At 40.1% G+C, this 57671-nt stretch carries 50 protein-coding genes and 1 tRNA gene (2 of these 51 only partly in view); 27 read left to right on the forward strand and 24 right to left on the reverse strand.

Annotated elements, in window-relative coordinates; genetic code table 11:
• The 5 genes from K2F45_RS12925 to K2F45_RS12945 all read left to right on the forward strand — a co-directional run.
• Positions 1-1110: the 3' portion of an enolase C-terminal domain-like protein gene (locus K2F45_RS12925; protein WP_088161500.1), read on the forward strand. Its footprint begins 111 nt before the window's first position; the window shows 1110 of its 1221 coding nt (coding positions 112-1221); its start codon lies beyond the left edge, outside the window; the stop codon is at positions 1108-1110.
• A gap of 9 nt (positions 1111-1119) precedes the next feature.
• Complete coding sequence (locus K2F45_RS12930; protein WP_248933767.1) at positions 1120-2763, forward strand: sodium:solute symporter; 1644 nt, start codon at positions 1120-1122, stop codon at positions 2761-2763.
• 57 nt (positions 2764-2820) lie between these two features.
• Positions 2821-3591 (forward strand): SDR family NAD(P)-dependent oxidoreductase, encoded by a 771-nt coding sequence (locus K2F45_RS12935; RefSeq protein WP_248933768.1) that lies wholly within the window; start codon positions 2821-2823, stop codon positions 3589-3591.
• Positions 3592-3690: 99 nt separating this feature from the next.
• Positions 3691-4857, forward strand: coding sequence for an alpha-hydroxy acid oxidase (locus K2F45_RS12940; protein WP_075992560.1), 1167 nt, complete (start codon positions 3691-3693; stop codon positions 4855-4857).
• Positions 4858-5240: 383 nt separating this feature from the next.
• Complete coding sequence (locus tag K2F45_RS12945; protein WP_075992561.1) at positions 5241-5900, forward strand: DUF6266 family protein; 660 nt, start codon at positions 5241-5243, stop codon at positions 5898-5900.
• 102 nt (positions 5901-6002) lie between these two features.
• On the opposite strand, the gene K2F45_RS12950 is transcribed toward K2F45_RS12945, so the two are convergent.
• Positions 6003-6173 (reverse strand): hypothetical protein, encoded by a 171-nt coding sequence (locus K2F45_RS12950; RefSeq protein WP_167512273.1) that lies wholly within the window; start codon positions 6171-6173, stop codon positions 6003-6005.
• Between the two features lie 80 nt (positions 6174-6253).
• On the reverse strand, positions 6254-7861 hold the full coding sequence (locus K2F45_RS12955; protein WP_248933769.1) for a fimbrillin family protein: 1608 nt from the start codon (positions 7859-7861) through the stop codon (positions 6254-6256).
• Between the two features lie 511 nt (positions 7862-8372).
• Between K2F45_RS12955 and K2F45_RS12960 the strand changes: the two genes are divergently transcribed.
• The 5 genes from K2F45_RS12960 (at position 8373) to K2F45_RS12980 (ending at position 17544) form a co-directional block, all read left to right on the forward strand.
• Complete coding sequence (locus K2F45_RS12960; RefSeq protein ID WP_338055433.1) at positions 8373-8702, forward strand: DUF6660 family protein; 330 nt, start codon at positions 8373-8375, stop codon at positions 8700-8702.
• 152 nt (positions 8703-8854) lie between these two features.
• Positions 8855-13177 carry a CusA/CzcA family heavy metal efflux RND transporter gene (locus K2F45_RS12965; protein WP_248933771.1) on the forward strand — a complete coding sequence of 1441 codons (4323 nt, stop codon included), beginning with the start codon at positions 8855-8857 and terminating at the stop codon, positions 13175-13177.
• A 7-nt stretch (positions 13178-13184) separates the two neighbouring features.
• A complete protein-coding gene (locus K2F45_RS12970) occupies positions 13185-14495 on the forward strand; it encodes an efflux RND transporter periplasmic adaptor subunit (protein ID WP_248933772.1) in 1311 nt (436 codons plus the stop codon).
• Positions 14496-14529: 34 nt separating this feature from the next.
• Positions 14530-16563 (forward strand): heavy metal translocating P-type ATPase, encoded by a 2034-nt coding sequence (locus K2F45_RS12975; RefSeq protein ID WP_248933773.1) that lies wholly within the window; start codon positions 14530-14532, stop codon positions 16561-16563.
• 183 nt (positions 16564-16746) lie between these two features.
• Complete coding sequence (locus K2F45_RS12980; RefSeq protein ID WP_248933774.1) at positions 16747-17544, forward strand: GIY-YIG nuclease family protein; 798 nt, start codon at positions 16747-16749, stop codon at positions 17542-17544.
• 42 nt (positions 17545-17586) lie between these two features.
• On the opposite strand, the gene K2F45_RS12985 is transcribed toward K2F45_RS12980, so the two are convergent.
• On the reverse strand, positions 17587-19185 hold the full coding sequence (locus K2F45_RS12985) for a sulfatase family protein (RefSeq protein WP_088161508.1): 1599 nt from the start codon (positions 19183-19185) through the stop codon (positions 17587-17589).
• A gap of 175 nt (positions 19186-19360) precedes the next feature.
• On the opposite strand from K2F45_RS12985, the gene K2F45_RS12990 reads away from it, so the two are divergent.
• Positions 19361-20563, forward strand: coding sequence for an MFS transporter (locus K2F45_RS12990; protein WP_248933775.1), 1203 nt, complete (start codon positions 19361-19363; stop codon positions 20561-20563).
• 62 nt (positions 20564-20625) lie between these two features.
• Here K2F45_RS12990 and K2F45_RS12995 read toward each other — a convergent pair whose 3' ends face one another.
• Complete coding sequence (locus K2F45_RS12995) at positions 20626-20793, reverse strand: hypothetical protein (RefSeq protein ID WP_248933776.1); 168 nt, start codon at positions 20791-20793, stop codon at positions 20626-20628.
• A gap of 99 nt (positions 20794-20892) precedes the next feature.
• A complete protein-coding gene (locus K2F45_RS13000) occupies positions 20893-21882 on the reverse strand; it encodes a GlxA family transcriptional regulator (RefSeq protein ID WP_248933777.1) in 990 nt (329 codons plus the stop codon).
• A 176-nt stretch (positions 21883-22058) separates the two neighbouring features.
• Between K2F45_RS13000 and K2F45_RS13005 the strand changes: the two genes are divergently transcribed.
• Both K2F45_RS13005 and K2F45_RS13010 read left to right on the forward strand, forming a co-directional pair.
• Entirely contained in the window at positions 22059-22364 is a 306-nt protein-coding gene (locus K2F45_RS13005) for an EthD family reductase (RefSeq protein WP_248933778.1), read from the forward strand.
• A gap of 40 nt (positions 22365-22404) precedes the next feature.
• A complete protein-coding gene (locus K2F45_RS13010; protein WP_248933779.1) occupies positions 22405-23331 on the forward strand; it encodes an SRPBCC family protein in 927 nt (308 codons plus the stop codon).
• 42 nt (positions 23332-23373) lie between these two features.
• Here K2F45_RS13010 and K2F45_RS13015 read toward each other — a convergent pair whose 3' ends face one another.
• Complete coding sequence (locus tag K2F45_RS13015) at positions 23374-24114, reverse strand: alpha/beta hydrolase (RefSeq protein WP_248933780.1); 741 nt, start codon at positions 24112-24114, stop codon at positions 23374-23376.
• A gap of 375 nt (positions 24115-24489) precedes the next feature.
• On the opposite strand from K2F45_RS13015, the gene K2F45_RS13020 reads away from it, so the two are divergent.
• Positions 24490-25359 carry a pirin family protein gene (locus tag K2F45_RS13020; RefSeq protein ID WP_248933781.1) on the forward strand — a complete coding sequence of 290 codons (870 nt, stop codon included), beginning with the start codon at positions 24490-24492 and terminating at the stop codon, positions 25357-25359.
• A gap of 115 nt (positions 25360-25474) precedes the next feature.
• On the opposite strand, the gene K2F45_RS13025 is transcribed toward K2F45_RS13020, so the two are convergent.
• Complete coding sequence (locus tag K2F45_RS13025; protein ID WP_248933782.1) at positions 25475-26710, reverse strand: MFS transporter; 1236 nt, start codon at positions 26708-26710, stop codon at positions 25475-25477.
• Between the two features lie 195 nt (positions 26711-26905).
• Here K2F45_RS13025 and K2F45_RS13030 point away from each other — a divergent pair, with 195 nt between their 5' ends.
• On the forward strand, positions 26906-27055 hold the full coding sequence (locus tag K2F45_RS13030; RefSeq protein ID WP_216640357.1) for a hypothetical protein: 150 nt from the start codon (positions 26906-26908) through the stop codon (positions 27053-27055).
• A 91-nt stretch (positions 27056-27146) separates the two neighbouring features.
• Here K2F45_RS13030 and K2F45_RS13035 read toward each other — a convergent pair whose 3' ends face one another.
• From K2F45_RS13035 to K2F45_RS13045, 3 genes are all read right to left on the reverse strand, one after another.
• Positions 27147-28382, reverse strand: a complete 1236-nt coding sequence (locus K2F45_RS13035) for a TCR/Tet family MFS transporter (protein ID WP_333888926.1) — start codon at positions 28380-28382, stop codon at positions 27147-27149.
• Between the two features lie 135 nt (positions 28383-28517).
• Positions 28518-28988 carry an OsmC family protein gene (locus tag K2F45_RS13040; RefSeq protein ID WP_248933783.1) on the reverse strand — a complete coding sequence of 157 codons (471 nt, stop codon included), beginning with the start codon at positions 28986-28988 and terminating at the stop codon, positions 28518-28520.
• Between the two features lie 284 nt (positions 28989-29272).
• Positions 29273-29725 carry a DinB family protein gene (locus K2F45_RS13045; protein WP_088161520.1) on the reverse strand — a complete coding sequence of 151 codons (453 nt, stop codon included), beginning with the start codon at positions 29723-29725 and terminating at the stop codon, positions 29273-29275.
• Positions 29726-30216: 491 nt separating this feature from the next.
• Between K2F45_RS13045 and K2F45_RS13050 the strand changes: the two genes are divergently transcribed.
• Together K2F45_RS13050 and K2F45_RS13055 are read left to right on the forward strand one after the other, a co-directional pair.
• On the forward strand, positions 30217-31326 hold the full coding sequence (locus K2F45_RS13050; RefSeq protein WP_248933784.1) for a sensor histidine kinase: 1110 nt from the start codon (positions 30217-30219) through the stop codon (positions 31324-31326).
• Between the two features lie 28 nt (positions 31327-31354).
• Positions 31355-32059 (forward strand): LytR/AlgR family response regulator transcription factor, encoded by a 705-nt coding sequence (locus K2F45_RS13055; protein WP_075992577.1) that lies wholly within the window; start codon positions 31355-31357, stop codon positions 32057-32059.
• Here K2F45_RS13055 and K2F45_RS13060 read toward each other — a convergent pair.
• The 4 genes from K2F45_RS13060 to K2F45_RS13075 form a co-directional block, all read right to left on the reverse strand.
• Positions 32029-35139 carry a lantibiotic dehydratase gene (locus tag K2F45_RS13060; RefSeq protein WP_248933785.1) on the reverse strand — a complete coding sequence of 1037 codons (3111 nt, stop codon included), beginning with the start codon at positions 35137-35139 and terminating at the stop codon, positions 32029-32031. The two genes, K2F45_RS13055 and K2F45_RS13060, sit on opposite strands and share 31 nt — an antisense overlap.
• A 12-nt stretch (positions 35140-35151) precedes the next feature.
• Positions 35152-35520 carry a response regulator gene (locus K2F45_RS13065; RefSeq protein ID WP_075992579.1) on the reverse strand — a complete coding sequence of 123 codons (369 nt, stop codon included), beginning with the start codon at positions 35518-35520 and terminating at the stop codon, positions 35152-35154.
• An 87-nt stretch (positions 35521-35607) separates the two neighbouring features.
• A complete protein-coding gene (locus K2F45_RS13070) occupies positions 35608-35751 on the reverse strand; it encodes a hypothetical protein (protein ID WP_248933786.1) in 144 nt (47 codons plus the stop codon).
• 145 nt (positions 35752-35896) lie between these two features.
• The gene (locus tag K2F45_RS13075) at positions 35897-36037 is read right to left on the reverse strand and encodes a hypothetical protein (protein WP_248933787.1); all 141 of its coding nucleotides are present in this window, start codon (positions 36035-36037) and stop codon (positions 35897-35899) included.
• A 553-nt stretch (positions 36038-36590) separates the two neighbouring features.
• Between K2F45_RS13075 and K2F45_RS13080 the strand changes: the two genes are divergently transcribed.
• Both K2F45_RS13080 and K2F45_RS13085 read left to right on the forward strand, forming a co-directional pair.
• A complete protein-coding gene (locus K2F45_RS13080) occupies positions 36591-39008 on the forward strand; it encodes a heavy metal translocating P-type ATPase (RefSeq protein WP_248933788.1) in 2418 nt (805 codons plus the stop codon).
• 142 nt (positions 39009-39150) lie between these two features.
• The gene (locus K2F45_RS13085) at positions 39151-39372 is read left to right on the forward strand and encodes a heavy-metal-associated domain-containing protein (RefSeq protein ID WP_075992582.1); all 222 of its coding nucleotides are present in this window, start codon (positions 39151-39153) and stop codon (positions 39370-39372) included.
• A gap of 155 nt (positions 39373-39527) precedes the next feature.
• Here K2F45_RS13085 and K2F45_RS13090 read toward each other — a convergent pair whose 3' ends face one another.
• Entirely contained in the window at positions 39528-40853 is a 1326-nt protein-coding gene (locus tag K2F45_RS13090) for a retropepsin-like aspartic protease (protein WP_248933789.1), read from the reverse strand.
• A 273-nt stretch (positions 40854-41126) separates the two neighbouring features.
• Between K2F45_RS13090 and K2F45_RS13095 the strand changes: the two genes are divergently transcribed.
• Together K2F45_RS13095 and K2F45_RS13100 are read left to right on the forward strand one after the other, a co-directional pair.
• Complete coding sequence (locus K2F45_RS13095) at positions 41127-41687, forward strand: TlpA family protein disulfide reductase (RefSeq protein ID WP_083663820.1); 561 nt, start codon at positions 41127-41129, stop codon at positions 41685-41687.
• A gap of 94 nt (positions 41688-41781) precedes the next feature.
• Positions 41782-42675, forward strand: coding sequence for a cation diffusion facilitator family transporter (locus K2F45_RS13100; protein WP_075992585.1), 894 nt, complete (start codon positions 41782-41784; stop codon positions 42673-42675).
• Positions 42676-42731: 56 nt separating this feature from the next.
• Here the strand turns inward: K2F45_RS13100 and K2F45_RS13105 are convergent, their stop codons facing one another.
• The 3 genes from K2F45_RS13105 to K2F45_RS13115 form a co-directional block, all read right to left on the reverse strand.
• Positions 42732-43760 carry a Gfo/Idh/MocA family oxidoreductase gene (locus K2F45_RS13105; protein WP_075992586.1) on the reverse strand — a complete coding sequence of 343 codons (1029 nt, stop codon included), beginning with the start codon at positions 43758-43760 and terminating at the stop codon, positions 42732-42734.
• 62 nt (positions 43761-43822) lie between these two features.
• A complete protein-coding gene (rpiA, locus tag K2F45_RS13110) occupies positions 43823-44554 on the reverse strand; it encodes a ribose 5-phosphate isomerase A (RefSeq protein WP_075992587.1) in 732 nt (243 codons plus the stop codon).
• 11 nt (positions 44555-44565) lie between these two features.
• Entirely contained in the window at positions 44566-45318 is a 753-nt protein-coding gene (locus K2F45_RS13115) for a DeoR/GlpR family DNA-binding transcription regulator (protein ID WP_083663626.1), read from the reverse strand.
• A 297-nt stretch (positions 45319-45615) separates the two neighbouring features.
• Between K2F45_RS13115 and K2F45_RS13120 the strand changes: the two genes are divergently transcribed.
• On the forward strand, positions 45616-46767 hold the full coding sequence (locus K2F45_RS13120) for a glycoside hydrolase family 130 protein (RefSeq protein WP_248933790.1): 1152 nt from the start codon (positions 45616-45618) through the stop codon (positions 46765-46767).
• Positions 46768-46914: 147 nt separating this feature from the next.
• On the opposite strand, the gene K2F45_RS13125 is transcribed toward K2F45_RS13120, so the two are convergent.
• The 3 genes from K2F45_RS13125 to K2F45_RS13135 form a co-directional block, all read right to left on the reverse strand.
• Positions 46915-46988 (reverse strand) — tRNA-His (locus K2F45_RS13125).
• A 248-nt stretch (positions 46989-47236) separates the two neighbouring features.
• Positions 47237-49126, reverse strand: a complete 1890-nt coding sequence (gene htpG, locus K2F45_RS13130) for a molecular chaperone HtpG (protein WP_248933791.1) — start codon at positions 49124-49126, stop codon at positions 47237-47239.
• Positions 49127-49298: 172 nt separating this feature from the next.
• Positions 49299-49862 (reverse strand): YqgE/AlgH family protein, encoded by a 564-nt coding sequence (locus K2F45_RS13135; protein ID WP_075992590.1) that lies wholly within the window; start codon positions 49860-49862, stop codon positions 49299-49301.
• Between the two features lie 153 nt (positions 49863-50015).
• Here K2F45_RS13135 and pdxH point away from each other — a divergent pair, with 153 nt between their 5' ends.
• From pdxH to ruvB, 5 genes are all read left to right on the forward strand, one after another.
• Positions 50016-50669: a pyridoxamine 5'-phosphate oxidase gene (gene pdxH / locus K2F45_RS13140; RefSeq protein ID WP_075992591.1), complete on the forward strand. Its 654-nt coding sequence runs from the start codon at positions 50016-50018 to the stop codon at positions 50667-50669.
• 2 nt (positions 50670-50671) lie between these two features.
• Complete coding sequence (locus K2F45_RS13145) at positions 50672-51160, forward strand: NADH-quinone oxidoreductase subunit C (RefSeq protein WP_248933792.1); 489 nt, start codon at positions 50672-50674, stop codon at positions 51158-51160.
• A gap of 35 nt (positions 51161-51195) precedes the next feature.
• Positions 51196-52362 carry an NADH-quinone oxidoreductase subunit D gene (locus K2F45_RS13150; RefSeq protein ID WP_120336172.1) on the forward strand — a complete coding sequence of 389 codons (1167 nt, stop codon included), beginning with the start codon at positions 51196-51198 and terminating at the stop codon, positions 52360-52362.
• 365 nt (positions 52363-52727) lie between these two features.
• Positions 52728-53465 (forward strand): polyprenol monophosphomannose synthase, encoded by a 738-nt coding sequence (locus K2F45_RS13155; protein WP_075994792.1) that lies wholly within the window; start codon positions 52728-52730, stop codon positions 53463-53465.
• Between the two features lie 11 nt (positions 53466-53476).
• Positions 53477-54499 carry a Holliday junction branch migration DNA helicase RuvB gene (ruvB, locus tag K2F45_RS13160; RefSeq protein ID WP_075992593.1) on the forward strand — a complete coding sequence of 341 codons (1023 nt, stop codon included), beginning with the start codon at positions 53477-53479 and terminating at the stop codon, positions 54497-54499.
• A 20-nt stretch (positions 54500-54519) separates the two neighbouring features.
• Here ruvB and K2F45_RS13165 read toward each other — a convergent pair whose 3' ends face one another.
• From K2F45_RS13165 to K2F45_RS13175, 3 genes are all read right to left on the reverse strand, one after another.
• Positions 54520-55062 carry a hypothetical protein gene (locus tag K2F45_RS13165; protein WP_248933793.1) on the reverse strand — a complete coding sequence of 181 codons (543 nt, stop codon included), beginning with the start codon at positions 55060-55062 and terminating at the stop codon, positions 54520-54522.
• A 7-nt stretch (positions 55063-55069) separates the two neighbouring features.
• Positions 55070-57556, reverse strand: coding sequence for a S9 family peptidase (locus tag K2F45_RS13170; protein WP_248933794.1), 2487 nt, complete (start codon positions 57554-57556; stop codon positions 55070-55072).
• 87 nt (positions 57557-57643) lie between these two features.
• Positions 57644-57671, reverse strand: partial view of an ATP-dependent DNA helicase gene (locus K2F45_RS13175; RefSeq protein WP_248933795.1) — the end only. 1397 nt of this gene lie beyond the right edge of the window; the window shows 28 of its 1425 coding nt (coding positions 1398-1425); its start codon lies beyond the right edge, outside the window — the gene reads right to left on this strand; it ends in the stop codon at positions 57644-57646.

Raw genomic sequence — 57671 nt, forward strand, 5'->3', positions numbered from 1 at the left:
GATGATAAGGGGCGCGTAGGCACAGGTCTGGCTTTTACACTGGGAGCAGGAAATGAGCTGGTCTGTCGTGCTGCAGCTTTCTATGCCGAACGATTGAAAGGGATTCCAATTGAAGATCTTATGGCAAATTTTGGTCAATTGTTTAATAAGTTGAGCAACGAACAGCAATTTCGTTGGTTGGGTCCCCATAAAGGTATCGTTCATCTGGCCCTAGGTTCGGTAACAAATGCCTGTTTTGACCTCTGGGCTAAAACGAGAGGAGTTCCACTTTGGAAGCTGTTAACCGACCTCAGTGCTGAAGAGATTGTCAATACGTTGGATCTTTCCTATTTGGAAGATGAGTTTACAAAGGGTGAAGCCATCAGCCTGTTGGAGTCGACTATCTCAACTGGTCATAAAAGAATGGACATTATTGAAAAGGGCTATGCGGGCTACGATACATCAGTAGGCTGGTTTAACTATTCTGATGAAAAAGTACGGGAGAATTGTAAACGTGCTTTAGATAACGGTTTCTCCGCAATGAAACTCAAAGTAGGTAGTGAAGATACATTACGGGATATTCGTCGTGCGCATATTGTACGGGAGGTTGCGGGTGATGAAGCTAAAGTAATGCTCGATGCGAATCAGCAATGGACGCTACCTCAGGCGCTATCCATCTGTCAAGAGCTTAAGGAGATGAATCCTTTTTGGGTAGAGGAGCCGACACATCCTGACGACATTGTTGGACATAAACGCTTAGCCGAGCACATTGCGCCGATAAAAGTTGCCATGGGTGAGCATGTGCCGAACCGTATCTTGTTTAAAAATTACCTTCAAATGGGTGCGGCGGGATTTGTACAGGTGGATGCTGTTCGGGTCGGCGGCGTGAGCGAGTTTATTTCAGTGAGTCTACTTTGTCGAAAATACAATATTCCTGTTGTACCGCATGTCGGTGATATGGGGCAGCTTCATCAGCATCTTGTTTTGTTTAACCATATAAGCCTTGGGCATGAGGCTTTGTTTTTGGAGCATATTCCACACCTAAAGTCTCATTTTGTACATCCTGTGTCTATAGCGAATGGCGTGTACCGTACCCCAATGGATGTGGGAAGCAGTTGTGATTTGTTATAAGTTGACGTTATGTTAGGAAATTTAGATTTAGGTATCGCCATCTTTTATATTGTGTTGATTTTGGTTGTCGGCATATTGGCTGGATCAGGGCGATTTAAGAAAGTGAAGGAAATAAGCGCTGAAGGATATTTTTTGGCTGGAAAGACACTTCGGTGGCCAGCCATTGGGTTGGCGCTTTTTGCAACTAATATTTCAACGGTACATCTGGTTAGTTTGGCACAGAGCGGATTTGATACAGGCTTGCTTAACGGCAACTTTGAATGGATGGCTGCCTTTACTTTAATCTTACTGGCGCTTTTTTTTGTGCCATTTTACCTCAAATCGGGTGTTACAACTTTGCCTGACTTTCTGGAACGGCGTTATGATCGTTCCAGCAGAGATTGGCTCACGTTTATATCCATACTATCGGCCATTGTTATTCATATCGCTTTTTCGATGTTGGCCGGAGGGATTGTGCTACGAACACTTTTTGGATTTAATATGTATTTGAGTATTACGGTAATCTGTGTGATAACTGGAATATATACGATATTGGGTGGGCTGCGCGCTGTTGTGGTGACGGAATCTATCCAGACAATTGTGTTGCTTGCAGGAGCTTTTATTATCAGTTTTGCAGCTTTTGACAAGATGGGCGGTTGGATGCCGATGAAAGCTGTTCTGGCGCAGGATAATGCCCTTGATCGTCTTTCTATGCTCCGTGGTAGCAACGATGGAAGTGGAATGCCTTGGTATGCCGTATTGTTTGGCTATCCGATTTTAGGCATCTGGTACTGGTGTGCCGATCAGACCATTGTTCAGCGCGTTTTAGGAGCCAAGGACGAAAACCATGGACGTGTGGGTGCCCTTTTTTGTGGTTTTCTGAAAATTTTGCCTGTATTTATTTTTGTGCTTCCGGGGCTATTTGCGTATACGCTGTTTAAAACAGGTCAATTGGATTTAAGCAGTCTTGGCGTAGACCATCAAGGGCAGGTCAATTCAAAAGGTATCTATACACTCATGATTACGCAACTTTTGCCTTCGGGATTGATTGGTGTGTTGGTAGCGGCGCTCTTATCGGGTTTAATGAGTCAGATATCGGGTGCACTAAATTCGATATCGACCATGGTGAGTTACGATATCTTTAAACAGCGACGTCCTGCTGCTTCCGATGGACAGCTTATTCGTATCGGGAAAATTGCCGCAGTTATTGCCATGGGATTTTCCCTGGCTCTTTTACCACTATTGGATCGCTATGAGAGTATTTTTTATGGCATAAATGATGTGATTGCTCATATTGCACCACCAATAACCTGCGTGTTTCTTTTAGGTGTTTTTTGGAAAGGAGCATCAGCAACAGCTGCAAAACTTACCCTGTGGATAGGTTCTGTTTTGGGGGTTGCCGTATTTTTGCTGAATAAGCTGCTACCTGACTCGTGGGTAGGGCAGACACCATTTATGATGATGGCTTTCTATCTGTTTTTGATCTGTATGTTACTTCAGGTTTTGTTATCGTATAAGTATCCCGTGCAGCATACTGCACAAAGTCGGGATTTGTACTGGAAGAACCCCGTGGATCCACTTCGGGGAAAAGCCTGGTCGGGTATCGGGAATTACCGTATTTTGTCTGCATTGCTGTTCGCTATTGTCGTGATTTTATATGTAATTTTCAACTAATTTTTAATTTGTTCCGATTCTTTGGAACTTGATGCTAAATACAAGAATAATAAAAACGTGAAAACCTTAGAAGATAAAATAATATTGATTACAGGAGGAACTGCTGGAATCGGTTTGGAATGTGTAAAAGCCTATGTCAGAGCAGGGGCAAAGGTTGCTTTTATTGGTCTCGATCAAGGATCGGTAGATGCTACAGCTGAACTGATCGGTGCGCCACATATCGGTATCTGTGCGGATGTTACGCAAGCCCGCGAAGTTGACCTGGCCATCCAAAAGACTGTTGCTGTTTTTGGGCGGCTGGATGCAATCCATAACAATGCTGGTCTGGCAAGCCCAGCAAAGCCTTTGCATGAAACTACGGATGATGAATGGACAAGGTTGCTGGAAACCAACATGAAAAGTGTTCTTCTGACTACACGGTATGGCTACCCTCGTTTAAAGGAATCTGCTGGTTGTATTCTAAATACGAGCAGTTTAGTGGGGGATATTGGCCAGGAGAACCACGCGGCATATGCCGCCACAAAGGGTGCTATCAACGCCTTGACAAAATCTATGGCCATAGACTATGCGTCTGTCGGTATTCGTGTCAATTCGGTTATGCCTGCAGCTGTTATGACACCCATGCTCAACAAATGGACACTGGAGCAAGCGCATCCAACACAGGTTTTTGACTTTTTGAAGGATATTCATTTGCTGGGATACTGTCCTGAGGGCGATGTCATTGCTGATGCCTGTGTGTTTCTGCTGTCAAACCAAGCACGCTTTATCACAGGGGTAAATCTACCTGTAAGTGGTGGTGCTGAATTGGGGTATCGCAGAAATGTATGACAGATTTTTTTATATTAGCTACAATTAGCTTGCATTTGAAATGCAATTTTTCTAAGTTTGGCGCGCAGTCATAGACTGTTTATAAATAATATATCAATCATGAGCCAGAAATTTATATATAATACACGTTATCCTTCTGTTGAAGATCTAAAGATTAAAGCGAAGAAAAGGATTCCCCGATTTGCATTTGATTATCTGACCGGAGGTGCAAATGAAGAATTGAACCTTGCCAGAAATGAGAATGATTTTGATAATATTCTGTTGAAGCCGCAATATCTGCTTGCGAGCGAAGAAATAGACCTATCTGTAGAATTATTCGGTCGTCGTTACAGTGCACCTTTTGGTGTTTCACCTATCGGACTTCAGGGATTGATGTGGCCGAATGCGCCGGAAATTCTTGCGAAAGCGGCAGCAAAAAATGATATTCCCTATATTTTGAGTACAGTATCAACAAGTAGTATTGAACGTATTGCCGAGGTATCTGATGGGAAAGCCTGGTTTCAGCTCTATCATCCTACGGAAAACAGGTTGCGCGATGATATTATTAAACGTCTGGAGGCTGTTGAATGTCCGGTATTGGTAGTTCTGGTGGATGTGCCTGCTTTTGGACTTCGTTATCGTGAAATAAAAAGCGGATTGTCTATGCCGCCTAAAATGAGTATCGCCAATATTTTACAAACCTTTGCCTGTCCAACTTGGGGGATAGAAACATTAAGGCATGGAATTCCTTCTTTTGCAACATTGAAGCCTTACATGGAAAAGGGACTTGATTTAGCGCAGCTGGGACAGTTTATGAACAGAACCTTTACGGGTAAAGTTGATGTTGAGAAAATTAAAGCTATTCGGGATCTTTGGAAAGGGCCACTGGTGCTTAAAGGGATTGCCACCGATGAAGATATGCAGGCTGCTATCGCATTGGGCGTTGATGGAGTCATTGTGTCAAATCATGGTGGACGACAGCTCGATGCAAGTGAATCTTCGATCAATTCATTGATCCACTTGGCGAGCAACCCAGACTATAAAAAGAAGATAAAAATCATGTTAGATGGTGGTATTCGATCAGGGGTTGACCTCGCGCGGGCACATGCAGTTGGATCGGATTTCAATTTTATGGGAAGACCATTTATGTATGGGGTTGGCGCATTGGGCAATGAAGGTGGGGAACATACAATCAATATGTTTAAGACGCATTTGTTTCAGGTTATGAAGCAATTGAGTCTTTCAAAGATTGAAGATTTTCCAAAACGTCTGCAGGCTGTCCTGTAACTGCAGCAGTAGGTCGAGTTTCCGATCCAGCCTTGGGCTGGCAATAAGACCTACGATAAAAAGAAGAAGATGTCTCTTATGTTTGTATTAAGCAAATGTAGGAGACATTTTTTTTACGTTATAGTTCGCATGAAAGGTCGTCGGCTTTTACCTTTTCTCCTTTAGTTCTTAGATGCAACAGATGGTAATCAAATTCCACTTTTAAACAGTGCTTGTTCAGTGCTCGTTCAGTGCTTGTTCAGTGCTTGCTCAGTGAAGACTGAATAAACAGTGACTAATTACTGTCTAAGTATTGATTGAAAACTGTTTTTAGCTATAATTTGGTATGCGTATTTTTCCGTATTAATGTTTATCTTTAATATCTATAACATAATCAAGTAATTATGGCAATAATCAAAAATGGTGTAAATGGAACTGTTTCCGGGAAAGCAGGTTCTGTTGTGTTTGTGTCGACTAAAACAGGAAATTATGTACGATCTCTCCCTAGCGTTAAAAAACGGGAGCCCACTCCTAAGCAACTGCTGAGTAGAAAACGCTTCAAAATTGTGAGGTCACATATTAGCCAATTAAAACCGATCATCAATATGGGGTATAAGGTGTACAGCTATCCTAAACGGGCATACGATATAGCGATGTCTTATAATCTGAATAAAGCACTTATCCAGGAAGAAGACGGTTTTGTCGTTGATTGGTCGAAATTTATGATTGCCAAAGGAAGCCCCAATCCCATTACTTCCTACACAATGGATTTCGATCAAGAAAACCAAGTGCTTCAGGTCACCTGGGAATATGATGCTTATCTGGAGGAAAAGTTTGACACGGGATCTTACGATTCGTTCTTAATCCTGTATAATGCAGCGGATCATGGGGGCGGGTATCCACTTGTGATGAACGATTTGAAAAGCAGCTTAATGTCTGGCAAACAAAATGTTGAAATTCCAAAAAATAGAAAGGAAGTGACCTATGAGGTGTATATCTTTTTTATCGAAAGTTATGGTGGAGGTAATACAGACAGTCTGCACTTGGGTACGCTAAAGGTTTGACAATAAAAAATATGGATGACACGATCGTCTATTATAAAATTGCATAAAAAGGGGCAATTCATTTTTGACTGCCCCTTCCTTTTGTTTACTGTTGAAAATAGTTTACCAGTCGATATTTCTATTATCTGTTGATCCTACTTCCCATTGTTCGTTTACTTTACCGCTGTTGGCATCTTCTGGTCTGGCATATGCCGAACCAGCTGCAATACCTTGTTCAAGTTCGATTGTCGTTGTATTAATTTTGGGGGCGATGTACGCTAATTTCTTTTCCATAATAGCTATTTTTTACGTGCTGTTTTTCTTTGTTATACGCAGCAAGATTTAGTCTTTCCGATTATTGATCTATTTATTGATTATTGGCAAGGGATTTTCTTCTTTCCGGCACCTATACCCTTGATAATAGTACGTCCATCAACAAGTTGGGTTACTTTTACGGTGTTGCTTTGTGTTGCACTCCAAGGGAATGTGTTGAAGCTGTTGCCATTCACGAGTTTAAGTTCGTATAAAGGACCGCCGGATGTTTTACTACCAAACATGGTCACCTGGCCAGTTCTGCTAATCACAACCTTAACGAGAGGATTTGTACTGGTACCTTTCATGTTGTACACTTCGTCAATTCTTTTGCCCGTTTCGATATTGTTGCCAGCGTATTTGCTTCCGTCGAAAAATTGGATATTTTGTGTAGAGGCAACCGCATTTGATTGAAATTGAATTTCCTGTTTTGCTAATTTGACACCATTTACTTCCAGATTGAATGCATTGTCTAGTTCGGTAATGTCGAAAACAAAACCATAGTCTGCCGCTGGAGCGGTAAAGCTTCTGTCGATGGCTGTTCCATTGGCATAGAATTTACCGTCTTTCATAATACCCGTTTTACCACCCGATGTTGTTGCTGGATAGCTCCAGTTCAAGCCATTGCTGGTTACATCTTGTGTACAGGTTCTGAAGTTAAGTTTCAGATCGTATTTTTGTCCAGGATTGATCTTAACATTTGGAATGGTGATGTTTGTTTTGGTTTCACCATCAAGAGTTAGACTGCCGAGCATCAATGTCCCGTTGCTGGTGGTGGGGTGAATCAATAATGATGGGTTACTGATGATAGTACGTAAGCCATTTCCTAAAGCCGGGAATTGCGTGGTCACACCAGCGTTGTTCAAGCCATTGTACGTTAATGTTTCATCTGAGAATTTTAAATTTGCACTACTGTGACTAGGTTTTAGTACTGCAGTCCCGATTTGAGTGATGGCCCCGGTCATACTTGGATCCATGGTCAATGTTGTGGTGATTTGGCTAAATCTGTGTTTTAACACAACATTTAAATTGTTTACACCATTTTTTAACGTTAATGTGCCTGTGTAATACATTAAGTCGCCACTTATATTGTTTAAGCTGGCTGTGGATAGTGTGTTTTGATTGTTAATATCCGGTAATGCTGTGGTGCTATTGATCGAATAGGCAATGAACGTATATGATTTTCCGGCGTCAAGAACGATACCTGCGGCAGTAGCTTCCTCACCATAGCTATAATCTTTTGCCGTTACGTAAGCTCCTTGGTTGTCATAGACAACAACTTTATACTTGACGTTTTTGTCCAATGGCTTCTCTTGTGTTTGGACAGCCGCTAGTTTGGGGTTGGATGAAGCAACGAGGCTTTTTGTAACCGCTGAACTGTTTGTTAGGACAACGTCAACTGAACCACCGTTTTCTAACGGTACAGTCATTTCCTGTACATCAGGTGCATTGCTTGATGAATGCGATGCGTTTGCAGATGCTTGCTTTTGAACAGCATTGTTGTCTGTTTCATTGTAAGCTTCTACGCCCGATAGATTGATTTTAACGACAGTTTCTCCTGTTAACGCGGTGTTTTCTCCGCTTTTGTTACATGAGTAGAGGCTAAGCGCGAAAGCGCTGCAGCCTAGCATGAACAGGTTTGTCAGTCGGCGATGGGGGATTAGATTCATGTTAATTGACATTTTGTTTTGTTATTGATTTTTGATTATTTGATTTCGTTGTTTATTTGTTTGCAAAAAAAAATCTTGCAGTTGTATGCCGATTTGTGTTTAAAATGTGGTATACCATTGCTTTTTTATTGCTTTTATTTTTTATCGATGCAATTATATAAATAGCATTTTACTTAATGTACTGTATTTGTGTTATCTTGTATTTCTTGTAGAGAAATATCTACAATAGTGCTGTTTTGTATTTAAAATGCTGTTTAAACATGTTTTATGCGTTTTTCTGTTAATTATAATTCGTTTTATTTGAATAATAATTTACTTGTAATTAATATGCGTGTCAGGTGATAGTGTAGTTTAGGGTTGTGCGGTTTTATGAGGCCTAAGGGGTAAAAAAAATGCTCGGTTGAAAGCGCCGGTCTCCTTATTTTATAGGAGGCAATGGAGATGACGCTAACCAATAGATTTCTTGGGTCAAGGGGAGATTTTGATTTATTTTTTTTAAATTTGCGTATTCATGAGGTTAATTGTTTTCATATTGATAGCATATATTATGGGACTTTCTTTTGTTCCCTGCAGTGATTCTAGCAATCGCTGTGAGCAGACTGCTATGGAAATACAATTAAGCCAAACGCATAACCATAGTGATGATGCATCTGATGCCTGTTCTATTTTCTGCTATTGCAATTGTTGCAGTGGAAATATAACGGCTTATGCCTATCAATTTCCGCAAATAGATGGTGTCCCGGTGTCAATTTATTTTGATAATCGTAATCCTGTCCTCAATACAGCGATTGTTTCCAGTTATTTTGGAAGCATCTGGCAGCCGCCGAAAGTTAATGCTTAATTTTTCGTAAAAATTCTAAAAACAAATCTGATAGAGCGCGCTATGCTGTTCTTTATTCAGCTTTGTGCTCGGAATCCGTTTGTTGTATTTTATTACGACAAGCGCTGAAGATATTCTAACGAGCTATTATTTAAGCATTAATCACGTATATTGTGTTAGATCATATTATAAAATTTAGCATTAAGAACAAGATCGTTATCGGTTTAATGACCTTGTTGCTTATCATTTGGGGGGCATGGAGTGCGACGAAACTACCCATAGATGCCGTTCCCGATATTACTAATAATCAAGTCCAGATCTTTACCTCTTGTCCAACTCTTGCCGGACAGGAAGTAGAGCAATTGGTGACTTTTCCAATTGAACAAAGTATTGCAACTGTACCCAAAATTGAGGAGATCAGGAGTATTTCACGCTTTGGTCTTTCTGTCATTACCGTTGTTTTTGATGATGATGTAGATATCTATTTTGCCCGTCAGCTGATCGGTGAGCGTTTGAAAGAAGCGGTGGATCAGATTCCACAGGGTATTGGTAAACCTGAGTTGGCTCCAGTAAGTACCGGATTGGGAGAAGTATATCAATATATTATCCATCCCAAAAAGGGAAGCGAAAAGAAATACAACGCAAAAGATTTGCGAACCATGCAAGATTGGATTGTTGCCCGTCAGCTTTATGGAACTCCTGGAATTGCCGAGGTCAATAGTTTCGGTGGTGAGCTTAAACAATATGAAGTAGCTGTTGATCCGAATAGACTTAAAGCGATGAATATCACGATCCCGGAGATATTTACTGCTTTAGAGAAAAACAATCAAAATACAGGTGGTGCCTATATTGATAAAAAACCGAATGCATACTTTATCCGGGGGATTGGACTGGCGACCTCTTTGGAAGATGTCAGAAATATCGCTATCCGAAAATCAGGGTCTATACCGATTTATGTAAAAGATGTTGCAGATGTACGGTTTGGTCATGCTGTGCGCTATGGAGCCTTGACATACAATGGTGAGGTAGATGCTGTGGGTGGTGTTGTCATGATGCTAAAGGGTGAAAACAGCAATGAGGTGGTCAATCGTGTGAAAGAAAAACTACCGACTATTCAAAAGTCTTTGCCTGATGATGTGGTTATAGAGCCCTATTTGGACCGAACAGACCTTGTTGGGCGTGCGATCAGTACCGTTGAAAAAAATCTGATTGAAGGCGCCCTGATCGTAATTTTTGTCCTGGTATTATTTCTTGGGAACTTGCGGGCAGGTCTTATCGTTGCTTCGGCGATCCCACTGGCGCTGCTGTTTGCACTTGGACTGATGAACGTCTTCGGCGTAAGTGCCAATTTAATGAGTTTGGGTGCGATAGATTTCGGTTTGATTGTGGACGGAGCCGTCATTGTGGTGGAAGCTACGCTACATCACTTAGGCTTACGAAAGTCAACCGAGAAATTGACCCAGGCCGAAATGGATCATGAGGTATTTGAGTCTGCTTCAAAGATTCGTACCAGTGCAGCCTTTGGTGAGATTATTATTCTTATTGTCTATATTCCAATTTTAACATTGGTGGGTGTTGAAGGGAAAATGTTTCGTCCAATGGCGCAAACAGTTGGGTTTGCCATTTTCGGGGCATTGATTCTCTCGTTAACCTATATCCCCATGATGTGTGCTTTGTTTCTGCCGAAAAAATACAGCGACAAGAAAACGTTGAGTGACCGGATGATTGCGGGACTGCAACGTATTTATGAGCCTTTATTACAAAAAGCCATTCGGTTTAAATACCTGATCGTGAGTTTAACTGTTGCCATTTTTGCTTTGTCGGCCTTCTTTTTTAAGAATATGGGGGGCGAGTTTATTCCACAATTGCAGGAAGGCGATTATGCATTCCATTGCATACTTCCTCAGGGAAGCTCGCTTTCGCAAAGTATTGAAACCTCTATGCAGGCTTCCCGGATTATCAAAGAGTTCGATGAAGTGAAGATGGTTGTCGGTAAAACAGGAGCTGCGGAGGTGCCGACAGACCCTATGCCACCTGAAGCGACAGATATTATGGTGGTATTGAAGCCTCAAAAAGAGTGGAAGTCGGGCCGTTCTTATGAAGAACTGGGGAGTGCTATTCTGGAGAAGCTAGAAGTAATCCCGGGTGTTTTCTTTGAGAAAAATCAACCTATTCAAATGCGTTTCAATGAGTTAATGACGGGTATCCGTCAGGATGTTGCTGTAAAGATCTTCGGTGAAAACATCGACTCACTGGCCGCTTACGCCAATGTGGTTGCCGCTCAGATTCAATCTGTTCAAGGGGCAACTCCTCCACAGGTGGAGCGTGTATCGGGTCTCCCGCAAATTAATATCGTTTATGACCGCACCCGTATCGCGAATTATGGATTGACAATTCAGGACGTTAATGATGTGGTGAGTACCGCCTTTGCCGGTCGGAGTACGGGCCAGATCTATGAAAATGAACGTCGCTTTGATCTGGTCGTCAGGTTAGATACAACACACCGAAATAGTATTGATGATGTGCGTAATCTGATGATTCCTACAGATACGGGTACGCAGATCCCTCTTTCTCAGGTTGCTGCCATTGATTATAAATTGGGGCCGGCCCAAATCAGTCGCGAAGCTGGTAAACGAAGAATTGTGATTGGATTTAATGTGGCAGGGCGTGATGTTCAAACCGTAGTAAAGGATATCCAGCAACAATTGGCTGCAAATGTAAAACTTCCCGCGGGTTATTATTTCACCTACGGAGGTCAGTTCGAGAATTTGCAAAAAGCGAGCTCACGCCTGCTGATTGCTGTACCAGTGTCCTTATTGCTTATTTTTATGCTGTTGTATTTCACATTCCATTCCTTTAAGCAGGCCACGCTAATTTTTACCGCAATACCAATGAGTGCTATCGGGGGTGTCTTTGCATTGATGTTGCGCGGTATGCCTTTCAGCATTAGTGCCGGTATCGGTTTTATCGCCTTGTTTGGTGTGGCCGTACTCAACGGAATCGTTTTAATTGGGACATTCAATCAGTTGAAAAAAGAGGGCGTCGATGATATTTTTCAACGCGTTAAAGAAGGTACTTTGACCCGTTTACGTCCTGTACTGATGACAGCGACAGTGGCCTCACTGGGCTTTTTACCGATGGCAATAAGTACAAGTGCCGGCGCTGAAGTTCAGAAGCCTTTGGCAACGGTTGTTATTGGCGGATTGATAACGGCAACTTTCCTGACGTTGTTTGTACTGCCCTTATTGTATATAATCTTTAATTCTAAATTGAATATGAAACGAAGTAGGGGTGTTAAGACCTTTGTTACAGTACTTGCTTTCTTATTTATGGCCTTGGGATCTCAGGTGTTTGGCCAAGAGCGCATTTCTGTTACAGAAGCTGTGGAAACTGCACTGAAGAGCAATCGTCAGTTTCAGGTCAACCAGGCTGAAATCGCGGGTGCTGGTTTCAATGTTAAAACGGCGACCGAAATTCCCAAGACCGGGATTTTTGCAGAAAATGAAGATTACCGTCCTACGGATAAGGCCGGCTTATTGAAAATTGGTATAACACAAAGTATTGCCTGGCCGGGGCTCTATGCGGCGCGCAAGGAGTATTTTAAACAGCAGCTAAAATATGCGAATTTAAATACGGATGTATTGAAAACTGCGATTACCAGAGACGTGAGAACAGCCTATTTTCAACTTTGGTATCTCCAGGATCGCCAAAAGCTGTATATGGAGCTGGATAGCATCTATACAGCCATGTTCAAAGCAACTGAACTTCGCTTTAGAACAGGTGACGTGGCTGCGCTGGATAAGATCGCAGCTGAAGCAAAACTGAAGGAACTGCAAGCACAGCTTGTTCAAAACAAAAAGGACATTGTTATCCAGCAACAGCAACTTATGCTCTTGTTGGACCGTAACGAGTGGATGCTCCCATTGGATCAGTCCTTGGAGAAGATTGTCGTGAACGCCAGTCCATCTGAGGAAACAGCACATCCTTTACTTGTTTTACAGCAGCAAAACGTAAATATTGCTTCATCAAATATCAGTGTTCAGAAAAATACAAATAAGCCTGAGTTCTCGGGTCGATTTTTTTCCCAACGTGTTTGGGGAGCCAAAGATCCATTGTCGGGATTTTCGGTCTCCGCATCTTTTCCGGTCTTTAGCCTAGGCGCGTATAAAAGTAAAGTGAAGGCTGCCAACGCTGAAATGGAAGTTCAACAGCGTAAGTTGGAATATGAGACGCAGGCATTCCAGACAAATAAAGGAAACGCACTTGCTGAAATTGACAAGAATAGTGCGTTACTACAATTTTATGAGTCTTCGGGTTTAAAACAAGCTGATGCCATCATTAAAGCGGCTAGTTTGGGTTATAGGACAGGGGAGATCAATTTTGCTGAATTGAGTCAATTTTTAAGTCAGGCCATTGGGATTCGCCAGAATTATTTAGAAGTCCTCAATCAGTATAATCAATCAGCAATTCAATATAATTACTTCAATAACAAATAAGTCAACAATGAAAGTTTTCATAAAGATATTTATCGTATGTATAGCCGTTACTGTTTTTTACGGTTGCGGTTCTAATGAGTCGGAGCCTAAAGGTCAACCGGAGGGAAAGGAAGCGCCTAAATCCGAAGCGGGGCATGAGGAAGGTCCGGTTAGGGTAGCGGCACTGAGTGCTGCGCAAATAAAAGCTGTGGGCATCGTTTTTGGAGGTATTGAAGAGAAGGAACTAACGGCTACAATCAAGGCCAATGGACTTTTAAGTGTACCCAATAACAATAAAGCGAATGCAACGGCGCTTTATGGTGGTGTTGTAAAGACATTAAACGTGCAGCTTGGTGATCACGTACGCAAGGGGCAGGTGATCGCTACGATCACCAACCCCCAGTTTGTACAGTTGCAGGAGGAATATGTCTCCCTTGCAAGTAAGATTACCTTGGCGGAACAAGAAATGGCAAGGCAACAGGAACTCAATGAAGGTAATGCGGGCGCACGGAAAAATCTGCAGGCCGCAACAGCAGACTTCAACAGTTTACGGGCTCGAAAGGCCTCCTTGCAACAACAGATCCAATTGATGGGCATTAATCCCAATAGCGTGAATCTTTCTAATATGCGGACCTCATTGGCCGTAACAAGCCCTATCAATGGAACAGTAAGCAATGTTTTTGCGAAAATTGGGAGTTATGTAGATGTCTCTTCGCCAGTGATTGAGATTGTTGACAATAGTCTGCTGCATTTGGATCTGCAGGTGTTTGAAAAGGATCTACCTTTGGTTAAAGTCGGACAGCTCATCAACTTTCAACTGACCAACAATCCGGATAAGACCTATACCGCCAAAGTTTTTACAATTGGATCTTCCTTTGAAAATGATAGCAAGACCATCGCTGTGCACAGTACGGTTGTGGGCAGCAAAGTGGGGTTGATTGATGGGATGAACATCACGGGTATGATCGGTGTCAATAATGTACGGACTCCGGCTGTTCCGAATGACGCAATCGTGGAGGCTGACGGCAAGTATTATATTTTTGTGGAGACAGACAAGAAACCTGAGGAGCATGAAGAAGGGCACGACGATCACGGACATGCGCACGATGAAGGTGAAGCAAAACATGCGCATAAAAATGAGCAAGAAGCTGGGCAGCATGGCGAAGAACAGGCTAAAAACATCAATTTTGAAAAAATAGAGATTCAAAAAGGCGTGTCTGCTTTGGGATATACGGCGATTACCCCGGTTACCGAAGTTCCTGCTGGAACGAAAATTGTTGTAAAGGGTGCCTTTTTTATCAATGCTAAAATGAGCAATACAGGTGGGCACGAACATTAATTGACAGTATTTGTTAACAGAATCAAAGCAAGTTATGGAACATCAACATCGTTATGATGCACAAGGCAGACAGCTTTGTTGTACACAGACAGAAAAAATATATAGTCAGGCGGGAGCTGAAGACCTTATTGGGAAAGCTCCAGCTTCCAGTCATGGTCATGATCATAGCCATGATGAAGACGGTCACGATCACTCAACGGCAGGGGCTAGTCAGATGCAGTTATTTCTACCCGCGCTAATTTCTTTTATTTTGCTCATTGCAGCAATAGCCATGGATAATTGGATTGCGCAAGCATGGTTTAAGGATTGGGTTCGTTCGGGCTGGTATATCGTATCTTATCTGCCTGTTGGGTTTCCTGTAGTCAGAGATGCCCTAAAGAGTATTGCTAAAGGGGAAATCTTTTCGGAGTTTCTTTTAATGAGTATCGCTACGATAGGAGCTTTTGCGATCAAAGAATACCCAGAAGCTGTGGCGGTGATGTTATTTTATGCTGTAGGCGAGGTATTTCAGACCTTGGCGGTGAGTAGAGCTAAAAGTAATATTAAGGCACTACTGGATCAGCGTCCGGATGAAGTGACTATTTTGGAGAATGGAAAGAGCAAAGTAATCAAAGCCGCAGACGCAGGTATCGGAGCAATTGTTCAGCTGAAACCTGGCGAAAAGCTCGGGCTCGATGGTGAATTGCTGTCTGAACAAGGCGCATTTAATACTGCTGCGCTAACTGGCGAGAGCAAGCCAGATACAAAAATGAAAGGTGATGTTGTGCTGGCAGGAATGATTAATATGAACACGGTGAGCTTAATTCGGGTGACAACAGCTTATCAAGATAGCAAACTGAGTAAAATCCTAGAGCTTGTACAGAACGCAACAGCTCAAAAAGCGCCTACTGAACTGTTTATCCGCAAATTTGCTAAGATATATACCCCAATTGTCGTGTTTTTGGCTATTGGAATTTGCCTCCTGCCTTACTTGTTTGTCGATCAATATGTATTTAGCGACTGGTTGTATAGAGCACTCGTATTTTTAGTGATCTCCTGTCCCTGTGCACTCGTCATCTCAATCCCTTTGGGGTATTTTGGTGGAATCGGTGCCGCGAGTAGAAATGGTATACTTTTTAAAGGCAGTAATTTTTTGGATGCGATGGCAGATATCCGGCATGTGGTGATGGATAAAACCGGAACAATGACTGCCGGCGTTTTTAAGGTGCAGGAAATTAAGCTACAGGCTGGCTACGACGAGGCAAGAATTTTAAAGCTCGTCAATAAAATAGAAAGCCATAGCAGCCATCCAGTTGCAACAGCGATTAGGGAATATGCAGGTGCGATCGACGAGTCTATTAATCTCCATAATATAGAAGAAATCGCCGGACATGGATTAAAAGGAATTACTGAAGGCAAAGAGTTGCTGGTGGGTAACTTTAAATTGCTGGACAAATTTAATGTAGCCTATGATATCAATCCGAATGGTATCGTATATACGACCATTGCCATTGCTTTGGACGGTAAATTTGTAGGATTCATGACGATCGCTGATAGCATTAAAGCAGATGCCGCGCTTACAATTCAGCTACTGCATAAGCTCGGTGTAAAAGCAACGATGTTGAGCGGGGATAAGTCGACAGTAGTCGCCTATGTTGCCAAGGAACTTGGAATAGATCAGGCCTATGGTGACCTGCTTCCGGAAGATAAAGTGAATAAGGTCAAGGAAATAAAGGGGCTAAACGAATCTGTTGCTTTTGTTGGTGATGGCGTTAATGATGCTCCGGTTGTCGCACTGAGTGATGTTGGAATAGCGATGGGTGGACTGGGCAGTGATGCGACGATCGAGACGGCAGATGTCGTGATACAGGATGACAAACCTTCGAAGATTCCAACGGCCATTCGCATTGGGAAACAAACGAAAAAAGTTGTTTATCAGAATATTTGGCTTGCTTTTATAGTCAAAGGGATCGTGTTGATTCTTGGAGCTGGAGGTTTGGCAACAATGTGGGAGGCTGTATTTGCCGATGTTGGCGTATCGTTAATAGCGATATTGAATGCCATTAGAATTCAGAAAATGAAATTTTAACAATTGGCGCTAATTTACACCCGTCCTTTTCATTGGGGGAAATGAAGGGCGGGTGTATTCCTATTTTTATTCGCTATCATTTATAAATACTAAATATATTAGTATATTTGAGCGTGCAGATCCACGAAGTGAATCGACTATTTTTTAAATTACCTTTGTAAGGTATTACCTGGTGTTAAAGTGATGACGAAAGAGCAAATTGCGGGATTGCTTGAAGGAATTCCCGCTGCAGTCGGCGTGTATTATATTTATGATAAGTATGATGCACTAATTTATGTCGGCAAGAGTATCGATATTAGAAATAGGTTATTGCAGCATTTTAGAAGCACAGATTTTAAGGAACGCAAAATCCAAGGAGCAGCTTGCAGAGTTGGATTTGAACTGACGGGCCATGAATTACTAGCGCTATTGCATGAATCTGACCTGATCAAAAAATATCAACCCTATTATAATCGGGCGCAGCGTCGAACCCACTACGGATTTGGCCTTTATCTAGCGGTGAATCCATTGGGCTATCAAGTTCTTCAAGTTGAGGCGCTTGATCCCGAGCGAGAAGAGCTAATGACCTTTTCGAGTTACCAGGAGGGGCGCGAGCAATTATTCACTATTGTTGAAGCTTATCAGCTCTGCCAAAAAATAAACAAATTACAGACGTATACGAAACATTGTTTTCAATATATGTTGAAGACCTGCAAAGGGGCATGTATTGCGCAGGAGCTTCCAGATGACTATAATCGAAGAGTGCAGGAATTTGTAGCCTCTTCGGAGCTTCCGATGGGCGAGATATTTTTGGAGCTTTTAGGACGTAATCCCAAAGAAAAGGGACTTGTTTACTTGTTGGATGGTCGGTATAAAGGATTTGGCTACTGTAATAAGCGTGTATATAGCGAAAAGAAAAAGCGAGAAGCCATCATCTTCAAAGCCGACAATAGGGACGTTAGACGTATTTTGAGACGTTATTTCAAACTCAACCCTGTTTAAATTTTTAACAACAATAATTTACTGGATTTGTAGGCCAGTAAATTATTGTTTTACCTTCGGTAAAAACTTTTTGTCGTTCTCATCGGAATCTTTATAGTAGGCTCGGGCTTCGTCCAGTTTATGATGCATTTCTTCACGTACGTTTTGGTATGCTTGTACATTGTAAACATTCTGCATTTCCTGTGGATCTTTCTCTAGATCGTATAATTCCCACTCATCTTTGTCATAATAGAAATGGATCAGTTTGTACCTTTCGGTACGAATCCCATAATGTCGTTTTACCATATGAATGGAAGGGTACTCATAGTAGGTGTAATATACTGCATCGCGCCATTGTTTTTCTTTTCCATTGAGTAGACCACGAAAAGATTTTCCCTGCATATCTTTCGGGATTGCAAGTCCTGCATAATCTAGGATTGTGGGGGCAAAATCAAGATTCTGAACAAGTGCTTTTGAGGATTGGCCAGCTTTAATTTCTGCTGGATAGCGGATCAATAAGGGGGTTCGGAGCGATTCTTCATACATAAAACGTTTGTCAAACCAACCATGTTCACCCAGATAGAACCCTTGGTCTGAGGTATAAATGACAATTGTATTTTCGTCGAGTCCATTGTCTTTCAAAAATTCCAATAGACGTCCAACACCGTCGTCCACTGCAGCAACGGTACCCAGATAATCCTGCATATAACGTTGATATCGCCAGCGCATCAGGTCCTCTTTGGACATGTTGTGATATTTCATCTTAAAATCTGCCATGATTGGGTTGTAGATTGAATCCCATGTTGCGCGCTGCGCTGCAGTCATTCTTCCTAGGTTTCCATTAAAGGCAGCTTTATCCCAGGATAGATATTCTTTTAGTCCCAATTCATCCATTAGCGCAGGAGGTATCTTGTTGTCACCAGCCCAGTTCATGTGTTTAAGGATATTCATTTCAGCGGTTTTAGCAGCAGTTCCTCTTCCTTCGTAGGTGTCGAATAGATTATTCGGTTCTTTGTAGGTTTTTGATGTATATTGTTGAAGATGTCGCAAAGCAGGTAGCCATTCTCGGTGTGGCGCTTTTTGATGATAGAGCACACAGAAAGGTTTGCTGGTATCTCTTTTAGCGATCCAATCTAGGGTCATATCGGTGGTGAGATCCGATACATAGCCTTGTATTTGTTGTTTTACACCATTGATAATAAAGTTTGGATTATAATATTCGCCTTGGTCAATAAGGACCGCTGAGTGGTTAAATCCCTGAGGTAGGCCATCCATATGGATTTTACCGATTAATGCCGTTTGATACCCGTTTTTTTGGAGAATCTTGGCAAAGTTGTCCTGATTCCAATCGAATTTTGCCTCATTATCAATTTTCCCATTCATATAACTGTGCTTCCCAGTTAGGAGTACAGCCCGACTGGGCGCACATAATGAATTTGTCACGGTCGCACGTGTGAAAATGGCACCTTCTTTTGCTAATCTGTCAATATTGGGCGTTTCGTTCAATCCGTAACCATAAGCGCTTATCGCTTGATAACCATGGTCATCACTCATGATATATACAATATTTGGATGCTTTTTTGCATGGCCTTTTTGTGCCAATGCCCACGAAGGTACAAGTGTGTACAAGGTGAAAGTAAGTATATAATGATGCAGTTTCATGGTTAAGGTTTGAATGTGTTATGCTGATCGATTTTACCTCAGGCTAATATAGGTGTTTTCATTGAGACAATGTCGGTGCTATTAGTTTAATGATAGGTTGTACTATTTAAATGATTTGTTTATTAAATTATTCTGATAGAAATTTGTATTATTAATAATTTCACTTATATATGAAATGAAGAAGAGTTTATTAGCACTTGCACTGGGGGGATTGGGCATAGGAATTACCGAATTTAGTATGATGGGGATGCTGCCGGACGTTGCCCAAAGTCTGCAAGTTTCAATTCCGGAAGCTGGTTATCTCATTACAGCTTATGCCTTAGGTGTAGTTATCGGTGCCCCACTGTTGGTGGTTGTTATGAATCGATTCTCGCCACTTAAGACCTTGATTATCCTCATGGGATTGTTTACCCTATTTAATGGACTATCTGTGGTTGCTCCAGACTATGGTCTTTTGTTGGTCTCGCGTTTTATTTCGGGATTGCCACATGGTGCTTTCTTCGGTGTAGGGTCTGTTATTGCCAGTCGATTGGCCGATCCTGGTAAAGAAGCGCAGGCTGTAGCGACGATGTTTTCCGGATTGACAGTTGCCAATTTATTTGGGGTTCCATTGGGTACTTATATTGGACATCATTTTTCATGGCGTTATACTTTCCTATTGATTGTTATCGTCGGTATTTTGACCATGTTAGCCTTAAAGTTGTGGATGCCTAAGATGAAAGCAGCACCTAAAAATAATCCTTGGAAGGACTTTGGCATTTTTCGCAATGTGAATGTCTGGTTTATGGTTTTGTTATTTTCAATAGCTCCAGGGGCACTGTTTGCCTGGATAAGTTATATAGCGCCACTGATGACTGAAGTGTCTGGCGTTGCTGATAAATACCTGCCTTATATTATGGTTTTGGCTGGATTAGGTATGTTTGTGGGGAATTTGATCGGAGGGAAGTTGACGGACGCTTTTTCTTCAACAAAGGTGGTTGTAGCCGTACTGGTGGTTCAGATTTTATGTATGTTAATTATTTACGGGCTGTCTGACAACGTTTGGGTATCCTTGGTGATGACTTTTTTAACCGGAGTCACAACTTTTGCACTCGTACCTTCGTTAACCTTATTATTGCTGAACTCGGTAAAAAGTGATGCTGAAATGTTGGTTGCTTCTTTAGGACCTGCTTGTTTTAATATTGCGAATGCATTGGGTGCCTTTTTAGGTGGTGTACCCATTAATCAAGGCTATGGTTATACTTCTCCGGCTTTGGTTGGTGCGGTTATGGCAGCTTTAGGAATCGTAATTTCCCTATGTTATATCCAACGAAGCAAAAAGCAACCGGCTGTGGCTGCCAAAAAGGTTCTTGAGGATGCGGTAGGTCAGCTTTCGTAGCGTCCATTATGTTGTCTTGAAATTTGTTATCGGTCTTAAAAAAATAACGTATAGAATTGGTGTTAACCTAGATTTCCACCAATTCTATTGAAGATGGACTGAAATTGAACATCGATATTTTCACCCAGGTACATGCGCTTGGCCTGGCGTTTTATTGGATATCCTTGGTTCAATAGAAAGGAAACTGCAGTTGTATTCTCTTTTGGTAGCACAACTTTGGAATTTTGCATTAAATACATTTTTAACAATGCCATTCCCGCAGCTTGTTCATTGGCAACAATAAGGCCTTCTCCCAAAGAAGGAAGATAATAGCCGCGGAGCGTTTGGTACTATTTTATTGCTGCTTTATTGTACTTGTTTTTATATTCAAGGGGAGAGAGTCCTGTAAACCGACGGAATATCTCGCGAAAAGCCTTTATGTCCGTATATCCAATAGCGTACATCACTTCATTTACCGTTTTCCTCGAGCTTTCCAACTCTTTTTTTGCCGATTCTACTTTTATCCGTTGAAGATATTCCACGGGCGTATTGCCTGTCGCTTTAATAAATCTACGGTCGAAATTCCGACGTCCGACAGTGAATTTTTCAGATAACTTCCCCATGGAAATTTTTTCTGAAAAGTTATTCTCGAGATAGTCCTGTGCACGCATGACCATTTCATCTCCATGTGATTTTTGACCATTAAAGATCATAAAATCGGACTGTGTTTGTCTGGCAATATCAATTTGAAATATTTTGGAGCAATAAATAGCCGTCTGTCTGTCGTAGAACTTTTCGACCAGGTAAAGGAGGAGATTAAGGAACGAATAACCGCCACCATTGGTATAGATTCCTTGCTCATCAGTAATAATTTGTTCTGTTTTTAAGTTGACCTTTGGAAAGAGCTTATGAAAATTTGCCGCTGATTTCCAGTGGATAGAGCAGTTTTTGTTATCCAAAAGCCCTGTGGATGCGAGCAGATATGCGCCGGTACACATGCTTGCAACATTTGCTCCCTTGGTATAATGGTCTAATATCCATGCTGAGAGCATGCTATTACCAGCTTCTATCGCACTAAAATTAGAAATGACAGCGGGTACAATAATGAGGTCGGTCTTTTGAATCGTAGTGATATCTTTCTGCGTCATGACCGTTAATAATCCATTGACAAAGTTACTCTGTTTGGAAACTCCTGCCAATTCTATATTAAATATAGGTTCCCTGTTCAGTTGATCGTAATAGCGGTTCGCTTCTGTGAATATATGGTATGTTCCAACAATGCACGATATGGTATTAGGGCCTGTCTGACTGTCTGGAACTAAGATCGTTAGATGTTTCATGATGAAAGTTTATAAGATTGAATAAACGATAATACGCTTATTTGATGCTATTCAAATATACCGAAACGACTTGTCTAAATCAACCGCTGAGAATGTCTATTTCACACCCCTTTTTGTGTTTTGAAGTCCGCTATATTTGATCTATAAATTTAAATTAATACAACAAGATGGTACGAATGATCGCAATATATAAGACCCCTACGAATAGGGAGTTTTTTGACAAACACTATTTTGAGACCCATATTCCCTTGGCAAAAACGCTTCCCGGACTTATTCGTTATGAAGTGGCCAAAGGTGGAATTATGTCCACGACTGGACACGACGATGTGTATTGTATTGGAACTTTATATTTTGAAAGTTTAGCAGCGATTAAAATAGCATTTGCGTCTGAACAAGGAAAGGCGTGTGCAGTTGACCGAAGAATCTTGGCACCTCATGATCATGATGTTCAGATTTACATATTTGATTCGATTGAGGTATAGGAAGATAAGAAGTATGAGTTAATGGTTAAAAATACGAAGAATGATGAAAAAGGAAGATTTTAAAATGAGTATTACCGTTGATGCAAGTGCTCAACGCGTATTTGAAGCAATCAATAATGTCCGTGGATGGTGGTCTCAAAATATTGAAGGGCCAACTGCTGCTTTGCATGATGAGTTTATATATCATTATCAGGATGTACATCGTTGTCGAATACGAATAGAAACGATGGAAACAGATCGCAAAGTAGTCTGGCGGGTCCTCGAAAACTATTTTAAATTTACCCAGGATGAACGGGAATGGACTAATAGTTCCATTATCTTCGATATTGTTGAAGATGTAGGTACAACTACATTACATTTCACCCATCGTGGGCTTAATTCCCAGATGGAATGTTATCAGGTATGTCATGATGCCTGGACATATTACATAGCGGACAGCCTAAGACAATTGATTTTAACGGGGATGGGACAGCCTACTCCAAAGGAGGAAATAGCGCTGGACGCTATGGAAGAGAATCGCATACCACATGATCCTGGGACAAAAAGTATCTACCATAGATTGTTAATTGAAACTCCGGTAGAGACTGTTTACAAGGCGCTTACAACGGCGGAAGGACTAGCAGGCTGGTGGACACCAGATACGAAGGCAAAGCCAGAGATTGGTGCGATCCTGCGCTTTGGATTTGGTCCCAGCTATTTTAAAAATATGGAAGTTATTTCGCTGAAGCCTTATTCCAGGGTCGAGTGGCGCTGTGTCAAGGCATTTGAGGAATGGATTGGAACAACACTGACCTTTGAACTTGAACCTCAGCAAAAGGGATGTATGCTGCTGTTTCACCATGATGGCTGGGCAAATTATAGTGCGGAATTTGCTTCCTGTAGTTTTGATTGGGCGCTATTTTTCAGGAGTTTAAAATTTTTCTGTGAAAAAGGAAAGGGTTTTCCTTATCCCGAATTTAATGTATAAAATTCCTGAAGGGGCATAGTGTATTTTTGGTATAAAATGAGACTATCGCAATAGCTCGGCAATCGCATGCAGATAGTCTTTATTTTTAGAAAAATCATTATGTCCTTCCTTTGCCAAACGTATCAATTTATCCTGTTTTTTAAAGAAGTTACTCAGTTTAATGGAAGAATCAAAATAGACGGCATTATCCTGGTCTCCGTGGAAGATGATCGTTCTACATTTTACTTTTTGCAATGCCGCAGCATTGTCGAAATAAAAGGGGATCCCGCTTGTATCGAGTTCAGGGGCGACATGTTGTGTCCAATCTTGAAAACTATAGTAAGGTGCCTGAAGAATAAGCATTTTCGGAGAATTATGCGAAGCAATAGTTGAAGCTAGTGCCGTGCCCATAGATTGACCGATTATGATAATGTGATCTTCCGGATACTGTTGTGTCAGCTTATCATAGACCGTTTGCAGATCACGATAAAGTAGTTCTTCATTGGTTACTTTACCTTCACTTTTTCCGTAACCTCGGTAGTCCAACATAAAAAGATCATATCCGTTATCAGTATAGATTTTGGCAATTTTACCCCAGGTATCTACAGCCCCATTACTGCCATGCAAATAGAAAATTAGTCCTTTGCTCTTGTCTGCCTTAAACAAGATTCCATGGAGTTTAACATGATCTGCTGTTGTGATAAATTGTTCTTCAAATTTGCCCTGAAAGCTGAACGTGGAATCTTGGAGCTTTTTACCTGGAAACAGTTGTTCTTCAAGTATTTCATTCCAGTTTGTTTTCACTTTAGATTTATTGTTGGATTGCGCATGTACTACGGGGGATAAAAAGATGAATAGCAGGAGTACTAGTATTGGGCGTAACCAAAGGTGACTGTAAAATTTTATTAATGTAACGGTATTGTTTGAGCTCATAAGGATACTTGGTCTATGATTTTTATTGAAGTTACATATTTCTATGGCATCCAGAAAATGTGGGATTACTAGTTTTAACAGTATCTTTTCTTATAAACTTAATCTAGGTTAAGTTTATGCCTTAATCCAGGTTGTTGGAAGCAGGCTTCTTCTTGTCGTACCTTTGAGATAGCAATTTAAAATGAAGTGAATCAATTTGGGCTTCAACTTAAATTCATCAAGAACGATAAAAAAGGAGATCATAACATGAAAAAATCAATTGAAAGAATTTTCCAACGTCCAGCTCAACCGGGTATGGTAGGAGATGGATTTCGTGTATTTAATATGATACCAGGGAATGGGATTTCCCAAAGGAGGATGAGTCCATTTCTTTTACTAGATTTCAACGCAGCATTTGATTTTGGACCTTCGGATCATATCAGAGGCGTGGATGTACATCCGCATAAGGGATTTGAAACCGTTACTATCGCCTACAAAGGCAGTGTAGCCCATCACGACAGTTCGGGAAACAGTGGAGTTATTCGTCCGGGTGATGTACAATGGATGACTGCCGGTGCGGGTATATTACATAAAGAATACCATGAAGAGGAATTTGCAAAGAAAGGTGGATTGTTTGAAATGGTTCAGCTCTGGGTTAATTTACCAGCGAAAGATAAATCAACGGAAGCACATTACCAGGCGATTACAGCCAATCAGATGGGGAAGGTACTATTGCCTGACGCAGCAGGGGTAGTTAATGTCATCGCGGGGAAATTTCAGGATACGATAGGGCCAGCGAACACCTATACGCCTGTCAATCTATTTGATATCAAATTGGCGGCGCAATATGAAACAGACTTTTTAGTTCCGCAAAATCATAATACTGCGATGCTGGTTGTGAATGGGGAGGTCGAGGTCAACGGCGAACTTGCGAAGGAACATAGTTTTGTTTTATTTGGTCATGATGGTGAAGAGATCTCGATAAAGGCCCAAAAAAATGCGGTTTTACTTGTGTTAAGCGGTGAGCCCATTGATGAACCTATCGTGAGCTATGGCCCATTTGTAATGAATACACAGGCAGAGATTTACCAAGCCTTTGAAGATTTTCAGGCTGGCAAGTTTGGCGTACTTGAATAAATGAAATAAGTTTTCATTCATGGCCTACATTTATAACATGTAGGCCATGAATGGATATCATCATATAGAAGATTTTCTGTTAACTAGCTTTTCTTTAGATTATGGTGTTGAACGACTAAGAAAAGTTTTTTGGCCGTCTGTCGTAGCAGATATGGATGATGAGAACCAGTAGTGTACAACAAAAGCCTGTCAATACCACGCCATTCCATTGAAAGTATTTCCAAGCGAGCGAGGCCAAGTAACTACCCAATGATCCACCCGCAAAGTAACTAAACATATAGACTGTATTTAGTCGGTTGGTTGCCCCTAGATTTAAGGCAAAGAAAGCAGATTGATTGCTGATATGCATTGATTGTAAACCCAGGTCAATTAAGATTACACCAGTTATTAATCCGGTATAGCTATTCCCCCCGATGTAGAATACAATCCAGCTCAATAGCAGGATACATATGGAACCAAGAATAACGGTATACGTAGAAACACGCGTTGAAATCCGGCCGACCAATGCTGCTGCTAGAGCGCCAACAGCCCCTATTAATCCGAAGGATCCGGCTACAGCGGACCCCGCGTGGAAAGGAGCTTCCTGTAAATGAAATACTAATGTAATCCAAAAAGCACTGAATCCCGCAAAACCTAGGGCACCTCTGAGTGCAGATAGCCGTAATACCGGTTGAGTTTTTGTCAGATGGATCAATGAGTGCATTAATTGTAGATAACTTCCTTGAAATGTCGGATTCACATCGGGGAGTGCGAAAGCTAATAATAACATGAATAGAACCATTAACGCTATCGCTATATAATAGATCGCTTGCCATCCCCAGATATCGCCAATAAATCCTGCTGCGACGCGGGAGAGCAGAATACCTAATAGTAAGCCACTCATGACCATTCCGATTGAAGAATTGCGTTTTTCGGGAGTAGCAAGTTCGGCCGTAAGGGGGACGAGCATTTGGGGAACGACTGAGCTAAATCCAACCATAAAGCTTGCGATATAAAGTAGCTCGAGGCTGGGAGCGAAGACCATTGCCAATAAGGAGGCTATGATAAGTAGAAAAATTGATAATATTAATTTCTTTCTTTTTATCATATCTCCCAAAGGAACGATAAAGAGTAGTCCTGTTGCAAAACCGATCTGGGTGAGCATAGCGATCATACTAATTGCAGCTTCACTAACGTGAAAGTCTTTCGCCATCAATCCCAAAAGCGGTTGATTATAATAGTTGTTTCCGACGACTATTCCAGTTGTCAAGGTAATAAGCCATAAAAGAGGCTTCGTAAGTATTGGTGTATCCCGCTTTGAGTCTACGTGAAGGTCTATGTTTTTATTTGTTATGTCTGTTGTATGTATCATTTTGAATTTTATTTCCTTGGCTGCAAATTTACAGCGATCAGTAATGGAGGAATTGAAGAATTCGATCCATGAATTGAAGAATTGAAGTTTGATTAACCTAAATTGATCCAGAAGTTCGATAATTATGTACTGGATTAGCTATTGTGTTGCTGTTTTTTGACTTAAGTCATGGTTTTTCAGTTGCGAGGCGTCTGGATGTCATTTTTAATGCAAGATGCCCTTGAAAAATATCGTTTATTGTTGGATGAAAATCCAATGGTTGTCAGAAGGCTGTCCAATAGAATAGTTGCTTCCTATCTGAATATTTCACAGGAGACATTGAGCCGTTTAAAGTCAAAGCTCTAAAACTCAACTGGCCTATGCAGTTCTTAAATGCATAGGCCAGTTGAGTTTTAGAGGAAGATAGATGAAAATAGTGCAGACTGATTAATCAGGTTTAAAGATTTATTTGCTGATTTCTCCTTTTGCGAGAAGCATTATAGACAATGATCACACTAATCGTCATCAGGATAAATGCTAAGAAAAACGGCGCGCCAGAAAATTTAAATGGTGCTTTGTCATGGGTGAAATAATAAAATAGGTTTGTCATCATCGGTGGACCAATAATCGATGTTGCACTCATTAAGCTTGTTAGTGCACCTTGAAGTTCACCCTGTTCGTTTGAAGGAACATTTTTTGTAATAACAGACTGAAGAGCTGGTCCACAAATACCACCCAAGCAATAGGGGATAAGGAAGACGAACATCATCCATCCCTCACTTGCAAACGAGAATAACAGTAGTCCAATAGCATACAGGGTCAATCCATAGAAAATGCTTTTTTGTTCACCAAGTTTGGGTGTAGTCCATCGAATTAAAACACCCTGAACCAATCCGATCAATAATCCAATAACACCTAATGAGATACCCACCATTCTTTCTGTCCAGTCGAATTTATACATGGTGAAGAAGTTCCAGTTACTTTGAACTGCATGACCTGCGATATATATTAAAATTAAGGCAACGATTAATCCGGATATTTCTGGATGTTTTCCAAGAAACTTAAAGGATCCAATTGGATTTGCGCGTTTCCATTCAAAAGCTCTACGTTTTTCTTTATCTAAGCTCTCAGGTAAGATAAAATAGCCATACAGGAAGTTTAGCATACACAGTCCTGCGGCCGCATAAAAGGGAACCCTGGCACCATAGTGACCGAGTAGACCGCCGATAACTGGGCCGATGATAAAGCCTAGACCAAATGCCGCGCCTATTAGACCAAAGTTCTTTGCCCGATCTTCATCCGTAGATATATCTGCGATATAAGCACTTGCCGTTGTAAAACTAGCACCTGTCAATCCGGCGATAACGCGTCCTAAGAATAACCAACCTATAGTTGGCGCGAGGGCAAGAAAGATGTAGTCTACAGCAAACCCAAAAAGTGAGATCAAAATAATTGGCCTTCTGCCATATTTGTCACTGAGGTTACCAACGACGGGAGAACAGATGAATTGGGTGAAAGCGTAGGCAAAGCCGAGCCAGCCGCCATATTTTGCCGCTTCACTGATGTCGCTATGAATCAATTCCTCGATAAGTTTAGGGACGACTGGAATAATGATTCCCCAACCCGTAATATCGATTAGTAGTGTAATAAATATGAATCCGATTGCTGCTTTTTTCTTGGAATTTTCCATCATGATTCAAAAGTAATGAAATCCTTAAAAACTTGTTTGTTATTTAATTACGAATTTTTGCTGCGTGTTATATTTTCGGTTGTGTTAACAAACCGAAAACAAGAGGCTTTTTTCTTTCGATAGAACGTCTAGGTATGATTAGATCGCTTGACATTGGGGATGGTGCAGCACAGTAAAATTACATGAATTCGCAATAAAACACAGTTTATTTGCTTGGGCATGTAAGGATAAAGCAAGTTCTATCTGGGATTCATCTGTGATGAGAACCTCGGGCTGTAATATAACTTCCGTAAAACGACCACTTCCATCTCCATCCGTTTCGAGGGTAGCGATAGCATTGTCCGTATAGGATAAAATCTCGATGCCATTTTTCGAGCAGACGTATAAATAGGACATCATGTGGCAAGAAATCAGGCTGCTAAGCAGCAAATCTTCCGGATTGTACAATGCGGGGTCACCCTTGAATGCTTTTGCTGCGGAAACTTGCAGGTCAGCTTTGCCTTCGATCGCGATGTGATGGCTCTTTGTATAAATTTTTGAACCCACAGCACTAGGCTGTTCAGGATGGTTCCATGTTAAGGTCGCTTTAAAGATATGTTTGTAACTCATTTTGTTTCAAAGTTAAGGTATTCTCCAATATTATAGAGGGTCTAGTCCGCCAATTGCAAGATGTGTAGGATAGGTCGAATCGACTAGATCAAAATTTTAATAGAACTGCTTAAAAATCAAAGCGACCATTATCTGGTTGAAAACGAGTATGTCCTAGGGTATTCCTTTTATTACCTTACGGAAGGATTGATCCAGCATGATATTTATCGTTTGGAGCAAATCGGCATTTCAATAAAACTACTTCGTTTGTAATCAGACTACAGTGGCGTCTGATTACAGTACTGTTATGTGCGAACAAAAGTGATATAATCTGTGTTGATAGGTTCAATACCATTTTTCCGCATTTCGCTTGCTATTTGCGCCCTGTGATAGGTGCCATGATTAAAGACGTGTAACAGAATGTCGTTGGCCTTATTATGAAAAGCCTGATGCTGTGTGTTTGTATAATTGATAATTTCATCCTCTATATCATTTCTGCGCTGAATCTGCTGCCCAAATCCTTCTGAAGCTAAATCGTGATACCTTTGGCAATCGATGATACTGTGCTCATCCCAAACACCAACAGGTGGTTTTTCACCAGTTAATCGACTTAACCAAATAATCTGAGCATTGACAATATGGCTAAAGAGCCGTATGCAAGAATGAGGTACATTTTCGCCTTCACTTTTCAGTTTATCCAGTAGTGTTGTATTGGCCCAGTTATTATATAACCAAAGCTGCATAAAAGTAGTTGACATCTAATTGTTGTTTATGTGGGTTCTGTAAAATTAAATATACGGAAGATCGCAATAACTTTTTTTTGCAGAGCCTTCAATTATGGACAATTTATGTTATGTAAATAGACATTTTAGTGATCGCTACGCATTATATTTACCTTAGTAGGTAAGTTTTGAAAATTACCAACTTAATTGAAATTAGAGATAACGCTATTCTATATTGATAAATTAGCAAATTACTTTATTTGCTGGATGAACTAGCTGTTGAGTGCACGCTAAAAATCGTATTCATTTTAAAGCAATATATTTGTTACAATTTTATTGTTTTGAGCGTAATGCTATTTTTTTGATTTGCTCAGATCCTAATTTGGATATATTCAGATTGTTAGCGTTATAGGTGGTTGTTTTTTGTCGCAGAAATGTCTTTTTGCGTTATCACTTGATAAGTCAGACTACCACAAACTAAAGGATATCATTATATTAGATTGATATTATTGAAAAGTATGCTATCTATGAACAGGTTTTTCCAAAATTACAATACGGGGAAACGTATTATTCTTCATTTGTGTTTTTGGTTTTTGGTTTTGGGAATGCAATTCATTTCCTATCAGCGGATAGATATTGATAATTCCTGGATTTTGTTTGTAAAGGACGTCTTTTCTTTGTTGACAATATTTTATGTGACAGCATATATCATCATTCCGCGGTGGTTTATTCCAGGGAAGTTTGTATTATGTATATTATGGTTGTTGTTTATTTACGCCTGGTGGTCGTTTCTAAGTTACTTTGCTGCCCTATTAACGTTGAAATATCTAACACCAGATGTTCGCCTGTCAAGCTATCTTGAAATAATATTAAGTCAAGGAATCTTTGGTGCTTTTCGCCTTTCTTCCATTAGCGATTATTTGTTGGATTTTATTTTTTTGGTGGCGCTGCCATTGACTGTAAAAATTGTACAGGCATTTATGTCTGTCAGAAATTCAAAAATGAAACTCGAATTGAAAAATTCAGCATTGGAATTGAACAATGTCCAATTGGAACTTGCCTTTCTAAAATACCAGATTAATCCACATTTTTTACTTAATACACTTTATAGCATTTATGTGCTGGTATCCGATCATGATGAACGAGGCGGCGAGAGTATGATGCGTTTAAGTAGTATTATGGTGTATTTACTGCATGAAAGTAATCAACCCAGGATAGAAATTAGTCGCGAATTTCAATTGCTAAAGGATTATGTTGAATTGGAAAAGTTACGCTATAGCGAGACCGTACAGATCAATTTAAATTTGGTGGCCGACGACGAAAACAGCATGATTGTTCCTTTGATCTTTTTTCCGTTTGTGGAAAATGCATTCAAACACGGACCTCGGTTAAGTTCTTCGGCGGGATGGATATCCGTAGACATTAAGGTTGCGGATGACAAGGTGTATATGCACGTGGCTAATGCGTATAGAGAACTTTCAAAACCAGAAAATTATATCGGCGGATTAGGGATAGAAAATGTAAAAAAACGACTGGAACTTCATTATCCTCATAATCACAATTTGGAAATAAAGTCGCAAGAGGGTGTATTTAGTGTTAATCTTGTTGTAACTTTACATTCGGAAACAGAGCCGTAGCACCAAAGCAACGGGTTGCGAAGTACTTATGAATAGAATTAAAACGATCCTTATTGAAGATGAGCCTATTGCGAGAGGCCGCCTGGAGAAATTAGTTTCCAAATTAGGCCTGATCGAGATATTGGGTGTATTCGAGAGCCCATTGCAAGCAATTGACGTTTTAAGGCAGCACGAGGTAGATCTCATTTTGTCGGATATAGATATGCCTGAAATGGACGGAATTACCTTTCTCAAAGGGCTTGCTCATCCGCCATTTGTTGTTTTTATAACTGGGCATTATGAGTATGCGGTCGATGGATTTGAGCTGGATGTGATCGATTATATCTTAAAGCCACTCCTGACGGAAGAGCGGTTAATCAAGGCAATTGAAAAAGTCCAAAAGGCAATTTTGTTTTCTAGAAGGGGCCCACAGGGTGAAAGAAAGGCTATTAAGATAAAGGATCGGAACAAAACTATTTTTATAGATCCGGCGGATATTTTCTATTTAAAAGCCTGGGGGGATTACATTCAAATTTATACATTAGAAGGTATGCAAACGTTGCTGTCTACCATGAAAGATATGGAAGCAGAACTGCCTTGGGATATGTTTGCTCGTATGCACCGGTCCTATATTGTCAATATCAAACAGATCAAGGGTGTTGAGGCAAGTAAAGTTATTCTGAAAAATGGGACAGAACTCGGTATAGGTTTACAATATCGTAATCAACTTTTCGCGAAGATGGGACTCCTATAATTTATCGGATTCATACGTTCTTTCTGTTTCCCAATTTGCATTTTATAATAGCCAACCATAAAGTGGTAAACGGCAAGTTCATGTAAGCGTTGATCAGACATGAACAATCGATTAATAAACATATGAATGTAGCTTGATAGTAACGATGTCCGAGCCGACTTGAATTCATCTTGCTCGGTATGGCTCTGTAAGGTGTTAAATATGCTGTATTGAAGTGCATTTAGTTTCTTTTTCGATTCTTCTAGGTTGTCTAAAGGTTTGTCGAACCAGTCTTTTTTCTCTTTAAACTTATTGTTGAGATGAATCCAAAGGTTTTTATTATTATCAAATTCTTGCTGATAAAGGGTATTCATCTGTAGGCAGAAATCTCTTTTTTCGATCAGTGTAAATTTTGCAGCTTCTAATAGCGACTCAATATTTTCGAAAGCCAGGCGCCATCGATCATTGATTGAAGTACTTTGTTGAATAACCTTCAGTACCGTTTCGCTCTGTTGATAGAATAGCTCCTCACTAAGTTCCATACAAAATGGGGTATAGCGTTCTATCTCCCGTGTATAAGTGTCAAAGGATAGCGTTGATATCTGTCCATCTTTAATAAACTGTTCCAATAGGGTATTGAGCGTGGATATAACGAAAAAATACTGGCTTGGATCTGAAAGCTCAACTCTAAACCTAATGTGGGGCGATGGATCGCTGTACCGTATAAAAAACCATTTTTTTAGGACATTTTGTTGACTAATTGTGGCTACGATAATGGGGAAAACTTCCTTTAACAAGGTGTCTGCAATATGTAAACCACAATAGATCTTGGCGTAAAGCCATTCACTGCCCAAAGGGAAGCATCTTTTTAGGTTATTGTCTTGCGGAGCTGATTCATTTGTGAAAGTCTCCTGTTGTGATTCTATTGGAATAATGATTTCGTTGGCAAAAATATGTCCATCTTTATCCCTGGCTATTGATGAATAGTCATTCAGGATATATTCGGTTAATATGGTCTCTCTTTTGCACATATGATCCAATAGGATTTCTATGCAATAAGGATTGTCTAAATTTATCAACAGTTCATTATCGCCGCTGCTGATGATGACCATTGCAGGGATTGCTAACTCCGCTTGTATATTTTTTATGAAAGCCTGAGGGTTGCTGGGGTATTTCGCTATTTTTTGAATTCGCCACTGGGCTCTAGACAAGATAATATTTTTGTAGCTTATTCTTGGGAGCCTCCGCTGCTCTTTCATAATTCCCCAATTCCAGGAAAGATCCAACCTATTATTTTGGAACTGAAAATCTGCGAGAAACTTATAAATATTCATACCCTGTTCAAAATTGTGGGCCGTCGTCAAACGGGGGATAACCATTTTATTGAATTTCTTGGACCATAAGATTAGACGCTGTTCTTTAAGGAACAGGTATAAGTCATTAACATCAATTTGCTCTTGTTCTTCGTCGATTGTTGGGCTTAGACAAATTGATGCCTTTCGCAGCGCAGGTCTATAAATTATATTACCAGCATTATTGTCTGGGTAATGACAAATCTCGGCAAGTATTGCATTGGGAAACTGCTGTTGCTCTTTGTTGGCCGATTCTTTTAATTTGTTATGCAATTCTTCATCCAAATGTGCAAATCTGGAAATTAAGTTTCCTGATGACGAACCACCAATAGTACTTAGATTGAAGAATAAATTTTCCTGACATGAACTTCGAAGGAGATTGCCGATGGCATAGAATGAAGAAGGGATAGTATGGGCTGTTTGTTTACGCTGTTTAGCGATATGATCTAGATCTTTGCCGGTCAGCCGAATTTCGGTGAATTGATTTTTTACACTTTCTACAAATTTTTCAATGACCAGATCTTGATAATGGTGGTCCCCATATTTTTTTTCGCCCGTCGGAGTGATGTTTTTAACATCCCCGAGTATTTCATCCGTTATATTGTAAACACCTTCTTGACGTCCGTAACCAATCCCAATATCGGGGTCTAGAGCTGTCGTTAGCGGGACCATTCTATCTTCATATTTAACAGAGAACGCAGCTCTAAACTGGTCAAAATCTGTTAACTTAGCCTGGCTGCAAAGTGGTAGTAAATCCTGAAATTGATCTCTTATGTGATTTAATGCGGTATCTGATAAATTATTTTCTTCCATCCCCATGAGGAGATCCCCCTGTAACGAATTGGTCATATCGAGATCTGGAGCCAAAGGCTGCAATAATTTAAGGATGGCGGTTCTGATCTCAATGACAGATTGAGAACTATGAAGCCATCTTTTTATCGTTAATAAAGGATTTAAATAATTTTCCGCCTTATCCACTCTTTCAAGCGTCGTTATCAGGCTATCCAGATAACCTCGGCCAATTACATTGGGCTGTAATTCAGAAGATATGATTCCAAGGCTGATGAGGTTATTGACGAATAAGGGCGCATGCGTTGTTGATGCTCCAAGACCTTGCAGCAGATCGATTAATGATTGATAGTGGCTGGTTCTCTTATTACGTTCAAAGTATTGGATGACTCGATCCAAAACTGGGGTAAGCCTTATGCGTTTCAGGATATGCTGTCCTTTCTTTCCATTAGTCACTTTTTGATAATATTTGTAATATTTACCATCTAAGTATAAGGTCGGATTGATACGATAATAGAGTTGAGTGTAAATTCTTTTGTCTTTTGATAGCTGTTCAATAATTCCTGTCAAAATGGTGGCATCCAGTTTTAATACAGCTTTATTCGCATTAGTCCTAATTAAGGATACCTTTTTTTCGGAGACGGCAATGTTCCCAAAAGATACCCCTGCGAATAAACCGAAAGGCGTACTTCTGGTGCTCATCCTAATCGCATATTTGAGTAGTGAAACGATCATTTTTGAGCTGCTTTCTTTCTTGTATTCAAGCCATTTTTGAACTTCTACTGAGAAGGCTGGGCTTGCCAGAAATAGGGCTTCTTTTAATTGCTCATTTTGAAACAAATGACGAAGTTTATCTTCTATTTCATGTCTCTCTTTACTCGTTAAAAGATCAACGGCAAATGCAGCTGGAAGCAGCGGCGTACGCAGAAGAAAGTAATCGGATAAGTGGAATAATGACATGAATTAGTAGGACTAGTATTGCATGACTTGTTTTATACAGGACTGAAACATTTCGGGCGAAATTGGTTTTTGTAGTGCAAAATGCTTCCTATTTTTGATAAATTCCGGATAATGCCAGCGTGACACAGCGGACGTAATGATCAGGATAGGAATATCAGCGATCAATTCGGCAAGTGTATTAATATTACCGCCGCTAACAATGAGATCGAGGAATAGGATGTCTGCAGATTTTAGATCATGACTAAATAATGCTGGATTTTCAATGTCTTCAACCATCTTTATCAATTGAAGATCTGGAAACATGTGAATGTATTCAACTATCTTTTTTGTCGCCAGGGGTTCATCCTCAATGAGAATACATTTAAGCTTGGGTGAAGTCATATACTCGGTTCTTTTTTTATTTAGTAGGCAATAAAGACGATTGCTGTAAAGGCGCCTACCAGAACGCCTTCACAGCATTATCCTCTTCTATATTACTTTTGAAGATGTAACTGTCTTAATAGTTACCAGTTCCATATCATCAAAATCAAAAAATGAGATCGGTTCGACCACGCAGACAGTTTGTACATCCAATACAAAATCCTCCGCTAAAAAATTTTCAATTTTTTCCATAGTTATACGTTTAAATTGTAAACAAATGTGCTTTCTATGGAAAAGAACAACGAAAAATATCGACAGAATTGAAAATGAATCGGACGAACTAAAGAATCTATTCGACGAAAAAATAGTGCCTGTTCCTATTTCTGTTCACCGTGTATTAGATGCTGTTCGAATAGTCTGCCAGATTATAATGAGCATTGAAAGAAGGTCCATCGTATGCTATTGGAAAATTCGACGAAATAGCATTTGAGTACGATGAAATAGCGACGGCTTCATTGTAGGATTCTATCAGGTTCATTATTTTAGAACTATCTATTTTAGCAGCGAAAAACCAATTCTTTAGCCATTAAAGCCATGTAGCGTAAATAGATAAACTAATGAGAAGGCTTGAGGTAAGTCCTTGACCAGAAAAGCATCTACCAAATAAATAGGTGAGTAGTGTGAGCGCGTAAAACAAATGAGAATATGAATTTATCTAATGAAATGCACAGTTTTTTGAAAAGAGAAGGTTTACGGTTATTTAGAAAAAAACAAGCTGGCAGACCTCTGCGAAATATCAGATTTATGCCGATGGGAAAACAAAGATTGGTGTCGCATTTGACAGAATTCAAAATTTTATCGATGAAGATACCGATGCATCCGACCGGAGTGGAATGGAAACGATTAAACTCGAAGAACGCGGTGATTATATTATCTATGGTTTTGTTGAGGAAGTGGAAAGCTAAAGAAGAATTGAGTTTAACCTGTCGTATCGTATTATCGAATAAATATTACAAATCAATTCCCTAATTGTGTAATGATTTCGATGTTATTTGTGGCCAAATTTGTTGTGTAAAATAAAACAATCAGTTATGGCGACAGATATTTATAAAGATACGGTTTATCTACCTTTAGAAGATGTGGAAAGTGAACATTGTGCTTCAATTGTCGAAAAAGGACTAGCTCAGGTCAAAGGCTTGGCGAGCTATCGGGTGGAATTGAATAATCATAGAGCTGCTATCGTACCTAAAGATAGTGAAGCGGTCGTTAGCAGTGTAAAGACGATCAAAGATCTTGGTTATGGTGTTTCTACATTGACCAAAATATTTCCAGTTCTTGGGATGACTTGTGCCTCATGTGCCAGTAGCGCCGAAAGTATGGCGAAATATGAAGAAGGGGTTGTCAATGCGTCTGTAAATTTTGCAACTGGAAATCTTACAGTTGAATATTTGCCTAATATTACGGATCATTTAAAAATTCAGAAAGCAGTCCAGGCTGGTGGCTATGATTTATTAATCGAAGATGAATCTACACAGCAGGAAACATTAGAGGCTATTCACGCAGCTAAATTTCGCCAGCTTAAAATCAAAACACGATGGGCAGTATTGCTATCTCTTCCCGTAGTTGTGATTGGTATGTTCTTTATGGATATGCCGTATGCAAATCCTATTATGTGGCTGTTTTCTACACCCGTAGTTCTTTGGCTAGGCAAGGACTTTTTTATCAATGCGTGGAAACAAGCGAAACACCGTTCGGCCAATATGGATACACTTGTTGCGTTGAGCACGGGAATAGCCTACATCTTTAGTGTATTTAATATGCTCTTTGCTGAATTTTGGCATCAACGTGGCTTGCATGCACATGTGTATTTTGAGGCCGCCTCTGTTGTCATTGCTTTTATTTTATTGGGTAAATTACTGGAGGAGAAGGCCAAAGGTAACACCTCATCTGCCATTAAAAAGCTAATGGGGTTGCAACCTAAGACGGTTATGGTCATTCAATCGGATGGGGTAGAGCGTCAGGTCCCTATAGAGGCCGTTCATACTGGCGATATCATTCTGGTAAAACCAGGGGAGAAGATCGCTGTCGATGGTGTTGTTATCAGTGGAAATTCCTATGTTGACGAAAGTATGTTAAGCGGAGAGCCGGTCCCGGTTTTAAAAACGGGAAATGAACAGGTATTTGCAGGGACGATCAATCAAAAGGGAAGTTTTCAGTTCAAAGCTACAAAAGTTGGGCGGGAAACAATGCTTGCACAGATCATTAAAATGGTACAGGATGCACAGGGAAGTAAGGCTCCTGTACAAAAACTGGTCGATCGAATTGCTGGTGTATTCGTTCCTGTTGTCATTGGTATTGCTATTTTAACTTTTCTACTGTGGTTTACTTTAGGTGGAGAAAACCATCTGGTACAGGGTTTGTTGGCGGCAGTAACGGTTTTAGTTATTGCGTGTCCTTGTGCACTAGGTTTAGCAACTCCTACAGCGATCATGGTTGGCGTGGGTAAGGGAGCTGAACAGGGCATTTTAATTAAGGATGCGGAAAGTCTGGAGCTGGCCAAAAAGGTAAGTGCAGTTGTTTTGGATAAAACCGGTACCATTACGGAGGGAAAACCTGTTGTTACTGACGTGTATTGGGAAAATAATGAAGATAATTTGAAAGGTATCCTGTTAAGCTTGGAGAAACAGTCAGAACATCCATTGGCAGAAGCTGTTGTAGGGTATTTTAATGATGTGAAAGTTACTCCAATATCCTTTATCGAAAGTATTACGGGGAAGGGGGTAAAAGGCAGTGAAGGAATCGAAACTTACTATGTAGGGAATCGGAGGTTGTTGGATGAAAATAGGATTACAATTTCGACAGAATTGACGGAACATGCTACTCAATGGGGAAATCAATCGAAAACAGTGATCTGGTTTGCCAATAGTCATACTGCATTAGCTGTAATTGCCATTGCGGACCAGATTAAGGAAACTTCTGTACGTGCAATCAAGGAGATGCAAGCAATGGGAATTGAACTATATATGCTGACTGGTGACAACGAGGCTACAGCGAGGGCCATCGCTGCGGAAACAGGGATTCAGCATTACAAAGCCGAGGTGTTGCCAGAACACAAAGCTGATTTTGTTAAGGAATTGCAGCAAAGGGGGCAGGTGGTCGCTATGGTTGGGGACGGTATTAATGATAGTACAGCCTTAGCAACAGCGGATGTCAGTATTGCAATGGGAAAAGGAAGTGATATTGCAATGGATGTAGCGAAAATGACAATTATTTCTTCTGATTTGACGAAGATACCCCAGGCAATTCGACTTTCGAAACAAACGGTCGCAACAATTAAGCAAAACTTGTTTTGGGCATTTATTTATAATTTAATTGGAATTCCCCTCGCTGCAGGCATTCTGTATCCATTCAATGGTTTCCTTTTAAACCCGATGATAGCTGGGGCTGCAATGGCATTGAGCAGTGTAAGTGTTGTCAGTAATAGCTTGCGGCTTCGCTGGAAAAAATAGCTACCGATGGTTAAGCTGTAGACCGTGTTTTAAACGATAAATATTGTAAAACAAAATAGAAAAACTATAAGTATAGCCAATTGAATTAAAGGGATATTTGTATAGATAATTAAATAGATTAATAACATTAAAATTAAATAACATGGAAAGCAAAGAACTTCAATTCAAAACAAACCTTACTTGTGGGGGATGTGTATCCAAAGTAAGTGCAGATCTGGATAGTGTGGACGGTATCTGTGAATGGAATGTTGACACCACAAATGCAGACAAAATTCTGACTGTAAAATCTGAAGGCGTTTCGGAAGAAGAAATAATTGAAATTATCAAGAAGAAGGGTTTTAATGCAGTGACCTACTCCGCATAATTGTTCCATAAATCTATAGAAGCATCACACCCTAAAAGCTGGACAAAACTTTTAGGGTGTTTTTATGAAGTATAATTATGAGACGAAACTGAGCTCAATTTTATTCGTTTTAAATTTGGGGTTTCCTTTTTATCCATTTTAGTTTTAGATTCCTGTTAATTAAAATGGATAAACATGTCTTTAAAATTAAGTGTCATTTTAGAAAATTGGCGGATAATATCTTGTCCTATATTTCCATATACAGTTTCATTCTTGATTTTCGATTTCAATAGGTTTATTTTTTTAAGAGCGATCGGTTTATCGCCGATATGGAATGTATGTTGTATGACAAAGCCATCATATTCAACGTTACCACCTGCGCCGCCCATGGCGACTTTGGTCGGTATACCATATTTTTCGATATGCTGTTTGTAGGTTTCGTAAAATGGCGCATAAAGGATTGTATTTTCCGCTCCCGTATCAAAGGTATAGTGCTTTCCATCAATGGCAATAAGAGGTGATAACCCATCTATTGCAAGATTTGAAGCCTTCTTTGTAACTGTAGGTCTCTTAGGTACGATAAAAAAATCATCTTGTGTAAGCTGTACTTCTTGCAGTGCTTCTATGACTGGGAAGCCTATTATGCCATTGATCTGATAGCCAATTTGTGGGATATAAAGTGCACTGTCTGGGAAAACCAGAAATATAGCATTCGATATACTGATGTTACCAAGTTTTAATTGTTTACAGACTGCTAAATCGGCTTTGATAGCAATACCTGTAATTGCGTCTACATCAATATCTGCAGGGATCATATCCATATGAAGTCGTTTGGCCACGGACTCCGAAACTGTAGATAGATTTGCTCCGGTGTCAAATATGAAACTTGCTGTATCGCCGTTAACCTCTACTTTTAGATTCTTCAAGCCGGCTTTATCTTTCGTCATTTTAAGACGGGTATCGTCGTTGATTTGTATAAGCTGCGGCTTTACATGATCAAGTGCCGACCAGATTTTTAGATTGTTTCGGAGATCCGCTCTTGTATCTGTTGACAGCAAGGAATCGAATTCGAGTAGGATTTTTTGCGTTGTCTGTTTTGCCTCATCGTAATCTTTCAGTTTGACAAAATTATCTTCCTGAATACGTCGTATTTTTAGTCGCAGTGTGTCAGTCAATTTTTCTGTTGCTGTGTTCAGCAGTGCAATTTTTTTGTTTGAAGCGATGGGCCTATTAAAGGCATTATCGAGTATTGCCAAAATAAAAAGTTGCTCATGGGCGTTTAAAAAAGTTTTATTTACCTTAAAAAGGTCACGGGCGGTGAAGAAATCTTTTGATGCTATTAGCTGATATAGGTTATTGAATTTAGTTGACGTGGCTTGCCCGAAATTAAGCTGGGGGGTGATGAATAACAGGAAATATATTAACAAGTATTTTTTGAAATGATTTGCTGAGAGATTCATGATGTAGTCAATAAATTGTCTTTTGATCAGTGATATGTTCACTCTTTTAAATGTCGGAAAAGTTCTTGTTATTTTTTCAAATTTATTGTTGCTTATTTTGTTATTGATCAATTGTTTATGTTGTGAAGTTGTTTGCAATACTTGTGGTCTTGAATAATTAAGGTTAAATTAGCTAATGTTTTGAGAAATTTCTCCTAGGAGGATTGGATTGACGAGATCTCCGAATTCGGATTTAATCTTTTAGCCCTTACTTTAAGAGAACGATTAGTGAACAGGATTTATTTTTAATAGAATAATTTAATGAAACAAAAGACGATGAATATTAGGTTTAATAGAGGGGTTATTTTTTTGGGTCTTGCGGCTTTATCGACCAGTTTGTTTTTTAGCTGTGGAAACACAGGAACTAAAAGTGAGGCCAAGGCCGAAAAGGTGGAGGAACCTGCTGAAGCGACTGCACCCACAACGCAGGAGCTATCTTTTAAGGATAAAGAGGGGAAGGTTCTTCAATTAAGTGCTTTAAAAGGTAAGGTCGTATTTATCAATTTCTGGGCGACTTGGTGTCCTCCTTGTATTCATGAACTACCTTCCATTGACCAGCTTAGGCAATCGCTTAAAGATAATAAGGATATCGTTTTCCTCATGGTGGACGTTGATGGCGACATGGAGAAGTCTTCAGCATTTATGGCAGAAAACAAGTATGATCTGCCCCTTTATATAGCAGAGGGTGAAATTCCTGCAGAATTCTTAGGGCAGTCCATCCCGACAACGGTGATCTTGGATAAAACTGGAAAGATCGTAGAGCGTTTGGAAGGAAGCCGTGACTATGGGACTCCTGAGATAAAAAAAGCATTGCAGGATATCGCAAGCGGCAGTTAACGATCGATTATTGTAATCGTTATTTTCTAGATATGGAGAATAGAATTTGAAGAGAAAAAACAGTATTTTCGCGGTGTCAAGTTAATTTATAGCGATGTCCGAACTTCAAGAGCAGACTGCAGTCAGAACGACTTATTTTAGTATTGTAGGCAATGCATTACTAGCATTGTTAAAATGGCTAGCTGGTTTCTTTGGAAACTCCTATGCCCTGATTGCGGATGCAATTGAGTCAACGGCGGACATTTTCTCTTCATTTCTAGTGCTTCTGGGTTTAAAATATGCGCAACGACCTGCCGACGACAATCACCCGTATGGTCATGGCCGGGTAGAACCCCTCATTACATTTATTGTCGTTGGTTTTCTCATCGTTTCTGCAACCATAATCGCTTATGAAAGTATTGAGAATATAGGAACGCCACATGATCTTCCAAAGCCTTGGACCCTATTTGTTCTTGGCGGGATCATCGTATGGAAAGAAATTTCGTATAGGATCGTTATGAAGAAAAGTAAAGAAACAAATAGTTCTTCACTTCGTGCAGACGCTTGGCACCATCGAAGCGATGCGATAACGTCAGTTGCAGCCTTCATTGGGATATCTATTGCATTGTTACTCGGAAAAGGATATGAAAATGCGGATGACTACGCGGCATTATTTGCTGCTGGATTTATACTGTATAACTGTTATCATATTTTCAGACCGGCGCTTGGCGAGATAATGGATGAAAATGTATACGATGAGGTCATTGATAATATCCGGGAAGAAGCATTAAAGGTAGAGGGGATAAAAGCCACAGAAAAATGTTTTGTCCGCAAATCGGGGGCTAAATATCATGTCGATCTGCACGCTATTGTTGATAGTGAAATTACCGTAAGGGAAGGGCATGAGTTGGCACATAAACTCAAAGACCATTTGGTTGCGCATATTCCTGATCTCGGTCATGTGATGATCCATATTGAACCGAACGAATGTCTTTGGAAAGCAAATTGAAATGGCAGCACATGTTAGTTTTCTTGAACCGTGCCGCCATTTGATTGTTTAGAAGCTTAGGTGTTTTCAGCTTCAAGCAATTCGATCTGCCATTTAACCTGATCCGCTTTAATAGGATAATCGATATTATTTCTTAAGCTTTCATAAATGGCTTCAAACAGCTGATTGTAATCTCCTTTATGTGGCGTTACTAAAGACTCATGTTTTTGATTTGATGCGTCTATCGTAACAAGTTTGCCCTCTTGGCCGGCTGGCTCAAGTCCATAAGATGGATTGTTAGGTAACATACCATCTAGCAATTGCTGTTCTTGCACATCTGTCATATTCTTGATAAAACTCCCTTTTGTGCCATGTAAAACAAAGGCTGGCTGTGGAGAGGCAACAAGTAGACTTCCCGTTAAATACACGTTCAGTCCAGCTGGATAATAGAGCTGGTAGTGAAAATAATCTGCAACTTTAGAATCCGGCCTGTTAATGGATGTTGTCTTGGTAAATTTAACCGGTTTTCCAAAAAGTGAGATTGCCTGATCAATAAGGTGAGGGCCTAGGTCATAAGTAAGACCATTAGAAATATACTGCGTATCTTCCTTAAAGTATTTTTGTCCCAATTCCATTTTATAGCGATCAAATCTGAAATGCACTTCAATTAGCTTTCCTAATTCTCCACTGTCAATCACTTTTTTAATATCTAAAAAGTGACCGTCATACCGTCTGTTTTGATAGAAAAATAATTGTTTGCCTTGTTTTTTGCTGATGGCAAGAAGAGTGTCGAATTGTGTAGTGTCATCAACGGCAGGTTTTTCTATCAATACATGTTTTCCTGCTTCTAGGGCCTCTTTGGCATATTGGAAATGTGTATAGTTTGGTGTATTCACAATGACCAGTTCGATGCTTTCATCCGCTAGTAATTCAGCAATGCTATTATAGCTTTTTATTGCCGGATAAAATTCATGTGCTGCTTTTTTCGACCGTTCTACAACAGCGCTGAGATTGAAATGAGGATTGGTATGTATAAATGGTGCGTGAAAAACACGTCCTGACATGCCAAAACTCAGTATTCCCGTGTTAATTTGAGTGTGTTTCATGTTAATTTAAATTACTTTAGCGTTGTCTTGTTGGTTGTTAGACTTCAATATAAATTTTAATGCTATTGCGTGACAATCTTATCCATGTCTGATTCTCCAAGGTTGTTTGCAAATAAATGTGTTACGCCGTCTTCTGTTGCCAAAAGACATGCCGAACACAGCTGATAAAAAAGTGAATGTTCTATAACCCCTGAAATGAGTTTAATTTGTTTATTCAAATCAAAAATATCGGGCAGTTTAGAAAAATAAATATCTGCCAGGAAATTACCTCTCTCAGAAAGGAGAGGCCCCGATTTTTGTTCAGATTTTCGTAATACAATGTCGGATATCGTTGTAAAATAACTTGATTTTAGATTTTCACGTACCGATAGCCAAGCTTCTGGTATAATTTCAACACATAACGGATGCTTTGTGCTAAGTTTTTCGACCATCTTTGAGCCATCGACCAAGAGAATAAACTGCTGCGCCATATTCGCCATAATCTTCTCACCCGTGTGCACGCCACCGCCACTTTTGAATGCATTTAAATGAATGTCGACCTGATCACAGCTGTCAAAATAATAGTCCAGCGTTGTTAGGATACTGTTATCAACACAAATAAGTCCATTCTCTTGGAGCAGCGTTTTGGTTTCCAAGGAAGGTGATGTAAATTTTAAGCTGGATTTAAAGCTGATACTGCTGGCGATTAATTCAATGAAATAAGCTATTGTTGATCCAACACCTAATCCAATGAGCTGATCGGGTTTTAATAGTTGAAGAGCAGCTTTGGCAGCTTCCTGTTTGAGATTGTTCATAGACGGTAAACTTATAAGATTGTAATACCTTGTGCGGCATAAGGCTGTAAAATGCGGTCAAAAGGATCCTTTTCTGTAATTAAATAACTGATATCAGAGATGGGGCATGTCAGGAAAGAAGCCAAGGTATCCAGCTTATTGCTTGTTGTGGCAGCAACAATGTTCATTGAATTTTTACATAGTACTCTTTTGATATCTGCTTCTTCGTGTGTTCTTGATGTAAGTCCGCGGTGGAGATCTAGGCTACATACACCTATGAAGCTGATATCCGCGTATATGTCTTCAAATGTGGAGATCGTTTGTTGTCCTTGCATAGTAAGTGATGATTTGCAGAAAGTGCCACCAGCAAAAATCAAGGTGATGTTTGGGAAGTTGGCAAGTATATTGGCTATTGGGAGACTATGTGTGACAATAGTAAGGGTTAGGCTATCGGGAATATTTCCTGCAATTGTCTGTGTTGTTGTGCCGCCATCGAAAAAGACAACTTGATGATTTTTCAATAGAGTGATCGATTTTTCTGCTATGGATTGTTTCTCCATAACATCAAGGTTGTTTCGGTCGTATATATCGAATGGCATGTTTGATCGTAGCGTGGCGCCACCCCGAATAGCGCGAAGCAAGCCGGCGTCGGATAACTCTTTAAGATCACGTCGGACGGTATGTTCAGAGACACCAAGTTCGGCCGCTAAGTCTACCATCGCTAATTTTCTTTCCTTTTTGATTTTAACCAATATAAAATCGTGGCGTTCTACTTTGGATATCATGCTATAAATATAGTGCTTTTGTGCTATATACTGCAATATTTAACCTTGAATTTGTTGTTATGTTGCAATAAGTTGCAATATGATGAGTTGTTTATCGATAAATTGTTTATTAGTTTTTTTGGGGATGGCTTCCAATTCAATTTTTGATGAACTTGTTTTTGTGGCATTTATTTCTTTCAAATAGCGTTATATTTGTGAATGATCGGGGGGGGTAGATTCGCTCACCTTTCTGTTGTAACCAATTCTAATTTTTGCCTTTACAGGTTTGCATCTTAAGCATGGGAGATCAAGTAAAATATGAATGTTATCGTTAAAATTGCAGGTTCTATTGTGTTCGTCTTTTTATGTGGCTGTAACGTACAGCCTGGCGGAAAGCTTAAGAAAGAACAATGGGTATTAGGAGGCTTTGAGCGGCCCAAAGGTATCATTCCAATTATTGAGCCTGATACGAGTTCGATATTTTATGATCCAATTCTGAAGAAGGAGATTCGATGGGAGGACAACGACACTTTTAATCCTGCTGCAGTGGTAAGGGGAGATAGTGTTTATGTCATTTATCGTGCAGAAGATCGGACAGGGAAGGCGATTGGCCACCGGACCTCCCGACTGGGATTAGCAGCTAGTGCTGACGGTATTCATTTTGAACGACTGAAAACACCGGTATTCTATCCAGCTCCCGATGAGCAGCAGGATAACGAGTGGCCCGGTGGGACGGAAGATCCCCGCTTAGCACAGACGGAGGACGGGCGTTTTGTACTATTTTATACCCAATGGAATCGAAAGGTTCCACGCTTAGGTTTAGCAATATCCACTGATCTGAAACACTGGACTAAGTATGGTCCCATTTTTAAAAAATCGAAAAACAGGCCCACTCTTGTTGATGAACCGCATAAATCAGCTTCTATTGTGACAGTAATGAAAGGTAACAGACAGGTCATAGCTAAAATCAATGGGAAATATTGGTTATACTGGGGGGAACATGGTGTGTATGGCGCCACATCTGATAATTTGATTGACTGGGAGCCCGTAACAGATAAAAAGGGGGCATTGATCGCTTTTATTTCGCCAAGGGATGGTTATTTTGATAGTTCATTGACGGAGTGCGGTCCCCCGGCAGTTTTGACTGATAAAGGTATTGTATTGTTGTACAATGGTAAGAATCATGCTGAAAAAGGAGATAAGCGCTTTAATAAAAATACTTATTCCGCTGGGCAGGTTTTATTTGATTCACGAGATCCCACAAGCGTATTGGCTCGAATGGATGTTCCATTTTTGCGTCCCATGGAATCTTTCGAAAAAAGTGGGCAATATATCGATGGTACTGTTTTTATTGAAGGATTGGTCTTTTTTAAACAAAAATGGTTTTTATATTATGGCTGTGCTGACTCTAAAGTTGCTGTGGGCATTTATGATCCAGGAAATCCTTCCGTCATGGACCCCTTACCCTAATCGATGTAGATATGTTTGTATAGCATAAAAACATTATTGAGTCTGAATTTTATATTAATTAAGGATTGATGGAGCAATTTTGAAGGGAGGCTGTATTGGTTGAATTTGCAAAATTAAAAAAGGCAGATCATTTGATCTGCCTTTTTGGGTAAGTAATCGGGCTCGAACCGACGACCCCTAGAACCACAATCTAGTGCTCTAACCAACTGAGCTATACCTACCGTGATTTTGATGATACAAAAGTACGATTAAACCCTATTCCCTCCAAATATTTGATTGAAAAAAAACAGCGTTTAATGCCAACTAGGTGAAGATTAGTTTATTAAATTTTAATAAAAAACATCGATATGGTTACGTTTCGATGTTGATGTGCATTTCGCTTGTCTAAATTTGTCATTTGCTTCCGATATTTTAACAAAAAATGCGGTTCCTACCATAGAAACCGCATTTTTTGTTAAAAGAAATATGATTAGATCATTTCTACACTTCTCTTCACGAAAGACGTTAGATCTGCTCCCGACAATAAACCTCTGGACAAGAGCGCTAAATCAAAAGCTTGTTTTGCTAGTTTTGAACCCTCTTCGTCAGATGACGATAAAATTCTTTTGATCAGCGGATGGTTCCCATTGACAGTTACTTTATAATTATCGGGCAATGAACCATAAAAATTCATACCACCACCTGTCTTGGCCATATCTTTCATTCGGCGCATAAATTCATCAATTGTTACCGACACAGGCAAATCGCTTTCATTTAACGCATCAACCTCAACTTTCATATCCTGACGGGAGATTGCTTTTTCAAAGACCGCTAACGCTTTTTTAGATTCTTCTTCCGAAAGGGCAAGTTCGACCTTTTCGTCTTTTTGGATCAATTTATCGATAACGTCAGCATCTACACGCTTCAGCTGTACCTTTTCACCGCCTTTTTGCTCCAAATAAGCTGCAAAGTGCGTATCCAGTGGTCCATCGAGCATCAAAACATCATACCCCTTATTTAATGCAGTTTGGATGAAACCATCTTGTTGAGCAGCATCATGCGTATATAAATAAATAATGTTTCCATCTTTATCTACCTGAATATCTTTGACCTTTTCGTAATACTCCTTAATGGTGAAACTTTGGTTACCTGTGTTTTTTACTAAACAGAAGTCATTTGCTTTTTCAGCAAATTTTTCATCGCTTAGCATACCGTATTTGATAAATAAACCGATATCCGTCCATTTCTCTTCAAATCCCTTACGATCAGTCTTAAATATTTCGTTCAATTTGTCGGCCACCTTTTTGGTGATATAACTGTTGATTTTTTTAACGTTACTGTCTGCCTGTAAAAATGAACGGGATACGTTTAATGGAATATCCGGCGAATCAATTACCCCATGAAGTAACATCAAGAATTCTGGAACAATATCTTTCACCTCGTCGGTGATGAACACTTGTCTAGAGTAGAGTTTAATTTTATTGCGTTGGATCTCCAGTTCATTTTTAACTTTAGGGAAGTAGAGGATACCTGTCAGGTTGAATGGGTAGTCTACATTGAGGTGAATCCAAAACAATGGTTCATCCATAGAGTAGGGATAGAGTTCGCGGTAGAAGGCTAGATAATCTTCGTCTTTTAATTCAGACGGCGATTTTGTCCAGGCCGGATTGGTATTGTTGATGATATTGTCTACCTCTACAGATTTGTATTTTGGTTTTCCTTCTTCGTCTTCACCATCCGGTTCAGAATTTGTTTTGGTACCAAAACGAATTGAAATAGGAAGAAATTTAGCATACTTATCTAAAATGTCCTGTAAGCGTGCCTGGCTTAAAAATTCAGTTGATTCTTCGTTAATATGCAAGATGACATCTGTTCCACGGGTGGTTCTTGTACCTGTAGAAATTTCGTAAGATGTACTACCATCGCAAGTCCAATGAGCAGGTTCTGCTCCATCCTGATAAGATAAGGATTGGATTTCTACCGTATCGGCTACCATAAATGCGGAATAGAAGCCTAAACCAAAGCGGCCAATGATTTCATTTGCATCATTTGCCTCTTTGAATTTTTCCATGAACTCTGTTGCTCCTGAGAAAGCGATCTGGTTGATGTATTTTTTTATTTCATCTGCTGTCATACCAATACCATTGTCGGAAATAGTGATGGTCTTGGCAGCTTCATCAAATTTTACGTCTACAATCAATTCACCTGTTTCACCTTGGTATTGACCCAAAGATGCCAGACGTTTGATTTTTTGAGAAGCATCAACTGCATTAGATACCAGTTCACGCAAGAAAATTTCATTATCAGAATATAAGAACTTTTTGATTACGGGAAATATGTTCTCCGTGTGAATTGAAATACTACCTTTTTCTGGATTCATAATTTGTATGTCGCTATTTTTAATTTTTTAATTTGTTTTATAAACATACAATCAGTGTTCCAAATCGTCTTTATAGGACATGATGGCAGGAAACAGCCTATTTTGTCATAGGCTCATTTGTTGAATTTAAGGGCTTTTTAAGTAAACTGCCAGCGAGCGCAAGTTCCTAACATTAATTTAGGCCTGGGCTCTGTGGGAAATTGGCGACATGTGCATATTTGGGGCCAAGTCCAATAATGGCATCCTTCCACAACAATTCACCGTTACCTTCAAAAATGAGCTGATGATGGTATTTGTTTTGTACAGCCCAGCTATTTTCTTTGATTTCGCCGTCTAATTGACCTGCGGACCATCCAGAATATCCGATAAAGAATTTTAATTCGTCAGGTTTTATGCTATCGGTTTGTATGGCTTCGATAAGCTTCTCTTCATCGCCGCCAAAATAGATTCCAGGAGCCACTTCTTCGCCACTCAACAGTAAATCGAAACGGCTATGTACAAAAAAAAGGCTTTCCTGAGCAACTGGGCCACCAACGTAGATCGGGAAATTGCAATCTGGTATAGATTCCAATAATTGGCCTATACGAACATTGGTTTGATTATTTAGAACAAATCCGAGCGAACCTTCCGTATTGTACTCACATAACAATATCACGGACCTGAGGAATCTGGGGTCTAGCATAAAAGGCTCGGAAATCAATAAACTTCCTTTTTGTGGGTCTAGTTCGGTAAACATATAGCGCGAATTTTAATTATTTATTGAATTTAATCTTTTTTATTTAATCTATGCGAGATTTGTGCCAAAATTAGGATTTTGTCAATTTCTACTAACTTTATAGAGAAAAAGCAATGATTTTAGTAAGTTTGTAGGATATAAAAACAGGTTTCTATGTCCATTCAACATAAAGATATTGCAGCAATCAGACAGGATTACGTATTAGGTAGTCTATCTGAATCGGATGTGGATCGTGATCCAGTCCACCAGTTTAAAAAATGGTTTGATGAGGCTATTCACAGTGAGGTAATCGAGCCCAATGCCATGGTACTTTCAACGGTTTCTTCCCATCAATTGCCGTCCTCGCGAGTTGTTTTATTGAAGGATATCGTAGCAGAAGGACTGGTCTTTTTTACAAACTATGAAAGTCGTAAAGGGGAAGACATGAAAGCTAATCCGCATGTTGCTTTGTTGTTTTTTTGGCCTGAATTACAAAGGCAGGTCCGGATCGAAGGTGTCATTGATTTTGTAAGTGAGGCCGATTCGGATGAATATTTCCAATCGCGGCCCAAAGCAAGCCGTATTGGTGCGTTAGCATCTCCACAGAGTCACGAAATCCCTAACCGTAATTTTTTGGAAAATAGGGTGGAAGAACTCGAGAATCAATATAATGGAAACGATTTTGTACCGAGACCATTACATTGGGGTGGTTATCTATTGAAACCGATTTATTTCGAGTTTTGGCAGGGGCGTGCAAGTCGGCTACATGATCGTATGGTCTATAAAAAAGTGTCGGATTCCTGGAAGATTACGCGCATAGCTCCATAAATATGACATTTGACGAAATTAAATCGATGCTTGTTTCCAAATTTGGAAGTCAAATTATTCTTAAAGAAGATCGGAATGGGCTGCAGCCAGCACTTTTTATTGATAAAGCAGATATTGCAGCCGTTTGTTTATTTCTGAGGGATACAGAAGGCTTGTACTTTGATTTTTTAAGCAACCTAACTGCAGTGGATTATCAAACGTATTTTGCTATTGTTTACCATCTAAATTCCTTACCTTATCAACACGGTTTGGTCTTAAAAGTTGAGTTGTCTGGTAATCGTTCGCTGAATGAACTACCTGAGATTCCTTCGCTTACTTCGGTGTGGCGCACGGCAGACTGGCATGAGCGTGAAGCATTTGACCTTATGGGGATATATTTTGAGGGACATCCGGACCTGAGACGGATTTTACTGCCTGACGATTGGGAAGGTTATCCTTTACGAAAGGATTATGAGGAAGCAGAAAAATATCATGGCATTCATATTAATTGATAAAAATGGCGAATCCAAAATATAAAGAGGCATTAATGCGCTATGAAAAACACCTCACAGAGATCTCAAGTCAGGAAATGGTGTTGAATATGGGACCTCAGCATCCTTCGACCCATGGTGTACTTCGGTTACAACTGATTACAGACGGAGAGATCGTGAAAGAGGTTGTTCCACACTTGGGTTATCTGCATCGTTGTTTTGATAAGCATGCTGAATCGTTGAATTATGCAAAAACAATTCCATTTACTGATCGCCTGGACTATCTGGCTTCGATGAACAATAGCCATGCTTTCGTAATGGGGGTTGAACGCATGCTTGGACTCGACAGTAAAATACCTAAGAGAATAGAGTACATTCGGGTTTTGGTCTGTGAACTCAACCGGATAGCATCCCATCTAATTGCTATTGGTACATATGGTATTGATATCGGCGCAACAACGCCATTTCTGTGGTGTTTTAGGGATCGCGAACATATCATGAATATGTTGGAATGGGCCTCAGGTTCCAGGATGTTGTACAACTATATCTGGGTAGGAGGTTTATTTTATGATTTGCCTGTTGGCTTTGAAGAGCGCTGTACGGAATTTATTGCGTATTTCAAGCCCAAATTGGTCGAACTTGATGAGATATTGACACAGAATCAAATATTTATCTCCCGTACAGCTAAAATAGGTGTACTTCCTGCTGATGTTGCCATAAATTATGGTGTATCGGGGCCTATGCTGCGTGCTTCGGGGATAAAATGGGATTTGAGACGAATAGATGGCTATTCTGTTTACCCGGAAATTGATTTTGAGATACCTGTGGGAAAAGGTGAAATGGGGACACTTGGTGATTGCTGGGATCGTTATAAAGTTAGGGTAGATGAGGTCAAGGAATCTGTTCGCATTGTTGAGCAATGCCTTGAACGATTACAGAAAGACTTTACACGTACAGCCGAATTTGATCCGCGAGCTTTGGTTCCGAAGAAAGTGAATTTGAAAGCGCAGGACTACTATGTCCGTGCTGAAAATCCGAAAGGAGAATTAGGGTTTTATTTTGTCACAAAAGATAAATCAGATATTCCATTACGTGTAAAATCAAGGGGACCAAGTTTTAATAACCTTTCGGTGATTTCAGAACTCGGAAAAGGGGTGCTGATCGCTGATTTGATAGCGATCCTTGGGTCGATTGATATCGTCTTGGGGGAGGTGGATCGTTAGATTGCGGTAGTGTGCGTGTTTTATAAACGATTTAGCAAAATAAAATAGAGATTGTATTGAAAATGTTGCATGAAAACGCAAATAAATTTGTAAATGAAAGCAATTTTCATCATATTTGCAGTCTCATAATTTAAGTTTATAATTGGTTAATGAAAGCTCGTTACTCCCAAAGTAACGGGCTTCTCTTTTTTATAAGGGTGTAACTTATTGATGCCGCTTATTTATGATGTCGATGTGTTGGTTTGAGCTTGAAGGATTTACTGTCTTTTCTCCCGAGTATTGTTGATTATCCTGTAGATTTCATCGAATTCCTGTACTAAAATTTAACGTAAATGATTACCTTTACTGGTCTTAAATATAAAAAAGTGACGGATAGTTTAGTTATCATTCCAACATATAATGAAAAGGAAAATATTGAAAAAATCATTCGCAAAGTTTTTTCCTTATCACAGGCATTTGATATTTTAATTGTAGATGATGGTTCTCCCGATGGGACGGCTACCATCATCAAGAATTTACAGGCTAATGAATTTACTGGCCGTTTGTTTATCGAAGAGCGAACTGGGAAGCTGGGGTTAGGAACAGCATATATCCATGGATTTAAATGGGCACTATCCCGCGAACATTACCAATATATTTTCGAAATGGATGCGGATTTCAGCCACAATCCAGAGGATCTGCTTCGCTTACGGCAGGCTTGTGTGGATGGTGCAGACATGAGCATAGGTTCGCGTTATATCAAGGGCGTGAATGTTGTCAATTGGCCGATGAGCCGTGTGCTGATGTCCTATTTCGCTTCGGTATATGTTCGTTTTATAACGGGAATAGCTATTCAGGATGCTACTGCGGGGTTTGTTTGTTTCTCCAGGGAAGTCCTCAAGACAATCCCACTTGAAAAGATTAAATTTGTAGGCTATGCTTTTCAGATTGAGATGAAATTCACAGCCATAAAATATGGCTTTAATGTCGTTGAAGTACCCATTATATTCACAGACCGGACCGAAGGTACATCAAAGATGAGCACAAGTATCTTTAAGGAAGCTTTTTTTGGAGTGATCCAATTGAAATTAGGAAGTATCGGAAAGCGCTACAAGAGAAATTAAATATTGCCACAATGAACGAGAATTTAGATCCAAACCCAGAACGTCTGAGCAATACAGATCGTGATATTGAACGGGCATTGCGGCCTCAGGCTTTTGAAGATTTTACGGGACAGGCTAAAATATTAGAAAACCTCAATATTTTTGTGAAGGCAGCTAGGCTGAGAGGAGAGGCGCTGGATCACGTTTTGCTGCATGGCCCCCCGGGCTTAGGAAAGACAACCTTATCCCATATCATTGCTAATGAGATGGGGGTTGGTATCAAAATTACTTCTGGACCTGTATTGGATAAACCGGGTGATTTAGCAGGATTATTGACAAATCTCGAAGAAGGGGATGTTTTGTTTATCGACGAGATTCACCGTTTAAGCCCTTTAGTAGAGGAGTATCTCTATTCGGCAATGGAAGATTTCAAAATTGACATTATGCTGGAAACGGGACCAAATGCGCGGTCCGTTCAGATATCCCTGAATCCGTTTACCTTGATAGGGGCCACAACGCGTTCAGGTCTTTTGACAGCCCCCTTGCGAGCACGTTTTGGAATTAATTCACGTTTACAATATTATGATGCAAAACTGTTGACAACTATTGTGCTGCGCTCAGCTCATATCTTAAACACACCGATTTCTGATGAAGGTGCCTATGAGATTGCGCGAAGGAGCAGAGGGACGCCCCGGATAGCCAATGCTTTACTGCGTCGTACAAGGGATTTTGCACAGATAAAGGGCAATGGGAGCATCGATAAAGAAATTGCGAAGTACGCTTTGCATGCGCTTAATGTGGATGAAAATGGTTTAGACGAGATGGACAACAAAATCTTAACGACCATTATCGACAAATTCAAAGGTGGTCCAGTAGGATTAAAGACCGTAGCCACAGCAGTTGGGGAGGATGAAGGTACGATTGAGGAAGTCTATGAACCCTTTCTGATTCAAGAAGGATACATTATGCGGACGTCGAGGGGACGCGAGTGTACCGAGGCTGCTTATAAGCATTTGGGCCGTGCCAACCTCTCGAAAGGAAATACATTGTTTTAAGCGCGAGTGAAAAGTATATTTTAATTTTTCTGCTGAATAATTTTATTAGTCCGGCTCATTAAGGCCGGACTAGGTTTTGTCCGTTGAAAATAGCTTATCTGGGCCTGTAATTCCTCATATATCCAAGGGTGCTTCTTTCGCAAGTTATTTAAGATGTCCAGGCAGTTGACCAGTACAGCGACAGGACATGTAGGTTCAATCATCCATTGGAAGGAATGCTCGATAATTTCTTCTTCTATCTCATTTTGAAGCGTATATTCTTTGTTTTTTTTCGACGTCAAAAATAGCAGAATTTTAGTGTAACTTCTAAGGCAGCTCCAGTTTTTTTGTTTTTTTAAATTGTCCAAGAACTGCGCGAGAACAGATTTTAGCAATGTTGTATTCTTTAAAACGATGGTTTCAAATACCCAGGCAGCGCGAAAGGCAATCTTTTTGTCCTTCTCTAAGGAGATGTTCAGCAGATCGGCTAGGCTTATCCCTTGAAGGATATCCAAAGAAAAATCCGTTACCTCGAAAGATCTCAAGGTAACGGATAAAAATGCTAATTTTTCATCGTAGGTCATGTAACCGTTATTTTTGTGGCTTTTCTCGATTCATTTCAGTCATGTCAACTTCGTTCATCTTGGAATCACCCAACAGATATTGGCTAAAGTAATCGCCCATTTTCCAGAAGAAATACTCAGTCATATCGCCAAAGCCATGTCTTTGTCCAGGTAATAGCAGGAAATCAAATCTTTTGTTAGCCTTTATCAATGCGTCTACCATTCGAATGGAATTTGCCGGGTGTACATTGTTGTCAATATCTCCGGTAGCGATAAGTAGTCTACCTTTTAGATTTTTTGCGAGCTCTGTATTTTTATTGATTTGGTAGGAGAATGTTGTATCGCCTTTAGCGGATACTTTTTCTGTTACCCCATGATGGCGCTCACTCCACCAGCGGTTGTAAATCTGATTTTCATGGTTTCCTGCACCAGATACCGCGACTTTAAAGAAATCAGGATAAACAAGCATTGCGGCTGTAGACATAAATCCACCTCCGGAGTGGCCGGTTATACCAACGCGGTTGATGTCGATGTATTTATAGCGATCTGCAAGCTGTTCCGCAGCGACTTTTTTATCTTCCAAACCATAGTCGCGCAAATTGCCATAACCATAGGTATGATACCATTGTGAACGTGAAGGATGTCCGCCACGGTTGCCGACTGTGATGACGATAAAGCCAAACTGAGCTAGCCTGTCGATTCTGTCCATGCTTCTTCCAAAGGATTTATTGACAGCCTCGGTTTGGGGTCCGGGATATACATATTCCACAATGGGGTAAGTTCTGGTACTGTCAAAGTCAAATGGTTTATACATGACTCCATAAAGATCCGTGGTACCATCTCCGGCTTTTACTTTAAAAGGTTCCGGGAATTTGTACCCTGCAGCAAATAGTAAGGATAGATCTGTCTTTTCCAGTGTCATTACTTTCTGTCCATTGCTATTGTATAAGACCGATTCGGGAGTCGTGTTTACTCTGGAGGAATTATTGATAAAATATCGGGAGGATTCGCTCATTTCCACTTGGTGATCAAAGTTTCCCGGATTTAATAATTTAATTCCGGAGCCATTTGTATTTACACTGTACTGATGTAGATAATAAGGGTCTTCGTTTTTCTCACGACCCGATGCTGTAAAGTATAGTGTTCCTGAAGCAGGGTCTAAACCGGTAATTTCCTCTGTATGAAAGGCACCTTTTGTAATTTGATTAATCAATTTTCCATTCGTGTCGTAAAGGTAGTAGTGGCCCCAGCCATCTCTTTCTGACCAATGGACTAATTGCTTTTTGTTTTCGATAAGGAATGGTTTTTGAACATCCAAATATACATTGGAACGCTCCTGGATAATATTTTTTACCGTACCATTTATATTGATTTTTAGGAGATCAATCCTTTTAAGGTCACGGCTAGAGCGTGAAATGTAAAACTCTTCGTTATTGCCTAACCAGTAGTTGATAAAATAATCCTCTTTATAAGAATTTTTATCCGGAGTTTTTGTCCAGGTAGAGATGGTCTGATTTTTAAACGCGGATATATTGATGCGGCGTGGAGATTTTGCTGCTGCATCGAAGATATAAAGTTCAGTTTCCGTCGAATCGACTTCACCAGGCATTTGGTATTTATAGGTTTCAAGTGTCGGCCTGGCTGAACCAACATTATTGATTACCCATAAGGGTTTTAGAGAACGGTTGTCCTTTCTGGTCAAGGTGAAATAACGTCCATCCGGCGACCAGCTGATCCATACTCGTTTACGTTTTGGGTCATTGTCTTTGTCTTTTTCCTCACCTGTAGTTGTGCTGTATTCATCACCGCCCCAGGCATAATATTGTACACCGTCTTTTGTTATCTTGTGCTCTACAATGGTGCTGTCTTTTTCATTCTTTACCGCTTTAAGATAGTTGGATTTATCCATCCAATACAAGTTGTAATCTTTCGCAAAATAGACCGTATTGGTGTCAGGGGAGAATGTCGCCCAGCCCAATGGTGATTTTACTTTTGTTGAGTCACTGATTTCAACGACAGACTGTGCTGCTAAGTCATATTCCAAATAAAATAGTTTCTTTTTGGTCGTATCGGACTTATTCTTGAGCTTTTGTATTTCATCTTTGGATTTTACGGTGTCTTTGGTACTCTGAACCTGAAACCTTAATTTTTTCTCATCCTTGGTAAATCGAAGCCCCTGTAATTCCAGATGTTGGGCATCAACAGGATTTTTAACGATTTTAGTAATCTGAGCGGCGAGGTTGTCATTATTGAAAAGAAGTTCTTTCTTTTTTAGTGCAGGGTTTACAATGTACCAGTTTCTTCCTTGTGGACTTGCGTAATCATACCAAAAGCGATCGGAAAAATTGATCCAATTTGGTTTGATGCTAGTCGAAAAAATCATTTTCTTTAGTTTTTCAGGGGAGAATTTTGCAGCCAGCTGATAATTGGGCTTTATAGGCGCTTCTTTCGCCTGTTGTGCAGTGCTAACATAGGGCAATAAGCTCGCCGCTAAGATTAAGTAGTACTTATGCATTAATAATATAGATAATTGTATAATAATGGTTCCGAACGTAAAAATATCTATTATTAGGTTCTTTTGCGAATGATTCGTGTAATAATCCTATGATGGATAGAAGTTTTCATTGAAA

The sequence above is a fragment of the Sphingobacterium siyangense genome (genome assembly GCF_023277505.1).
Classification (GTDB): domain Bacteria; phylum Bacteroidota; class Bacteroidia; order Sphingobacteriales; family Sphingobacteriaceae; genus Sphingobacterium; species Sphingobacterium siyangense.

What these genes read in the sequence shown, in the direction of transcription:
- K2F45_RS12930 (WP_248933767.1), top strand. Translation starts at nt 1,120, where the DNA reads ATGTTAGGAAATTTAGATTTAGGTATCGCCATCTTTTATATTGTGTTG.
- K2F45_RS12940 (WP_075992560.1), top strand. Translation starts at nt 3,691, where the DNA reads ATGAGCCAGAAATTTATATATAATACACGTTATCCTTCTGTTGAAGAT.
- K2F45_RS12945 (WP_075992561.1), top strand. Translation starts at nt 5,241, where the DNA reads ATGGCAATAATCAAAAATGGTGTAAATGGAACTGTTTCCGGGAAAGCA.
- K2F45_RS12950 (WP_167512273.1), bottom strand. Translation starts at nt 6,173, where the DNA reads ATGGAAAAGAAATTAGCGTACATCGCCCCCAAAATTAATACAACGACA.
- K2F45_RS12955 (WP_248933769.1), bottom strand. Translation starts at nt 7,861, where the DNA reads ATGAATCTAATCCCCCATCGCCGACTGACAAACCTGTTCATGCTAGGC.
- K2F45_RS12960 (WP_338055433.1), top strand. Translation starts at nt 8,373, where the DNA reads ATGAGGTTAATTGTTTTCATATTGATAGCATATATTATGGGACTTTCT.
- K2F45_RS12970 (WP_248933772.1), top strand. Translation starts at nt 13,185, where the DNA reads ATGAAAGTTTTCATAAAGATATTTATCGTATGTATAGCCGTTACTGTT.
- K2F45_RS12975 (WP_248933773.1), top strand. Translation starts at nt 14,530, where the DNA reads ATGGAACATCAACATCGTTATGATGCACAAGGCAGACAGCTTTGTTGT.
- K2F45_RS12980 (WP_248933774.1), top strand. Translation starts at nt 16,747, where the DNA reads ATGACGAAAGAGCAAATTGCGGGATTGCTTGAAGGAATTCCCGCTGCA.
- K2F45_RS12985 (WP_088161508.1), bottom strand. Translation starts at nt 19,185, where the DNA reads ATGAAACTGCATCATTATATACTTACTTTCACCTTGTACACACTTGTA.
- K2F45_RS12990 (WP_248933775.1), top strand. Translation starts at nt 19,361, where the DNA reads ATGAAGAAGAGTTTATTAGCACTTGCACTGGGGGGATTGGGCATAGGA.
- K2F45_RS12995 (WP_248933776.1), bottom strand. Translation starts at nt 20,793, where the DNA reads ATGCAAAATTCCAAAGTTGTGCTACCAAAAGAGAATACAACTGCAGTT.
- K2F45_RS13000 (WP_248933777.1), bottom strand. Translation starts at nt 21,882, where the DNA reads ATGAAACATCTAACGATCTTAGTTCCAGACAGTCAGACAGGCCCTAAT.
- K2F45_RS13005 (WP_248933778.1), top strand. Translation starts at nt 22,059, where the DNA reads ATGATCGCAATATATAAGACCCCTACGAATAGGGAGTTTTTTGACAAA.
- K2F45_RS13010 (WP_248933779.1), top strand. Translation starts at nt 22,405, where the DNA reads ATGATGAAAAAGGAAGATTTTAAAATGAGTATTACCGTTGATGCAAGT.
- K2F45_RS13020 (WP_248933781.1), top strand. Translation starts at nt 24,490, where the DNA reads ATGAAAAAATCAATTGAAAGAATTTTCCAACGTCCAGCTCAACCGGGT.
- K2F45_RS13025 (WP_248933782.1), bottom strand. Translation starts at nt 26,710, where the DNA reads ATGATACATACAACAGACATAACAAATAAAAACATAGACCTTCACGTA.
- K2F45_RS13030 (WP_216640357.1), top strand. Translation starts at nt 26,906, where the DNA reads ATGTCATTTTTAATGCAAGATGCCCTTGAAAAATATCGTTTATTGTTG.
- K2F45_RS13035 (WP_333888926.1), bottom strand. Translation starts at nt 28,382, where the DNA reads ATGATGGAAAATTCCAAGAAAAAAGCAGCAATCGGATTCATATTTATT.
- K2F45_RS13040 (WP_248933783.1), bottom strand. Translation starts at nt 28,988, where the DNA reads ATGAGTTACAAACATATCTTTAAAGCGACCTTAACATGGAACCATCCT.
- K2F45_RS13045 (WP_088161520.1), bottom strand. Translation starts at nt 29,725, where the DNA reads ATGTCAACTACTTTTATGCAGCTTTGGTTATATAATAACTGGGCCAAT.
- K2F45_RS13050 (WP_248933784.1), top strand. Translation starts at nt 30,217, where the DNA reads ATGAACAGGTTTTTCCAAAATTACAATACGGGGAAACGTATTATTCTT.
- K2F45_RS13055 (WP_075992577.1), top strand. Translation starts at nt 31,355, where the DNA reads ATGAATAGAATTAAAACGATCCTTATTGAAGATGAGCCTATTGCGAGA.
- K2F45_RS13060 (WP_248933785.1), bottom strand. Translation starts at nt 35,139, where the DNA reads ATGTCATTATTCCACTTATCCGATTACTTTCTTCTGCGTACGCCGCTG.
- K2F45_RS13065 (WP_075992579.1), bottom strand. Translation starts at nt 35,520, where the DNA reads ATGACTTCACCCAAGCTTAAATGTATTCTCATTGAGGATGAACCCCTG.
- K2F45_RS13070 (WP_248933786.1), bottom strand. Translation starts at nt 35,751, where the DNA reads ATGGAAAAAATTGAAAATTTTTTAGCGGAGGATTTTGTATTGGATGTA.
- K2F45_RS13075 (WP_248933787.1), bottom strand. Translation starts at nt 36,037, where the DNA reads ATGAACCTGATAGAATCCTACAATGAAGCCGTCGCTATTTCATCGTAC.
- K2F45_RS13080 (WP_248933788.1), top strand. Translation starts at nt 36,591, where the DNA reads ATGGCGACAGATATTTATAAAGATACGGTTTATCTACCTTTAGAAGAT.
- K2F45_RS13085 (WP_075992582.1), top strand. Translation starts at nt 39,151, where the DNA reads ATGGAAAGCAAAGAACTTCAATTCAAAACAAACCTTACTTGTGGGGGA.
- K2F45_RS13095 (WP_083663820.1), top strand. Translation starts at nt 41,127, where the DNA reads ATGAATATTAGGTTTAATAGAGGGGTTATTTTTTTGGGTCTTGCGGCT.
- K2F45_RS13100 (WP_075992585.1), top strand. Translation starts at nt 41,782, where the DNA reads ATGTCCGAACTTCAAGAGCAGACTGCAGTCAGAACGACTTATTTTAGT.
- K2F45_RS13105 (WP_075992586.1), bottom strand. Translation starts at nt 43,760, where the DNA reads ATGAAACACACTCAAATTAACACGGGAATACTGAGTTTTGGCATGTCA.
- rpiA (WP_075992587.1), bottom strand. Translation starts at nt 44,554, where the DNA reads ATGAACAATCTCAAACAGGAAGCTGCCAAAGCTGCTCTTCAACTATTA.
- K2F45_RS13115 (WP_083663626.1), bottom strand. Translation starts at nt 45,318, where the DNA reads ATGATATCCAAAGTAGAACGCCACGATTTTATATTGGTTAAAATCAAA.
- K2F45_RS13120 (WP_248933790.1), top strand. Translation starts at nt 45,616, where the DNA reads ATGAATGTTATCGTTAAAATTGCAGGTTCTATTGTGTTCGTCTTTTTA.
- htpG (WP_248933791.1), bottom strand. Translation starts at nt 49,126, where the DNA reads ATGAATCCAGAAAAAGGTAGTATTTCAATTCACACGGAGAACATATTT.
- K2F45_RS13135 (WP_075992590.1), bottom strand. Translation starts at nt 49,862, where the DNA reads ATGTTTACCGAACTAGACCCACAAAAAGGAAGTTTATTGATTTCCGAG.
- pdxH (WP_075992591.1), top strand. Translation starts at nt 50,016, where the DNA reads ATGTCCATTCAACATAAAGATATTGCAGCAATCAGACAGGATTACGTA.
- K2F45_RS13145 (WP_248933792.1), top strand. Translation starts at nt 50,672, where the DNA reads ATGACATTTGACGAAATTAAATCGATGCTTGTTTCCAAATTTGGAAGT.
- K2F45_RS13150 (WP_120336172.1), top strand. Translation starts at nt 51,196, where the DNA reads ATGCGCTATGAAAAACACCTCACAGAGATCTCAAGTCAGGAAATGGTG.
- ruvB (WP_075992593.1), top strand. Translation starts at nt 53,477, where the DNA reads ATGAACGAGAATTTAGATCCAAACCCAGAACGTCTGAGCAATACAGAT.
- K2F45_RS13165 (WP_248933793.1), bottom strand. Translation starts at nt 55,062, where the DNA reads ATGACCTACGATGAAAAATTAGCATTTTTATCCGTTACCTTGAGATCT.
- K2F45_RS13170 (WP_248933794.1), bottom strand. Translation starts at nt 57,556, where the DNA reads ATGCATAAGTACTACTTAATCTTAGCGGCGAGCTTATTGCCCTATGTT.